Source organism: Streptomyces sp. NPDC025806 (assembly GCF_055558275.1).
Genome location: NZ_JBVHMU010000013.1, coordinates 84,926 through 140,050 on the forward strand (window position 1 = coordinate 84,926; position 55,125 = coordinate 140,050).

At 72.7% G+C, this 55,125-nt stretch carries 50 protein-coding genes and 7 tRNA genes (1 of these 57 running past the window's edge); 18 read left to right on the top strand and 39 right to left on the bottom strand.

Translation table 11 applies throughout. The features are described from left to right. Positions 1-152 precede the first annotated feature (152 nt). The 7 genes from ACZ4E1_RS27485 to pgsA form a co-directional block, all read right to left on the bottom strand. Positions 153-905 (bottom strand): YebC/PmpR family DNA-binding transcriptional regulator, encoded by a 753-nt coding sequence (locus tag ACZ4E1_RS27485; protein ID WP_467544064.1) that lies wholly within the window; start codon positions 903-905, stop codon positions 153-155. Positions 906-954: 49 nt separating this feature from the next. Further along, positions 955-1,560, bottom strand: coding sequence for a pyridoxal 5'-phosphate synthase glutaminase subunit PdxT (gene pdxT / locus ACZ4E1_RS27490; protein WP_467544067.1), 606 nt, complete (start codon positions 1,558-1,560; stop codon positions 955-957). Between the two features lie 6 nt (positions 1,561-1,566). Next, positions 1,567-2,472: a pyridoxal 5'-phosphate synthase lyase subunit PdxS gene (gene pdxS, locus ACZ4E1_RS27495; protein ID WP_467544070.1), complete on the bottom strand. Its 906-nt coding sequence runs from the start codon at positions 2,470-2,472 to the stop codon at positions 1,567-1,569. A 174-nt stretch (positions 2,473-2,646) separates the two neighbouring features. Beyond that, on the bottom strand, positions 2,647-3,192 hold the full coding sequence (locus ACZ4E1_RS27500; RefSeq protein WP_188339997.1) for a LemA family protein: 546 nt from the start codon (positions 3,190-3,192) through the stop codon (positions 2,647-2,649). Between the two features lie 290 nt (positions 3,193-3,482). After that, complete coding sequence (locus ACZ4E1_RS27505) at positions 3,483-4,643, bottom strand: glycosyltransferase family 4 protein (protein WP_467544074.1); 1,161 nt, start codon at positions 4,641-4,643, stop codon at positions 3,483-3,485. Beyond that, a complete protein-coding gene (locus tag ACZ4E1_RS27510) occupies positions 4,640-5,563 on the bottom strand; it encodes a phosphatidylinositol mannoside acyltransferase (RefSeq protein ID WP_467544077.1) in 924 nt (307 codons plus the stop codon). The genes ACZ4E1_RS27505 and ACZ4E1_RS27510 overlap by 4 nt, the downstream gene beginning before the upstream one ends. Next, positions 5,560-6,222 (bottom strand): phosphatidylinositol phosphate synthase, encoded by a 663-nt coding sequence (gene pgsA, locus ACZ4E1_RS27515; protein ID WP_467544081.1) that lies wholly within the window; start codon positions 6,220-6,222, stop codon positions 5,560-5,562. The genes ACZ4E1_RS27510 and pgsA overlap by 4 nt, the downstream gene beginning before the upstream one ends. A gap of 272 nt (positions 6,223-6,494) precedes the next feature. On the opposite strand from pgsA, the gene ACZ4E1_RS27520 reads away from it, so the two are divergent. Continuing rightward, positions 6,495-8,693 (top strand): elongation factor G-like protein EF-G2, encoded by a 2,199-nt coding sequence (locus tag ACZ4E1_RS27520; protein WP_467544084.1) that lies wholly within the window; start codon positions 6,495-6,497, stop codon positions 8,691-8,693. A 212-nt stretch (positions 8,694-8,905) separates the two neighbouring features. Further along, the gene (locus ACZ4E1_RS27525; RefSeq protein ID WP_467544087.1) at positions 8,906-10,648 is read left to right on the top strand and encodes a hypothetical protein; all 1,743 of its coding nucleotides are present in this window, start codon (positions 8,906-8,908) and stop codon (positions 10,646-10,648) included. A 34-nt stretch (positions 10,649-10,682) separates the two neighbouring features. Here ACZ4E1_RS27525 and ACZ4E1_RS27530 read toward each other — a convergent pair whose 3' ends face one another. Next, positions 10,683-11,246 carry an HIT family protein gene (locus tag ACZ4E1_RS27530; protein ID WP_399128528.1) on the bottom strand — a complete coding sequence of 188 codons (564 nt, stop codon included), beginning with the start codon at positions 11,244-11,246 and terminating at the stop codon, positions 10,683-10,685. A 67-nt stretch (positions 11,247-11,313) separates the two neighbouring features. Here ACZ4E1_RS27530 and ACZ4E1_RS27535 point away from each other — a divergent pair, with 67 nt between their 5' ends. Further along, positions 11,314-12,024 carry a potassium channel family protein gene (locus ACZ4E1_RS27535; protein WP_467544090.1) on the top strand — a complete coding sequence of 237 codons (711 nt, stop codon included), beginning with the start codon at positions 11,314-11,316 and terminating at the stop codon, positions 12,022-12,024. Positions 12,025-12,027: 3 nt separating this feature from the next. On the opposite strand, the gene thrS is transcribed toward ACZ4E1_RS27535, so the two are convergent. Beyond that, positions 12,028-14,007, bottom strand: coding sequence for a threonine--tRNA ligase (gene thrS, locus ACZ4E1_RS27540; RefSeq protein ID WP_467544092.1), 1,980 nt, complete (start codon positions 14,005-14,007; stop codon positions 12,028-12,030). Between the two features lie 135 nt (positions 14,008-14,142). Here thrS and ACZ4E1_RS27545 point away from each other — a divergent pair, with 135 nt between their 5' ends. Next, a complete protein-coding gene (locus ACZ4E1_RS27545) occupies positions 14,143-14,718 on the top strand; it encodes a DinB family protein (protein ID WP_467544095.1) in 576 nt (191 codons plus the stop codon). Positions 14,719-14,722: 4 nt separating this feature from the next. Here ACZ4E1_RS27545 and ACZ4E1_RS27550 read toward each other — a convergent pair whose 3' ends face one another. Both ACZ4E1_RS27550 and ACZ4E1_RS27555 read right to left on the bottom strand, forming a co-directional pair. Further along, positions 14,723-15,955, bottom strand: a complete 1,233-nt coding sequence (locus ACZ4E1_RS27550) for a hypothetical protein (RefSeq protein ID WP_467544099.1) — start codon at positions 15,953-15,955, stop codon at positions 14,723-14,725. Between the two features lie 44 nt (positions 15,956-15,999). Then, a complete protein-coding gene (locus ACZ4E1_RS27555) occupies positions 16,000-16,566 on the bottom strand; it encodes a DUF4365 domain-containing protein (RefSeq protein WP_188339986.1) in 567 nt (188 codons plus the stop codon). Positions 16,567-16,780: 214 nt separating this feature from the next. Between ACZ4E1_RS27555 and ACZ4E1_RS27560 the strand changes: the two genes are divergently transcribed. Then, entirely contained in the window at positions 16,781-17,506 is a 726-nt protein-coding gene (locus ACZ4E1_RS27560) for an exonuclease domain-containing protein (protein WP_467544105.1), read from the top strand. A gap of 151 nt (positions 17,507-17,657) precedes the next feature. On the opposite strand, the gene ACZ4E1_RS27565 is transcribed toward ACZ4E1_RS27560, so the two are convergent. The 5 genes from ACZ4E1_RS27565 to ACZ4E1_RS27585 all read right to left on the bottom strand — a co-directional run bounded on the left by ACZ4E1_RS27565 (position 17,658) and on the right by ACZ4E1_RS27585 (position 20,991). Further along, the gene (locus ACZ4E1_RS27565) at positions 17,658-19,442 is read right to left on the bottom strand and encodes a DUF2207 domain-containing protein (protein WP_467544107.1); all 1,785 of its coding nucleotides are present in this window, start codon (positions 19,440-19,442) and stop codon (positions 17,658-17,660) included. A gap of 71 nt (positions 19,443-19,513) precedes the next feature. Beyond that, a tRNA-Val gene (locus tag ACZ4E1_RS27570) sits at positions 19,514-19,585 on the bottom strand. A gap of 39 nt (positions 19,586-19,624) precedes the next feature. Next, a complete protein-coding gene (locus ACZ4E1_RS27575) occupies positions 19,625-20,086 on the bottom strand; it encodes an SRPBCC family protein (RefSeq protein WP_467544109.1) in 462 nt (153 codons plus the stop codon). Between the two features lie 326 nt (positions 20,087-20,412). Further along, a tRNA-Val gene (locus ACZ4E1_RS27580) sits at positions 20,413-20,484 on the bottom strand. Positions 20,485-20,547: 63 nt separating this feature from the next. Further along, positions 20,548-20,991, bottom strand: coding sequence for a TIGR02611 family protein (locus tag ACZ4E1_RS27585; RefSeq protein ID WP_467544112.1), 444 nt, complete (start codon positions 20,989-20,991; stop codon positions 20,548-20,550). A 190-nt stretch (positions 20,992-21,181) separates the two neighbouring features. Here ACZ4E1_RS27585 and ACZ4E1_RS27590 point away from each other — a divergent pair, with 190 nt between their 5' ends. Continuing rightward, a complete protein-coding gene (locus ACZ4E1_RS27590; protein ID WP_010351314.1) occupies positions 21,182-21,595 on the top strand; it encodes an SsgA family sporulation/cell division regulator in 414 nt (137 codons plus the stop codon). A 266-nt stretch (positions 21,596-21,861) separates the two neighbouring features. After that, a complete protein-coding gene (locus ACZ4E1_RS27595; RefSeq protein WP_467544115.1) occupies positions 21,862-22,461 on the top strand; it encodes a CGNR zinc finger domain-containing protein in 600 nt (199 codons plus the stop codon). 25 nt (positions 22,462-22,486) lie between these two features. Here ACZ4E1_RS27595 and ACZ4E1_RS27600 read toward each other — a convergent pair whose 3' ends face one another. Then, positions 22,487-22,684 (bottom strand): hypothetical protein, encoded by a 198-nt coding sequence (locus ACZ4E1_RS27600; protein ID WP_399128517.1) that lies wholly within the window; start codon positions 22,682-22,684, stop codon positions 22,487-22,489. Between the two features lie 224 nt (positions 22,685-22,908). On the opposite strand from ACZ4E1_RS27600, the gene ACZ4E1_RS27605 reads away from it, so the two are divergent. Next, complete coding sequence (locus tag ACZ4E1_RS27605; RefSeq protein WP_467544120.1) at positions 22,909-24,459, top strand: DUF4874 domain-containing protein; 1,551 nt, start codon at positions 22,909-22,911, stop codon at positions 24,457-24,459. Between the two features lie 54 nt (positions 24,460-24,513). Here ACZ4E1_RS27605 and ACZ4E1_RS27610 read toward each other — a convergent pair whose 3' ends face one another. Further along, on the bottom strand, positions 24,514-24,960 hold the full coding sequence (locus tag ACZ4E1_RS27610; protein ID WP_467544121.1) for a hypothetical protein: 447 nt from the start codon (positions 24,958-24,960) through the stop codon (positions 24,514-24,516). A 189-nt stretch (positions 24,961-25,149) separates the two neighbouring features. On the opposite strand from ACZ4E1_RS27610, the gene ACZ4E1_RS27615 reads away from it, so the two are divergent. Next, the gene (locus ACZ4E1_RS27615) at positions 25,150-25,653 is read left to right on the top strand and encodes a DsbA family protein (RefSeq protein WP_467544125.1); all 504 of its coding nucleotides are present in this window, start codon (positions 25,150-25,152) and stop codon (positions 25,651-25,653) included. A 3-nt stretch (positions 25,654-25,656) separates the two neighbouring features. Here ACZ4E1_RS27615 and ACZ4E1_RS27620 read toward each other — a convergent pair whose 3' ends face one another. The 3 genes from ACZ4E1_RS27620 to ACZ4E1_RS27630 form a co-directional block, all read right to left on the bottom strand. Then, entirely contained in the window at positions 25,657-26,481 is an 825-nt protein-coding gene (locus ACZ4E1_RS27620; protein ID WP_467544129.1) for a GNAT family N-acetyltransferase, read from the bottom strand. Positions 26,482-26,547: 66 nt separating this feature from the next. Next, complete coding sequence (locus tag ACZ4E1_RS27625) at positions 26,548-27,369, bottom strand: aminotransferase class IV (protein ID WP_467544133.1); 822 nt, start codon at positions 27,367-27,369, stop codon at positions 26,548-26,550. A gap of 24 nt (positions 27,370-27,393) precedes the next feature. Continuing rightward, a complete protein-coding gene (locus ACZ4E1_RS27630; RefSeq protein ID WP_467544135.1) occupies positions 27,394-28,458 on the bottom strand; it encodes a chorismate-binding protein in 1,065 nt (354 codons plus the stop codon). A gap of 167 nt (positions 28,459-28,625) precedes the next feature. On the opposite strand from ACZ4E1_RS27630, the gene ACZ4E1_RS27635 reads away from it, so the two are divergent. The 5 genes from ACZ4E1_RS27635 to ACZ4E1_RS27655 all read left to right on the top strand — a co-directional run bounded on the left by ACZ4E1_RS27635 (position 28,626) and on the right by ACZ4E1_RS27655 (position 29,130). Beyond that, a tRNA-Gly gene (locus tag ACZ4E1_RS27635) sits at positions 28,626-28,698 on the top strand. A 38-nt stretch (positions 28,699-28,736) separates the two neighbouring features. Further along, positions 28,737-28,810: transfer RNA gene (locus tag ACZ4E1_RS27640), tRNA-Cys, on the top strand. 1 nt (position 28,811) lies between these two features. Further along, positions 28,812-28,883: transfer RNA gene (locus ACZ4E1_RS27645), tRNA-Val, on the top strand. A gap of 38 nt (positions 28,884-28,921) precedes the next feature. After that, positions 28,922-28,993 (top strand) — tRNA-Val (locus tag ACZ4E1_RS27650). A 62-nt stretch (positions 28,994-29,055) separates the two neighbouring features. Continuing rightward, a tRNA-Val gene (locus ACZ4E1_RS27655) sits at positions 29,056-29,130 on the top strand. Between the two features lie 51 nt (positions 29,131-29,181). Here the strand turns inward: ACZ4E1_RS27655 and ACZ4E1_RS27660 are convergent. The 3 genes from ACZ4E1_RS27660 to ACZ4E1_RS27670 form a co-directional block, all read right to left on the bottom strand. Continuing rightward, a complete protein-coding gene (locus tag ACZ4E1_RS27660) occupies positions 29,182-29,475 on the bottom strand; it encodes a TFIIB-type zinc ribbon-containing protein (protein ID WP_467544138.1) in 294 nt (97 codons plus the stop codon). Positions 29,476-29,544: 69 nt separating this feature from the next. Continuing rightward, positions 29,545-30,501, bottom strand: a complete 957-nt coding sequence (locus tag ACZ4E1_RS27665; RefSeq protein ID WP_467544140.1) for a phosphotransferase family protein — start codon at positions 30,499-30,501, stop codon at positions 29,545-29,547. A gap of 228 nt (positions 30,502-30,729) precedes the next feature. After that, positions 30,730-30,927 (bottom strand): hypothetical protein, encoded by a 198-nt coding sequence (locus ACZ4E1_RS27670; RefSeq protein ID WP_399128507.1) that lies wholly within the window; start codon positions 30,925-30,927, stop codon positions 30,730-30,732. A 608-nt stretch (positions 30,928-31,535) separates the two neighbouring features. Between ACZ4E1_RS27670 and ACZ4E1_RS27675 the strand changes: the two genes are divergently transcribed. Then, positions 31,536-32,825 carry a serine/threonine-protein kinase gene (locus tag ACZ4E1_RS27675; RefSeq protein ID WP_467544143.1) on the top strand — a complete coding sequence of 430 codons (1,290 nt, stop codon included), beginning with the start codon at positions 31,536-31,538 and terminating at the stop codon, positions 32,823-32,825. A gap of 14 nt (positions 32,826-32,839) precedes the next feature. On the opposite strand, the gene ACZ4E1_RS27680 is transcribed toward ACZ4E1_RS27675, so the two are convergent. The 8 genes from ACZ4E1_RS27680 to ACZ4E1_RS27715 form a co-directional block, all read right to left on the bottom strand. Then, positions 32,840-33,667 (bottom strand): TrmH family RNA methyltransferase, encoded by an 828-nt coding sequence (locus ACZ4E1_RS27680; protein WP_399128506.1) that lies wholly within the window; start codon positions 33,665-33,667, stop codon positions 32,840-32,842. A 55-nt stretch (positions 33,668-33,722) separates the two neighbouring features. Then, positions 33,723-34,952 (bottom strand): uroporphyrinogen-III C-methyltransferase, encoded by a 1,230-nt coding sequence (cobA, locus tag ACZ4E1_RS27685; protein WP_467544146.1) that lies wholly within the window; start codon positions 34,950-34,952, stop codon positions 33,723-33,725. A 200-nt stretch (positions 34,953-35,152) separates the two neighbouring features. Then, the gene (gene cobT / locus ACZ4E1_RS27690; protein WP_467544148.1) at positions 35,153-38,593 is read right to left on the bottom strand and encodes a nicotinate-nucleotide--dimethylbenzimidazole phosphoribosyltransferase; all 3,441 of its coding nucleotides are present in this window, start codon (positions 38,591-38,593) and stop codon (positions 35,153-35,155) included. Positions 38,594-38,957: 364 nt separating this feature from the next. Then, the gene (gene cbiE, locus ACZ4E1_RS27695; protein WP_467544150.1) at positions 38,958-40,172 is read right to left on the bottom strand and encodes a precorrin-6y C5,15-methyltransferase (decarboxylating) subunit CbiE; all 1,215 of its coding nucleotides are present in this window, start codon (positions 40,170-40,172) and stop codon (positions 38,958-38,960) included. A 286-nt stretch (positions 40,173-40,458) separates the two neighbouring features. Further along, positions 40,459-41,097: a GNAT family N-acetyltransferase gene (locus ACZ4E1_RS27700; protein WP_467544152.1), complete on the bottom strand. Its 639-nt coding sequence runs from the start codon at positions 41,095-41,097 to the stop codon at positions 40,459-40,461. 165 nt (positions 41,098-41,262) lie between these two features. Further along, on the bottom strand, positions 41,263-42,093 hold the full coding sequence (locus ACZ4E1_RS27705) for a MetQ/NlpA family ABC transporter substrate-binding protein (RefSeq protein ID WP_467544155.1): 831 nt from the start codon (positions 42,091-42,093) through the stop codon (positions 41,263-41,265). A gap of 68 nt (positions 42,094-42,161) precedes the next feature. After that, complete coding sequence (locus ACZ4E1_RS27710) at positions 42,162-42,917, bottom strand: methionine ABC transporter permease (protein ID WP_467544159.1); 756 nt, start codon at positions 42,915-42,917, stop codon at positions 42,162-42,164. After that, the gene (locus tag ACZ4E1_RS27715; protein ID WP_467544162.1) at positions 42,914-43,963 is read right to left on the bottom strand and encodes a methionine ABC transporter ATP-binding protein; all 1,050 of its coding nucleotides are present in this window, start codon (positions 43,961-43,963) and stop codon (positions 42,914-42,916) included. Before ACZ4E1_RS27715 ends, ACZ4E1_RS27710 begins: the two co-directional genes overlap by 4 nt. Before the next feature lie 589 nt (positions 43,964-44,552). Here ACZ4E1_RS27715 and ACZ4E1_RS27720 point away from each other — a divergent pair. After that, the gene (locus tag ACZ4E1_RS27720) at positions 44,553-44,912 is read left to right on the top strand and encodes a hypothetical protein (RefSeq protein ID WP_467544165.1); all 360 of its coding nucleotides are present in this window, start codon (positions 44,553-44,555) and stop codon (positions 44,910-44,912) included. A 7-nt stretch (positions 44,913-44,919) separates the two neighbouring features. After that, on the top strand, positions 44,920-45,381 hold the full coding sequence (locus ACZ4E1_RS27725) for a hypothetical protein (RefSeq protein WP_467544167.1): 462 nt from the start codon (positions 44,920-44,922) through the stop codon (positions 45,379-45,381). A gap of 7 nt (positions 45,382-45,388) precedes the next feature. On the opposite strand, the gene ACZ4E1_RS27730 is transcribed toward ACZ4E1_RS27725, so the two are convergent. The 3 genes from ACZ4E1_RS27730 to ACZ4E1_RS27740 form a co-directional block, all read right to left on the bottom strand. Then, complete coding sequence (locus ACZ4E1_RS27730) at positions 45,389-45,886, bottom strand: GNAT family N-acetyltransferase (RefSeq protein WP_467544170.1); 498 nt, start codon at positions 45,884-45,886, stop codon at positions 45,389-45,391. A 39-nt stretch (positions 45,887-45,925) separates the two neighbouring features. Further along, a complete protein-coding gene (locus ACZ4E1_RS27735; RefSeq protein ID WP_467544172.1) occupies positions 45,926-46,441 on the bottom strand; it encodes a sigma-70 family RNA polymerase sigma factor in 516 nt (171 codons plus the stop codon). Between the two features lie 74 nt (positions 46,442-46,515). Next, positions 46,516-47,709 (bottom strand): glycerophosphodiester phosphodiesterase, encoded by a 1,194-nt coding sequence (locus tag ACZ4E1_RS27740; protein WP_467544175.1) that lies wholly within the window; start codon positions 47,707-47,709, stop codon positions 46,516-46,518. A 287-nt stretch (positions 47,710-47,996) separates the two neighbouring features. On the opposite strand from ACZ4E1_RS27740, the gene ACZ4E1_RS27745 reads away from it, so the two are divergent. Then, complete coding sequence (locus ACZ4E1_RS27745; RefSeq protein WP_467544179.1) at positions 47,997-48,668, top strand: lysophospholipid acyltransferase family protein; 672 nt, start codon at positions 47,997-47,999, stop codon at positions 48,666-48,668. A gap of 151 nt (positions 48,669-48,819) precedes the next feature. On the opposite strand, the gene ACZ4E1_RS27750 is transcribed toward ACZ4E1_RS27745, so the two are convergent. The 4 genes from ACZ4E1_RS27750 to ACZ4E1_RS27765 all read right to left on the bottom strand — a co-directional run. Next, positions 48,820-50,349: an MFS transporter gene (locus ACZ4E1_RS27750; protein WP_467544183.1), complete on the bottom strand. Its 1,530-nt coding sequence runs from the start codon at positions 50,347-50,349 to the stop codon at positions 48,820-48,822. Beyond that, positions 50,346-50,897, bottom strand: coding sequence for a TetR/AcrR family transcriptional regulator (locus ACZ4E1_RS27755; RefSeq protein ID WP_467544185.1), 552 nt, complete (start codon positions 50,895-50,897; stop codon positions 50,346-50,348). The genes ACZ4E1_RS27750 and ACZ4E1_RS27755 overlap by 4 nt, the downstream gene beginning before the upstream one ends. A gap of 104 nt (positions 50,898-51,001) precedes the next feature. Next, positions 51,002-52,846, bottom strand: coding sequence for a hypothetical protein (locus ACZ4E1_RS27760; RefSeq protein WP_467544186.1), 1,845 nt, complete (start codon positions 52,844-52,846; stop codon positions 51,002-51,004). Then, positions 52,843-55,125, bottom strand: the 3' portion of a protein-coding gene (locus ACZ4E1_RS27765; protein WP_467544188.1) for a DUF5682 family protein. Its footprint extends 1,548 nt past the window's final position; 2,283 of the gene's 3,831 nt are visible here — the last part of the coding sequence; its start codon lies beyond the right edge, outside the window; the stop codon is at positions 52,843-52,845. Before ACZ4E1_RS27765 ends, ACZ4E1_RS27760 begins: the two co-directional genes overlap by 4 nt.

Genomic DNA, 55,125 nt, shown 5'->3' on the forward strand with positions numbered 1-55,125 from the left:
GGGGGGGGGGGTGTGGGTCGCCGTCCCGCCGCCCCCAAATTTTTTTGTTTTCGGCCGCCCCCCCCCCGCGCGGGGGGGCGGGGCCCCCCCCCCCCCCGCCCCCGGGGGGGGCGGGGGGGCCCCCCCCCCCCCCCCCCGCCGCTGATGTCCGGTCAGGCGTCGACCTTCTCCATGACCTCGTCGGAGACGTCGAAGTTCGCGAAGACGTTCTGCACGTCGTCGCTGTCCTCGAGCGCGTCGATGAGCTTGAAGATCTTGCGCGCGCCCTCCTCGTCGAGTTCGACCTGCATGGTCGGGACGAAGTTGGCGTCGGCCGAGTCGTAGTCGATGCCGGCCTCCTGGAGGGCGGTGCGGACCGCGACGAGGTCGGTGGCCTCGGAGAGCACCTCGAAGGACTCGCCCAGGTCGTTGACCTCCTCGGCGCCCGCGTCGAGCACGGCGCCCAGGACGTCGTCCTCGGTCAGCTCACCCTTGGGGACGATGACGACGCCCTTGCGGTTGAACAGGTAGGACACCGAACCCGGGTCGGCCATGTTGCCGCCGTTGCGGGTCATGGCGACGCGGACGTCCGAGGCGGCGCGGTTGCGGTTGTCGGTGAGGCACTCGATGAGCACCGCGACACCGTTGGGACCGTAGCCCTCGTACATGATCGTCTCGTAGTCGGCGCCGCCGGCCTCGAGGCCGCCGCCGCGCTTGACCGCGGAGTCGATGTTCTTGTTGGGGACCGACTGCTTCTTCGCCTTCTGGATGGCGTCGTACAGCGTCGGGTTGCCCTCGATGTCGGTGCCGCCCATGCGCGCGGCGACCTCGATGTTCTTGATCAGCTTCGCGAAGAGCTTGCCGCGCTTGGCGTCGATCACGGCCTTCTTGTGCTTCGTCGTAGCCCATTTAGAGTGGCCGGACATCTGCCTGTCTCCTTCGCGTAACCCATCTCAACAACGAACGCCAGAGATCCTACAAGGAACCCGGCGCGTCCTTGCCCCGGACCATGTCCACGAACAGGCTGTGGAGGCGGTGGTCGCCGGTGAGCTCGGGGTGGAAGGACGTCGCGAGGGCGTTGCCCTGGCGCACGGCCACGATGTGCCCCTCGTGCTCGGCGAGCACCTCGGTCGAGGCACCGACGGACTCCACCCAGGGGGCGCGGATGAAGACGCCCTCCACGGGAGCGCCCTCGACACCCTGGACGGCCACCGCGGCCTCGAAGGACTCGTTCTGCCGTCCGAAGGCGTTGCGGCGCACGATCATGTCGATGCCGCCGATGGTCTCCTGGCCCGAGCGCGGGTCGAGGATCTTGTCGGCGAGCATGATCATGCCGGCGCAGGTGCCGTAGACCGGCATTCCGGCGTGCACGCGCGCGCGGAGGGGCTCCATGAGGCCGAAGAGGTGGGCCAGCTTGGAGATGGTGGTCGACTCACCGCCGGGGATGATCAGGCCGTCGACCTCGGCCAGTTCCTCGGGGCGCCGCACCGGCCTGGCCACGGCGTCCGCCGCGGCCAGGGCGATGAGGTGCTCCCGTACGTCGCCCTGGAGTGCCAGGACGCCGATGACGGGGGTGTTCATGGGTGCTTACCAGCCTCGGTTCGCGTAGCGCTCGGTCTCGGGGAGGGTGTCGCAGTTGATGCCGACCATGGCCTCGCCCAGGTTGCGGGACGCGTCGGCGATGATCTTCGGGTCGTCGTAGAAGGTGGTGGCCTTCACGATGGCGGCGGCGCGCTTGGCCGGGTCGCCGGACTTGAAGATGCCGGAGCCGACGAAGACGCCCTCGGCGCCGAGCTGGCGCATGAGCGCGGCGTCGGCCGGGGTGGCGACGCCACCGGCGGAGAACAGCACGACGGGGAGCTTGCCGAGCTCGGCGACCTCCTTGACGAGCTCGTACGGGGCGCGCAGGTCCTTGGCGGCGGCGTACAGCTCGTTGTTGTCGAAGCCGCGCAGGCGGGCGATCTCGTTCTTGATCTGGCGCATGTGGCGGACGGCCTCGACCACGTTGCCGGTGCCGGCCTCGCCCTTGGAGCGGATCATGGCCGCGCCCTCTGCGATGCGGCGCAGGGCCTCGCCCAGGTTGGTGGCGCCGCACACGAACGGGGTCGTGAAGGCGAACTTGTCGCTGTGGTTGACCTCGTCGGCCGGGGTGAGGACCTCGGACTCGTCGATGTAGTCCACGCCGAGCGACTGGAGGATCTGGGCCTCGACGAAGTGGCCGATGCGGGACTTGGCCATCACCGGGATCGAGACGGCCTCGATGATCTCCTCGATCATGTTCGGGTCCGACATGCGGGCCACGCCGCCGTCCTTGCGGATGTCGGCCGGGACCCGCTCGAGGGCCATGACGGCCACGGCGCCCGCGTCCTCGGCGATCTTCGCCTGCTCGGCGTTGACGACGTCCATGATCACGCCGCCCTTGAGCTGCTCGGCCATGCCGCGCTTGACGCGGGCGGTGCCGGTGGCGGGAGCCTGGTTTTCGACAGTGGACACGGGGACCTCGCTCGGTGAACTCAGTGAAGAGGGTCTGTCACGGCGTGCGCGCTGCACGCCGTTGCTGCACCGAGGAAACATCTGTGCCCGAGGCCACTACAAGAGCCAATAGGGAGGCGGTGGCTCCTTTTGGCCTGCGATCCAGGTGTTGGACCGTGATCATGGCCTGCGGGACTACGTGGTGGCCCGGTCCGCGAGGGCCGTCGGCGGCACGTCGTCCATCTCGAAGGCCATGGGGAACGGGGCGTGCCCGGCGAGGCGGAACCAGCGGACCTTGCGGTGCCGGCGCAGGGCGCGTGCGGCCCGTACGGCGTCGTTGTGGAAGCGGCGGGCCATGGGCACCCGGCGCACCGCCTGGGCGAGCTCCTCGGCGGCCTCCTCGCCGCCGGGGGCGGCCCGGACCTCCTCGACCTGGTCGGCCTCCCCGAAGACCGCGCGCAGCGCCTGGCTGAGCTCGCTCTCGGCGACCTCGCGCTGCTCCTCCTCCGCCTGGCGCGCCGCGTGCGCGGCCTCGTAGAGGACGATCGAGGCGGCCGGGTCGAGCACTCCGGAGGTGGCCAGTTCCTGGGCGACGGAGGCGCGGCGCAGGAGCTGGGCGTCGAGTGCGGCGCGGGCCGCGTCGATCCGGGCGTGCAGGCGGTCGAGCCGGCCCGCGGTCCAGCTGAGGTAGAGGCCGATCGCGAAGAGGGCTACGGCGATCCAGATCAGGGTGACGGTCACGGGCGGCAAGGCTACCGGGGCCCGCCGGGTGGCACGGACGCCCGCCCAGGGGCACGCCGTCCGGCGGGGGACGCCGGAGGTGGCCCTTCACGTGCGGCACCGCCGGGACGGACCCGGAACGACTCCGGCGGCCTTTCTGTGGGGCGCCGTCCGGTGGGGCGACTGGAGTGCGGAGTCTCGGGCAGGCCGCCCGCACGGCCGAGGCGGGCCGAGACCCCCGCGCCGGGTGCACATCAGCCGCCGCTGTCCGCGGGGAGCGGCTCCCGCCTCCCCCCGGCGCCCCCTTCGGGTCAGTCGCGGGCGAGGCCGAAGCGGGCGCGCAGGCCGGTGCGTTCGTCGGTGGCCACGGCCGCGGCCCCCTGGGTGACCGTCTCGTAGACGGAGAGGATGTCGGCGCCGACGGTCGACCAGTCGAAGCGGCGCACGTGCTTGCTGCCGCGCTCGCGCAGCTCGGTGCGGCGCTCGGGGTCGGCGAGCAGCCGCAGGGCGGCGGCGGCCAGGTCGTCGGCGTTCTCGTTGGCGAAGAGCTCGCCGGCCTCGCCCTGGTCGAGGACCTGGGCGAAGGCGTCGAGGTCGGAGGCGAGCACGGGCGCGCCGGCCGACATGGCCTCGACGAGGATGATGCCGAAGCTCTCGCCGCCGGTGTTCGGGGCGACGTACACGTCGACGCTGCGCAGCAGGCGGGCCTTGTCCTCGTCGCTGACCATGCCGAGGAACTCGACGCGGGCGCGCATCTCGCGCGAGAGCGAGGCGACGGCCTCTTCCTCGTCGCCGCGCCCGGCGACCAGGAGCCGCGTCTGCGGCCGCTCGGCGAGGATCCTGGGCAGCGCCTTCATGAGGACGGGCAGGCCCTTGCGGGGCTCGTCGATGCGCCCGATGAAGCCGATGGTGTCGCCCTGCCACTCGGCCTTGGGTTCGGCCCGCGCGAAGAAGTCGACGTCGACGCCGTTCGGGATGACGACCGCGTCGCCGCCGAGGTGCTCGACGAGGGTGCGGCGCGCGTACTCGGACACGGCGATCCGCGCGCTGATCTTCTCCAGGGCGGGCTGCAGGATCGGGTAGGCGGCGATCATGGCGCGCGAGCGCGGGTTCGACGTGTGGAAGGTGGCGACGATCGGGCCCTGCGCGGCCCAGCAGGTGAGCAGGCCGAGCGACGGGGACGTCGGCTCGTGGATGTGGATGACGTCGAAGGTGCCGTCGTGCAGCCAGCGCCGCACGCGCGCGGCGCTCAGGAAGCCGAAGTTCAGCCGGGCCACCGAGCCGTTGTAGGGCACGGGCACGGCGCGGCCCGCGGACACCACGTAGGGCGGCAGCGGGGTGTCGTCGTCGGCCGGGGCGAGGACGGAGACCTCGTGGCCGAGCGCGTTCAGGTGCTCCGCGAGGTCGCGGATGTGGAACTGGACGCCGCCCGGCACGTCCCAGGAGTACGGGCAGACGATTCCGATCTTCACGCCGGCCGCTCCTCGGTGTTCTTGGCGGTGTCCAGGTCCGAGAGCCACAGGCGCTGCAGCATGTGCCAGTCCTCCGGATGGTCCGCGATCCCGGTGGCGAAGGCATCGGCCAGCGCCTGTGTCATGACAGACGTCTTTTCGGCGCGGGTGCCTGTCTCGGGCACGTCGATCGGTGGATGGACCCGGCCCCGCATGATCGGCGAGCCGTCGTACCAGAGCGTCACGGGCAGCAGCAGAGCGCCGGTCTGCTGGGCGAGCAGCGCGGGCCCGGCGGGCATGCGCGTGGTCTCGCCGAAGAACTTCACCTCGACGCCCGCGGCGGACAGGTCGCGGTCGGCGACCAGGCAGACGAGGCCGCCGTCGCGCAGCCGCCGGGCGAGGGTGCCGAAGGCGGCGCCGCCGGTGTGCGGGAGGACCTCCATGCCGAGGCCCTGGCGGTAGGCGACGAAGCGGTCGTAGAGGGTCTCGGGCTTGAGACGCTCGGCGACCGTCGTGAACGGGGTCTCCAGCTTGGTGGTGACCCAGGCGCCGGCGAGGTCGTAGTTGCCCATGTGGGGCAGCGCGAGGATGACGCCCTTGTCGGAGGCGAGCCCGTCGGTCAGGTGGTGCACGTCCTGGGGGGTGAAGCCCTCCCGGACGCGGTCCTTGCTCCAGGCGGGGAGCCGGAAGGACTCCATCCAGTAGCGCAGGTACGAGCGCATGCCCGCCCGGGAGAGCTGCCGCAGCCGCTGGGGCGTGGCGTCGGGCACCACGCGCGCGAGGTTCGACTCCAGGCGCAGCACGCCCTTGCCGCGCTTGCGCCAGACGGCGTCGGCGATGGACTGGCCCAGCCGGTTCGCCACCGGCTCGGGCAGCTTCTTGACCGTGCCCCAGCCGAGCCCGTAGAGCGCGTCGGTGATCCGTTCCTGCGCGCCGCTCACGAGGCGGTCTCCTCCTGGGCGGCGGCCGCGGCGTCCGCCTCGGCGGACTCGCGGCGGACGGTGACCACGCGCTGGATCAGCGTGACGAGGCTGCCGGCGGCGACGATCCACAGGGCGACGGGCAGCAGGTACTGGATGCCGGGCACGCCGAACTTGTGCAGACCGGCGAAGCCGGCCGCGACGAGCGAGATGACGAGCCGCTCGGCGCGCTCCACCAGACCGTTGACCGCGACGGGCAGGCCGATCGATTCTCCACGGGCCTTCGTGTACGAGACGACCTGGCCGCTGGCGAGGCAGAAGATCGAGACCGCGCACAGCGCGTTGTCGTTCCCGCCCCCCGCGTACCAGAGCGCCAGGCCGCCGAAGATGGCGCTGTCGGCGACCCGGTCGAGGGTCGAGTCGAGGAAGGCTCCCCAGCGGCTGGAGCGGCCGAGCTGGCGCGCCATGTTGCCGTCCACGAGGTCCGAGAAGACGAACAGCGTGATGACGACCGTGCCCCAGAAGAACTCCCCGCGCGGGTAGAAGACCAGCGCGCCCGCCACCACCCCGGCGGTGCCGAGGAGCGTGACCGTGTCGGGACTGACCCCGCGACGGATGAGAAACGCGGCGAACGGTGTGAGGACACGCGTGAAGAATGCACGCGCGTACTTGTTCAGCATGGCCTTCCCGAGGGGTCGGTGGCCGTGCGGCCCCTCTGGCCACCGGCTGGCCCATCGTAGCCACGCACCCGCCGCCGCGGCCGTCGGGCCACCACGCGCGCGGGGGATCCCGTACGACGTATGGACGCACGGTGACACGAGTGCAAAGCTCGAAGACACCGCGGGCGTCGCCGGAGCCGCCTCTCACACGCGGGTTCGCGTGTCCGCCTGCCGCACTTCCACAGGCCCCGACGGGCCCCCTCACCGTGGATGCGAACCGGGAGGCAAGGGACATGGCTGACAAGGCGAACACACATCCCGGGGCCGCCGGCAGGGCGGCTACGGCCGACCGGCCCTCGGACGTGCGCAATGTGGTGCTGGTCGGCCCCAGCGGCTCCGGCAAGACGACGCTGGTGGAGGCTCTCGCGCTCACGGCGGGGGCGGTCAACCGCGCGGGCCGCGTCGAGGACGGCACGTGCGTCTCGGACTACGACGACATCGAACGGCGCCGGCAACGCTCGGTGCAGCTCTCGCTCGTCCCGGTCGACTGGGGCGGCTGCAAGATCAATCTTCTGGACACCCCCGGATACGCGGATTTCGTCGGGGAGCTGAGGGCCGGTCTGCGCGCTGCGGACGCGGCCCTCTTCGTCGTCTCGGCCGCGGACGGGGTGGACGGCGCCACGCGCGTGGTCTGGGAGGAGTGCGCGGCCGTCGGCATGCCGCGGGCCATCGTCGTGACGCACCTGGAGGCGGCGCGCGCGGACTTCGAGGAGACGACCCGGGTCTGTGCCGAGACCTTCGGCGGCGACGACCCCGACGCCGTGCTCCCGCTCTACCTGCCGCTGCACGGCGAGCGCACCCCGGACGGCCACTCCCCCGTGACCGGCCTGATCGGGCTCCTGTCGCAGCGGATCCACGCCTACGCGTCGGGCGCACTCGAGGAGTCGCCGCCGGACGCCGACCAGGTGCCGGGCCTCCAGGAGGCGCGCGGTCGGCTCATCGAGGGGATCATCGCCGAGAGCGAGGACGAGACCCTGATGGACCGCTATCTGGGCGGCGAGGAGATCGACTTCAAGACGCTCGTCGACGATCTGGAGCGGGCCGTCGCGCGCGGCACCTTCCACCCCGTCCTCGCGGCGGCCCCGGCCCCCGAGGGTGCCCGCCAGGGCATCGGCACGGTCGAGCTCCTGGAGCTGATCACGGGAGGTTTCCCGACCCCGCTGGAGCGCGAGGCCCCGATCGTGACCACCCCGGACGGCACGCCCCGCACGATCCCGGCCTGCGACCCGGACGGCCCGCTGGTCGCCGAGGTCGTGAAGACGGCGTCGGACCCCTACGTGGGGCGCGTCTCGCTCGTACGGGTCTTCTCGGGCACCCTGCGCCCCGACGAGACGGTGCACGTGTCGGGGCACGGGCTGACCGACCGCGGGCACGAGGACCACGACGTGGACGAGCGGGTCGGCGCCCTGTCGGTCCCCTTCGGCAAGCAGCAGCGGCCGCTGTCGCACTGCATCGCCGGTGATCTCGCCTGCGTGGCGAAGCTGGGCCGGGCGGAGACCGGCGACACGATCTCGGCGAAGGACGAGCCGCTGCTCATGGCGCCGTGGGAGATGCCGGACCCGCTGCTGCCGCTGGCGATCCAGGCGCACAGCAAGGCCGACGAGGACAAGCTGTCGCAGGGCCTGGCGCGGCTCGTCGCCGAGGACCCGACGATGCGGCTGGAGCAGAACCCGGACACCCACCAGGTGGTGCTGTGGTGCCTGGGCGAGGCGCACGCGGACGTGGTCCTGGAGCGGCTGTCGGCGCGGTACGGGGTGCAGGTCGACGTGGTGGCGCACAAGGTGTCGCTGCGCGAGACGTTCGCGGACCGGGCCGCGGGGCGGGGCCGGCACGTCAAGCAGTCCGGCGGGCACGGCCAGTACGCGATCTGCGAGATCGAGGTGGAGCCGCTGCCCAACGGTTCGGGCATCGAGTTCGTCGACAAGGTCGTCGGAGGCTCCGTCCCGCGCCAGTTCATCCCGTCGGTGGAGAAGGGTGTGCGGGCCCAGGCGGCCAAGGGCGTCGCGGCCGGGTACCCGCTGATCGACGTGCGGGTCACGCTGCTCGACGGCAAGGCGCACTCGGTGGACTCCTCCGACGCCGCGTTCCAGACGGCGGGCGCCCTGGCGCTGCGCGAGGCGGCGGCCGACGCCACGATCCATCTCCTCGAACCGGTGGCCGAGGTCCAGGTGCTCGTGAGCGACGACTTCGTGGGCGCGGTGATGAGCGACCTGTCCGGGCGGCGCGGGCGCGTCGTCGGCACCGAGCAGGCGCCGGGCGGCCGGACCCTCGTACGGGCCGAGGTGCCGGAGATCGAGATCGGGCGCTACGCCGTCGATCTGCGCTCCCTGTCGCACGGCACGGCGCAGTTCAGCCGCAGCTACGCCCGGCACGAGCCGATGCCGGCCCACATCGGGGAGCGGATCAGGGAACAGGCCGCGGACACGGCCTAGTTGGGGTGCCGCGCGAGGTCGTGCGCCCCCGTGCCCCCGGTGCGGCGACCGGCGTCCGGCTTGCCGGGACGGATGTCGGTGGCGGCCGTTACGCTGGTCGAAGATCAGTCGGATCAGTCGGATCAGGACGATCAGCTGATCAACAGGTGTGCGGGGCAAGGAAGTCGGGAAGAGCCGCAGCAGCAGCGACGTGCGGTGCGAGACGTGCGGTGATGGGGGCGGCAGTGGCGGACGACGCGTTCGATTTCAGGCCGGGGGCACAGGTCCCCCTGCAGGGTTCGGCGGGGCAGACCGCGGCGACGTTCGCCATCGCCTCGGCCGCGTACCGGGACGACCCGGCCGCGAAGATCGAGGACGCGAACAACGAGTGGCACAAGTCCGAGGTGAAGAAGGGCGTCTGGTCGCTGTTCGCGCCGAACCTGGGTGAGGCGTTCTCGCGCGCGGTGCAGGTCCGGATGCTCGGCGGCGGGCGCAAGCCGCTCATCCAGTCCTTCGGCACGGAGCCGCAGGTCGTCGTGGAGCACTGCCTCGCGGCGACCCGGATCCGCCGTCAGCGGGACGCGCTGCTGACCCTGATCACCGTGCTGTTCGGCCTCGTGTTCCTGCCCGGGTTCGTGCTGTGGCTGATCGCCTTCCAGCTCCGCCGTACGAGCAACAACAAGGTGGCGGCCGCCGAGAAGGCCACCCAGGACGCCGCGGCCGGGGCGCCGAAGACCGAGGCGCGGAACAAGGAGCGCAAGGTCCGCGGCACGGCGGCCCTGACGACGGCCCTGATGGCGATCGTCGGGGTGGCCGTCGTCATCGTGCTGCTCAAGCTGCCGTTCGCCGGCGGCTGGGCCTGGTACCTGCGCGCCTCCTTCGTGGTGCCCGTCGTCGGCGGGCTGTGGGCGCGCCAGGTCTGCGAGCGCACGGCGAAGGACCTGCGCGAGCGGTGGGACGCGCTGCTCTCCGGCGGCGGCATCGGCGCGAAGATCCCCGAGGCGGTTCCGGGCAGCCCCGGCGAGACCGCGGCGGAGCAGCTGCGCCAGGGCCTGGCCCGCCTCTCCGCGGAGCAGCAGTCGAACGCGGTGTTCTACGCCGGCCCGAAGGGCATCCTCGGCATGGGCACCCGCTGGGGCAGCTGGCAGCTGGCCGAGGAGCTGGTCTCGGCCGACCCCGACAAGGAGATCCACCCGTTCCGCAGCTGGGACGTGGTCCGCGCGATCCACGACCAGCTGAAGCTCCTGGAGCGCAAGACGCTGCACACGGGCGGCTTCCCGCGCCCCTCGGTCGAGCACTGGATCGTGACCCCGATCGGGGAGAACGCGAAGGGCGTGTCCCGCCCCACCGGTGCGGACGTGGACGCGTACCGGATCAAGCCGCACGAGATACAGCGGATCTGCAACGAGCAGCAGTTCGGCAGCGGCGACCGCCACTATCTGGGCGTCCAGTTCACGCTGTGGGACGGCCAGTTGGTCATCACCATGCTGATCACGGTGACGGTCCTGCACGAGACGCTGCGCATCGAGGTGACGGGCCACGCGCTGGGCCCGGTGAACTCGCTGTTCACCTCGAAGCCCGAGCCGAAGACCAAGGAGATCGCCAAGTCGGTGCGGTTCTGGGAGACGACCACGAAGACGCTGCCGCTGATCGACGCGGACGAGGTCGTCCGGATAGCGGTCCGTGCCCCGCTCACCTGGTACCCGCCGCTGCTCGACTACCTGGGCGGCAAGCTGGCGCTGCCCGAGCCGTTCGGCCTGCGGCACGCCTGGGCGGACCAGCCGTGGCGGCACCGCTTCATGGCGGACGACGCGCTGCGCACGGCGACGCCGGTGCTGCGCGTCGTGCACGCGGCGGCCTTCAAGGTCCTCAAGGAGCACGGCGTGGACACGGAGAAGTTCGGGAACCGCTCGGGGGTGCTCAGCGGCCTGGTGCAGGACCCGTCGCCGCGGAAGGCCGACGTCTACGACGCGTAGCCTCCGCGGCGCGCGGGATCGGCGGAGGGGCGGGTCAGGCGGTCGGCCAGGCCTTCGCCAGCGCCGTGCGCGTGTCCGCGAGGAGCTGCGGCAGCACCTTGGTGTGGCCGACGACCGGCATGAAGTTCGTGTCGCCGCCCCAGCGCGGGACGATGTGCTGGTGCAGGTGGGCTGCGATGCCGGCGCCGGCGACCGCGCCCTGGTTCATGCCGATGTTGAAGCCGTGCGCGCCGGACGCGGCACGCAGCGCGGTCATCGCCCGCTTGGTGAAGTCGGCGAGCTCGACGGTCTCGGCGGCGTCGAGGTCGGTGTAGTCGGCGACGTGCCGGTAGGGCAGCACCATCATGTGCCCGCCGTTGTACGGGTACAGGTTGAGGATCGCGAAGACGTGCTCGCCGCGCGCCACGATGAGGGCGTCCTCGTCGCTCTTGCCGGGAGCCGCGCAGAAGGGACAGCCGTCGTCGGCCCCGGGGCCGGTCGGTTTGCCCTCGCCCTGGATGTACGCGATGCGGTGCGGGGTCCACAGACGCCCGAATCCGTCCGGCTCTCCCACAGGACCGATCTGCTGCTCCGGCTCACTCGTCATGCTGTGCAGCATATGGCGTGACCTCGGCGGGGCGTGTCGCCGGGGCCCGTCCCGGGCCCGCGCGCGCGATGCTGTGCGGATGACCGACAGCGCCCTCACCCGCTGGGAGCGACGCACCGCCGGCGTCCTCGCCGCGGCGTCCCTGCTCTTCCTCGCCTCGTACGCGGTCCTGGTGCTCGGCCCGGGGCTGCCCGGGGCCGTGCGCGATCTGTGTCTGGCGGTGACCTGCGCGGCGTGGGCGCTCTTCGCCGCGGACTACGTGGTGCGGCGGCGGCTCAGCGGTCAGCGCTGGCCGCGCTTCGTCCGGACGCACTGGCTGGACACCCTGGTCCTGCTGCTGCCGCTGCTGCGCCCGGTCCGCATCGTGCAGGCCTACGAGCGGGTGAAGCGCCGGCACGGCCGACCCCGGTTCGCGCTGCACGCGCGCGTGATGCTGTACGCGGGAATGTCGACGCTGCTGCTCGGCTTCGCCGCGTCGCTCGCCGTCTACCAGCAGGAACGCGACGCACCGGGCGCGACGATCCAGACGTTCGGCGACTCGGTGTGGTGGGCGTGCACGACGGTGTCGGGCGTCGGCTACGGGGACATGACGCCGGTGACGCCGGTAGGCCGGCTCGTCGCGGTGGGCCTGATGGGCTGCGGGCTCGCGCTGCTCGGCGCGGTCGTCGGCTCGTTCTCGTCCTGGCTGCTCCAGGTGTTCGCGCGGGAGGACGAGAACGGCGGGAGTGCGGGCGAGAACGGCGAAAGGCCCCCGGGAAACTTCCCGGGGGCCTTCGACGGCAAGGGCTGAGCGTCAGACCTGCGCGCGCTCCTCGACGACCTTCACGATCTTCGCGATGGCCTCGTCGACCGGGATGCCGTTCTCCTGCGAGCCGTCGCGGTAGCGGAAGGACACCGAGCCGGCGCTCATGTCCTCGTCACCCGCGATGACCATGAAGGGCACCTTGGCCTTCTGCTGGTTGCGGATCTTCTTCTGCATGCGGTCCGAGGACGAGTCGACCTCGACCCGCAGGCCCTGGGCGCGCGCCTTCTCGGCGAATTCCTCCAGGTACGGGACGTGGGCGTCGCCGATCGGGATGCCGACGGCCTGCACGGGCGCGAGCCAGGCCGGGAAGGCACCCGCGTAGTGCTCCAGGAGCACGCCGAAGAACCGCTCGATCGAGCCGAACAGGGCACGGTGCAGCATGACGGGCTGCTGGCGGGAGCCGTCCGCGGCCGTGTACTCGAGGCCGAACCGCTTGGGCTGGTTGAAGTCGACCTGGAGGGTCGACATCTGCCAGGAGCGGCCGATCGCGTCCTTGACCTGGACGGAGATCTTCGGGCCGTAGTAGGCGGCGCCGCCCGGGTCGGCGACCAGCGGCAGGTTCTGCTTCTCGGCGGCCAGACGCAGCGCCTCGGTGGCCTCGGCCCAGTCCTCGTCGGTACCGATGAACTTGTCGGAGTCGTCGCGGGTGGACAGCTCCAGCTCGAACTCGGTCAGGCCGTAGTCGCGCAGCAGGTCGAGCACGAAGGTGAGGAGCTTGTCGAGCTCCTCCGGCATCTGCTCCTTGGTGCAGTAGATGTGCGAGTCGTCCTGCGTGAAGCCGCGCGAGCGGGTCAGGCCGTGCACGACGCCCGACTTCTCGTAGCGGTACACGGTGCCGAACTCGAACAGGCGCAGGGGCAGTTCACGGTAGGAACGGCCGCGCGACTTGAAGATCAGGTTGTGCATCGGGCAGTTCATCGCCTTGAGGCGGTAGTTCTGCTCGTCGAACTGGATGGGCGGGAACATGCCCTCCGCGTAGTGCGGCAGGTGGCCCGAGGTCTCGAAGAGGTGCTCCTTCGAGATGTGCGGGGTGTTCACGAACTCGTAGCCGGAGGCCTCGTGGCGGCGCCGCGAGTAGTCCTCCATGACCTTGCGGATCACGCCGCCCTTGGGGTGGAACACCGCGAGGCCCGGGCCGAGCTCCTCCGGGAAGGAGAACAGGTCGAGCTCGGCGCCCAGCTTGCGGTGGTCGCGCTTCTCGGCCTCGGCGAGGAACTCCAGGTAGCCCTTGAGCTCGTCCTTCGACGGCCAGGCGGTGCCGTAGATGCGCTGGAGCTGCGGGTTCTTCTCGCTGCCGCGCCAGTAGGCGGCGGCCGAGCGCATCAGCTTGAACGCGGGGATGACGCGGGTGCTGGGCAGGTGGGGACCGCGGCAGAGGTCCTTCCAGCACAGCTCGCCGGTCTTGGCGTCGAGGTTGTCGTAGATGGTCAGCTCGCCGGAGCCCACCTCGGCGTCGGCACCGTCGGCGGCCTGCGCCGCGTTGCCCTTCAGGCCGATGAGTTCGAGCTTGTACGGCTCGTCGGCGAGCTCGACGCGGGCGTCCTCGTCGGTGGTGACGCGGCGGGAGAACTTCTGGCCCCGCTTCTGGATCTCCTGCATCTTCTTCTCGATGCGCTTGAGGTCCTCGGGGGTGAACGGCTCCTTGACGTCGAAGTCGTAGTAGAAGCCGTCCTTGATGGGCGGGCCGATGCCGAGCTTGGCCTCGGGGAAGATCTCCTGCACGGCCTGCGCCATCACGTGCGCGGTGGAGTGGCGCAGGATGTTCAGACCGTCCTCGGAGGTGATCTCGACGGGCTCGATCTCCTCACCGTCCTGGACGGCGTACGCGAGGTCCTTGAGCTCACCGGCGACCCGGGCCGCGACGACGCTGCGCTCGCCGGGGAAGAGCTCGGCGGCCGTGGTACCCGTGGTCACCACGCGTTCTTCCCGCTCGGAATCGCGTTGGATGATCACACGGACGTCAGACACCGGTCTCTCCTACCTGAAGACGAAACGCCGCGCCATTACCTGTGACGCGCGCAAGGCCGATCGTACCGAGTCACCGGGACCGCTCGCGAAACGGTTGACCGTGCGCACCGGCGGAGGCGCCCCTAGCGTGGGCGCATGGCCCTGGAATGGAACGCGCTGCTGGCCGACCAGCTCGACTGGCACTGGCGGCACCAGCTGCGCCGGCGCCTGGCCGGGCTCACCGACGACGAGTACTTCTGGGAGCCCGTGCCGGACCCCGAGGGCGTGTGGAGCGTGCGCCCGCGCGGCACCGGCACCGCCCCCGTGCGGGCGGGTTCCGGCGACTTCACGATCGACTTCGCGTATCCGGAGCCGGTCCCGGCGCCCGTGACGACGATCGCCTGGCGCCTCGGCCACATCCTGGTGGGCGTCCTGGGCGCCCGCGTCGCCTCCCACTTCGGCGGTCCCCCGGTGGACTACCTGACGTACGCGTATCCGGGGACGGCGGCGGAGGCGCTCGACCGCCTGGACGCGTCCTACGCGCGCTGGACGACGGGCGTGCGCGGCCTGGACGCGGCGGACCTGGAGCAGCCGTGCGGCCCGGCCGAGGGCCCGTTCGCGAAGGAGCCGATGGCGACGCTCGTCCTGCACATCCAGCGCGAGATGATCCACCACGGCGCGGAGATCGCCCTGCTCAGGGACCTGTACGCGCACACGCCGCAGCCTTCCTAGGTTCCTAGGGCTCGTCCCCTCCGGCGCAGGCCTCCTCGAAGAAGTCGAGGTTCTCCTGGAGCGCCTTCATGAGCCGGTCCCGCTCGGCCTCCTCCACCTGTACGGGGACGACGCCGGCGGCGCCGGTCAGCCGGCGGAAGCCGCCCCGGCTCTCCAGCCTTCCGTGCACCCGGATCGGCAGTCCGACGAGGTGGGCGTGCCCGGCGATCCGGTACGCCTCCTCGTCGAGCGTCATCCGGATGTGGGGCACCTCGGCGCCGGCGATGACGTGCAGCCGTACGGTGCCCTCGCCGCGGGGCCCGGTGCGGCGCATGCGGACGACGGTGCCGGTGACGCGGACGAAGACGGCGGGTTCGGCGTGCAGGTAGCGGGCGGAGGCGGCGCGCAGCACGTCGAGGTCGCCGGGCGAGAACTCGACGGGGTCGTCGCCGTCGGTGCACTCGGCGGGGACCCCGGCGGCGGGTGACCAGGCGACACCGACCCGGGCGCCCTCGGTGCCGCGGACCAACGCGACGAGCGCCTCGGTGAGTTCGTGGCTGACGCCGGCCTCGACGGCGCCGTCGAAGGCGTCCATACCGCCGGTCGCGCGCCGGTAGTCGATGGCCTCGCGCACCGCGTACAGCGCCTGGTGCAGGCGGACGGCGAGGGTGCGGCCGGTGTCGACGGGGACGAAGGCGGTGAGCCGGCGGCCACCGGGCGCGGACTGGACGAGGACGGGTTCGAGCGCCGCGGCGGCGGGCCTGCGGTGCCGGGCGCCGTAGTAGCCGGCACGTCCGCGGGCGGCGAGCGCCCCGGCGAGCAGCATCCGGCGGGCGGCGGCGCGCAGGTGTTCCTCGGCGGTCCAGGACGGGGCGTCGACGGCGGCGCGGGGCACGTCGCGCCACCAGCGGATCTCGTCGCTGGGGACGGCGAGGGCGACGAGGACCTCGCGGGCGGCGGGGGTGCCGCTGCGTTCGAGGGCGTCGAGGGCCTCGCCGAGCAGGTCCTCGCTGTCGGGGAAGGCGCGGCTCTCGGGGACGAGGAGGCTGGCGCCGGGTCCGGTGCCGGCCAGGGTCCAGCGGGCGTAGCGTCCGGCGGCGCCGCCGCGCCGCTGCCAGCCGTGCCGGTCGAGGAGGGCGCCGAGCACGGTGGGGTCGACGCGGCCCGGGTCGGGTCCGGCGAGTTCGGCGGGGTCGACGGGGTGGGCGCGGGCGACGCCGAGGAAGCGTACGGGTTCGTCGGTCGGGCGGTGCTGCATGTCGTGGCTCCCTTCGGGGCCCGCGGGCCGACCGCGCCGGTCGGTCAGGGGCGGCCGCCCCGGCCGACGCGCGTCATGATCTCGCAGAGCGCGCGGTCGTCGAAGATGCGCGCGGTCGGGACGCGCACCGTGGTCCTGCGCCGGCCGGTGACCGGGTGTCCGGCGAGGTTGGTCCAGTAGCAGCAGTGCCGCAGGTCGAGGGCGTCGTGACCGGCCCGCAGCCAGTCGTCCTGGGAGCGCGGCACGAGCATCACCACGAGGATCTTGTGCACGGACACGGGCGTCCGGGCGAGCTTGACCAGGTGGGCGTTGTCGAGGGTGAAGGAGAAGGCGGGGCCGGGTGGGTGCGGCGGGATCTGGTACGTCGCTTTCAACTGCACCTTGATGGTGACCTCGTCGTCGACCGTGTGCCCGGGGGCGCTGTGGCTGACGTGCCAGTCGATGCCGTTGTCGGGAAAGGGCTGCGAGAGCGAGCATCCGGCGGCCGCCGCCACGGCGTGGAGATAGCCGACCTGCAAGGTCTCCATGCAGGCGGTGGTGGCGAGTGAGCCGCGCGGCGGTGCGTTCCGCTCGGGCAGCAGCCCGCCCTGTTCGGGCTGCGCGAGCGCCATGGTCCAACTGACCTTCCGGAAGTGGGGTGGTCCCGGGCGGGGACCGGGCATGTGCGGGCACGGGTCGACGGCACGCCGCTGAACTGCCATGACTCGTACCTGTGTTGTCACCGCTCGGCGTACGACGCAAACGGCCCGGGTATCACCGAAGCGGGCAGGGGGCGACGACGGACGGGACGTCAGCTGCCGCGCGGGAACGAGGAGTTGCATCGACATGACGCACTGGTACGAGGGACCTCTCGCGGCGTTCGACACCGAGACGACGGGTGTGGACGTGGAGACCGATCGGATCGTGTCGGCCGCGCTCGTGGTGCAGGACGCGCCGGGCACGCGGCCGCGGGTGACGCGCTGGCTGGTGAATCCGGGGGTGCCGGTGCCGCCGGGCGCGACGGAGGTGCACGGTCTGACCGACGATCATCTGCGGCGCAACGGGCGCTGGCCCGCGCCGGTCATGGAGGAGGTGGGCCGGGAGCTGGCGGAGCAGGCGACGGCGGGGCGTCCGCTGGTGGTGATGAACGCGCCGTTCGATCTGACGCTCCTGGACCGCGAGTTGCGGCGCCACCGCGCGTCGTCGCTGGCCCGCTATCTGGACACCGCGCCGCTTCTCGTCCTGGACCCGCGGGTCCTGGACAAGCACCTGGACCGCTACCGCAAGGGCCGTCGCACGCTGACGGACCTGTGCGCGCACTACGAGGTGGAGCTGGCGGAGGCGCACGACGCGGCGGCGGACGCGCTGGCGGCGCTCGACGTGGTCCGCGCGGTGGGCCGCCGCTTCGCGACGCGGCTGGACCGGCTGTCCGCCGCCGAGCTGCACACGCTGCAGGCGGTGTGGCACGCGGCGCAGGCGCGCGGCCTGCAGGCCTGGTTCGCCCGCAGCGGCACTCCGGAGGCGGTGGACCCGGCGTGGCCGCTGCGGCCGGAACTCCCCGCGGCGGCATGAGAGCGAGCACCCGGGACGGACTCGGTCACGGGCTCACCGGAAGGTCTCACCGCGCGCCCGGCCCTGACGCCGGCGAGCGGGATCCGGCCGTGTCCGAGCGCCCGACGGTCCGGCGTCCGCCGTGAGCACGGGCGCCGGAGCGTCGGAGGGTTCACCAGGAGCCGCCGCCCCCTCCCCCGGCGCCGCCGCCGACACCGCCGGAGGACGATCCGCCGCCCGAGCCGCCGCCGCTCGAACCGCCGGAGGACGGCGGGCTCATGGCGGAGACGACGGCGGCGGCGAGCAGGATCTCGGTGAAGCCGAGGGTGGAGGGCCGGCGGACGGTGACCGGCTCGGGGGCCGTCGTGGCGGTGACGGCCCGCTCCCAGGCGTCCTCGACGCCGAGGGCCACGGCCCAGGCCGTGTACAGGTCAGTCCGCCGTTGGTCGAGCGGTTCGCCGGGGCAGGCGGCGGGGTCGGCCAGATAGCGGCGGAAGGCCTCGACCTCCAGCCAGCGCGCCGAGCCGAGCGGTGTGCGCCGCTCCAGCTCCCAGAGCCTGACGAGGGCGGCGACGGAGGTGCCGGACAGGACCGCGGCGACGATCACGAGGACCGTCCCGGCGGCGATCCTGCGGCCTTCGAGCGCTCCCCCGGTGACGGCGAGGACGAGGCCGAGCATGCCGGCGATCAGACAGGCGGTCACGGCGCGCGGGGCGGCCCGGAAGCTCGCGGTCTCCCAGAGCCCGCTGTTCTTGCGCCAGACGTCGAGCTTCCAGGTGAGGTCGTCCCACCCCTTCTTGAACCAGGGGTCGCGGGCGCCGAGCGCCATCCCGGTCCGACCGGAGAACATCATGTCGAGGACGTCTCGGATCTCGCGGTTCGCGGGGAGCACGGGCTCCTCCGGCCGGCGCAGGACCGGTTGCCGGTCGTCGCCCTCGATGGTCAGGCGGCCCTCGGCGGCGGCGTTCAGCAGCCAGGCGACCTTGTGCCGGTCCTCGATCGTCTCGGAGTACAGAACGCCGCCCTGCGCCGGCGTCAGATCCTGTGGCGGTGCGGACGAGGGGGCGACGGTGCCGGCCAGCCGTCCGATCTCGACGCGCCGCCCGCCGTCCTCCCCGAGCCGGTCCCGCCCGGCCCGGCGCAGCACGACGACGGTGAGCAGGGCGCAGCCGAGCGCGACGGCCAGGAAGATCCAGGCGTCGCGCAGCGGTTGCGGAAGGGTGGTGCCGACGGCCCGGCCCACGGGCGCGGGCGGCAGGGCGGCCTCGCGGTCGGTCTCGGCGCGCCCCGTGCCGGCGTAGAGGGTGAGGCCCTCGTGGCCGGTGAGCCGGTCGTGGCGGACGACGAGATGCCCGGGCCCGGCCTGCCGGACGGCGCACGGCCTGCCGTGGTCCCAACTGCCGTACACGCAGCGCGGCCGGGTCAGTCCGCGCGGGTCGACGACGTGGATCTCCACGCGCGCCCGGTCGACCTGCCAGCCGGTACCGACCGCGTCCCAGGCGAGCTTGCCGCCTTTGACCACCTCGGGAACGGTGTACGTGATCCGGTAGCGGTGCACGCCGCCGACGGTGCGGTCGGGGTCGCCGACCTTGAGCCGGTCCGCGTAGCCGCTGCGTCCGTGCACGTCGCGGTACTTGTCGCCGAGGGTGGATTCGAAGGGCACCCGGTGCCCGTCCATGGTGGCGCGGACGTCGGAATCGTAGAAGTCGGCGTCGGGCACGTCACGGTAGATGCCGTGCGTGAAGCCGGAGTGGCCGAAGTCGTAGTCGATGACCTCGGTGATGTGGGCGCTGCCGTCGGCGCGGATCTCGGCGCCGACCCACATCGCGGTGACCCGTTCCTTGTTGGCGAAGAGCTGTGCCACCGCGACGGCTCCGGCGAAGACCGCCAGCGTGATGCCGATCGCGATCCACCCGCGCAGTCTCCGTCTTCGTCCGCTTCTGCTCCCAGTTGCCAAGACGCCCCCCTCAGAACGTGTGTTGACATCAGAAAAGCCGGCCTGCGTAGTGCAGACCGGCTTTCTCCGGGTGGGCGATACTGGGTTCGAACCAGTGACCTCTTCGGTGTGAACGAAGCGCTCTCCCACTGAGCTAATCGCCCGGGAACGGGTTGAACCATACAGGTCTGCGCGGGGTGTGTTCAAACCGGTTGGAGCAGCGCGGTCAGCCCGCGCCGTCCGCCGCGCATCATCCAGGCGTGGTTGGCGCGGAAGACGGGCCGGGCGGGCAGCGCGAGCCGGCGCATCAGCGGGCGCCGGACCTCGACCTCCTGGTCGTAGTCGGCGCGGGTGCCGCCGCCCGGGGCGAGGCTCAGCGTCCAGCGGGCCCAGCCCTCCAAGTCGCCGCTCATGCCGATCTCCAGGACCCCGGCGGCCGGATCCCGGCGCCGCTCGCGCGCGGTGACCATGAGCGCGTAGGGGAGGAAGGAGCGGAAGACGGCGGTGCCGCTGGTCTCGTCGAGCGGGGTGACGGAGCGGACCTGGGGCCACCAGCCGGGGTACTCCTCGGCTCGCTCCAGGACGGCGAAGACGGCGGCGGGGGGTGCGGGCAGGTTCCAGACGCTGTGGAAGCGGTAGTGGCTCCAGGCATGGCGCGGCGGCATGGAGGGAGTCTGCCCGGGGCGGGGCGCCTTGTCCCCGACCTGACCGCAGGTCAGCGGTGCGTCGCGGATCTTGTGCGCGGTCAGATCGCGGGCGCCGGGGGCGCCTTGGGATCACCGGAGTGCTCGCGCTTGTCGTACTTGCGCGGAAATGTGACGGCGTATTGGAAATGAGGTGCCGGATTTCTGATGGATTCAGTCGAAGAATTCAGACATCATCCTGAACTCGGTTCAAGAAGGCGGACCGAGAAGATCGCGGAGCCCGTCACCGGTGATCGAAAACGCCGAAGGCCCCGGAGACTCGATGTCTCCGGGGCCTTCGGTCCGGGTGGGCGATACTGGGTTCGAACCAGTGACCTCTTCGGTGTGAACGAAGCGCTCTCCCACTGAGCTAATCGCCCGGGCGCAGGAAGAACATTACCCCATGTCAGCGGGTGCCTGGGACCACCCCGCGCCGCCTGCGGTCACTGCTTGATGTTCCACGGCATCTCGAGGCCGAACTTCCACACGTAGATCCCGCCGAGCACCACGATGATCACCAGCCCGATGGTCGTCAGGATGATGTTCCGCCGGCGCACCTTGGGATCGAGGGCGCGCTGCGCCGCCTCTGTGACCTTGCGCTTCGTCCAGCGCAGGACCAACTGCGCCCAGACGAACTCGGTCGCCCAGATCGCCATGCCGCCGAAGATCACGAGCCAGCCGGGTCCCGGCAGCGGCAGCATGATGATGCCCGCGACGACGACCGCGAGGCCGACGACGAAGACGCCGACCTGCCAGCTGAGGTGCAGGGCCCGGCGGGCCCGGACGAACTCCGGCGCCCGCGAGCCGAGAGGTTTCTCCTCGGCCTTGGACGCCTCTGTCTCGGCTCCGGAGGCCGCGTCGGCCGCCTCGTCACTCCCCGTATTCATGGTCCCAAACCTACCGGACCCGATCTCGTCACCGGAATGGCTGTTCCCGAACAAGAAAGACTCGGCCGTACGAGCTACGTAAAGACTCCCAAAACACTCAGAGGGGTTTACAACGGCATCGTAGGTGGCATGTCGATTTCGCCGACGTGCGAATCCCCGAGCGCACACTGAGCGAAAGGCCCTGGCGCTTATGAACACCACGGTCAGCTGCGAGCTGCACCTGCGCCTCGTTGTGTCGAGCGAGTCCTCACTGCCTGTACCCGCAGGACTGCGGTATGACACGGCCGATCCGTATGCCGTGCACGCCACCTTCCACACCGGAGCCGAGGAGACGGTCGAGTGGGTGTTCGCCCGCGACCTCCTCGCCGAAGGCCTCCACCGGCCGACCGGCACCGGAGACGTCCGAGTCTGGCCGTCCCGCAGCCACGGTCAGGGGGTCGTCTGCATCGCCCTGAGCTCTCCTGAGGGCGAGGCTCTGCTCGAGGCCCCGGCGCGGGCCCTGGAGTCCTTCCTCAAGCGGACGGACGCCGCCGTGCCACCCGGCACGGAGCACCGCCATTTCGATCTCGACCAGGAGCTGTCGCACATCCTCGCGGAGAACTGAACCACCGCGGACCAGGACCCACGCCGACCAGGACCAGACCGGCGTGAGCAGTGCGAGAGCGTGCCGTGGCGTCCGACTCGGGGAGACGCCGCGGACCCGGACGGGACCCGCAGGACAACCGCATACGGCATACACCGGCGCCGTCGCCGTGGATCTCCCACGTCGACGGCGCCGATGCGTTCCCTGAATCCCCCCGTGACCTTCAGGCGCTAGGCTCTGCCGGCATCGGCGGGCGCAGGCCCGACCTCCAGGCCAGGGAGCGAATCGTGCTGATCACCCACGACACCCGGTGCGCGCTCGACGCCGTCGTCGCTCTGGTGAACACCGCACCGGACCGTGTACAGGACAGCGGCACCGACGGTGACGCCGGCGGCGCCACGACACCGGACACTCTCGCGACCGTGCCCGCTCTGGCAGATTTCGTAGAAAAGTATGAAATCAGTGATGTGGGTGTGCTCGGTGAGGACGACCTGGCCGCGGTGCGTGCGGTGCGTGACCGTTTCGCCGAGGTGTTCGCGGCGCCGGATCCGCACAGCGCGGCGTCGTTGATCAACGAACTGGTGGCCGCCGCGGGCACCACGCCCCGGCTGACGGACCACGACGGCTACGACTGGCACGTGCACTACTTCGCGCCGGGCGCCTCGGTCGCGGACCACCTGGCGGCGGACTGCGGCATGGCCCTCGCGTTCTTCGTGGTCGCCGGGGAGCAGGAGCGGCTGCGGCGGTGCGAGGCGCCGGACTGCCGGCACGCGTTCGTGGACCTGTCCCGCAACCGCTCGCGCCGCTACTGCGACAGCCGTACGTGCGGGAACCGGCTGCACGTGGCCGCGTACCGGGCCCGCCGCAAGGAAGCCGCCGCGGGCTGAACCGGGCCGGAGCGGGACCCGGGGTTCACAGCAGCAGGAGATCGTGCAGCGCCGCCATCAGGAGCAGACAGCCGATGACCCCGAGAAAGATCATCAGGGGCGGCTGGGAGAGCGCGAAGAGGCAGCCGCGCTGCGCTTCGGGGTTCCCGGGGGCGGGCGGCGGCACGGTGGCCGGGCCCTTCTCTGCGGCCGGCTGGTCGTGCAGCCGTGGTGTGTCCAGCATCTCGCGGTGATGATGACCCGGCCGGACCACCCCGTGAGACCAACACGCCCGGATGCGGGGGCGGTTCGCCTGATCCCGTGAGCCGCGCGGCCCGCCCGCGCGAAAAGTCCAGCGGCTCTCGTACGCGCGTCCATGGGCGCGGGCGCCGGCGCGGCCCCAGACTCGGTCGTCCGGCGCGGCCCGAGCCGTGCCGGTGACGTCCATCGCGTACGAGGGAGTACCGCATGTCGACAGCACAGGACGGGCGTGGGGCGGAGGCCGGATCACCGTCCCGCAGACGGGTGTTGGGGGTCGTCGGGGCCGGGATGGCCGCGGGTCTGGTGGCGGGCGCGGTCGCGCAGCCGGCGGTGGCCGCGGCCGGCGGGTGGCGCACGGTCCCGCACCACGGGCTGCGGCCCGACGATCCGGACGGACGGGCGCCCCTGGCCAATCCGCGGCGCGGGTTCCGCTACGAGATGTCGTACAACGCCATCGATCTGACGAGCCCCTGGGACAACGAGGCCGACCACTCCCCCGATGTGACCCAGACCCTGGAGACGCTGGAGCGCGAGTACGGTCCGGGGGCGAATCTGACCCAGCTGTACTTCTACCTCTGGGACTTCGCGACGCGGGAGATACCGCAGAGCGCGCTCGACAACATCGAGAGCGTGCTGCGCGGACTGCGTGCCAAGGGGTTCGCCGCGGTGCTCCGGTTCGCGTACGACGACGGGGTGCGGGCGGGCCAGAAGTACACGGTGCAGGACATCCAGCGGCACATCGGGCAGCTGGCGCCGATCGTGGCGCGCAACAGCGATGTCGTGGCGGTGTGGCAGGCCGGGTTCCTGGGCGCCTGGGGCGAGTGGCACGGCAGTTACTACCAGCACGAGAACTATCCGGACGCGGTCACGGCGATCATGACCTCGCTGGTGGCGGCGCTGCCGCCGGGGATGCACACCCAGGTCCGGTACGCCGAGAAGCGGGACATGATCACGAACCGGGCGATCCTGGACCGGGTCGGGTTCCACAACGACTACATCACCCTCGGCGAGGGGCTGTGGGACTACTACGTGCCGGACAACCCGGGCTGGCCGCGCTATCTGGAGGTCGGGCCGACGCACGCGATGGACGGCGAGATGCCCTGGGACAAGGGACAGAGCGCCGACCCGTACGCGTGGAGCACGGTCATCCCGGGGGTCGCGGCGGCGCGCAGGCTGCAGACGCTGCGCTGGGACAGCCTGTCGCTCGTGCACAACGCGACGGTGACGGTGCCCGGCTGGAAGGCGGCCGCACTGACGGAGGCACAGGTGCGGGAGGCGCTGCTGCCGGTGTCGGACGGGTACTTCCGGGACCGCGACGGGCAGGCGGTGGCGCGTACGCAGTTCGAGTATCTGCGCGATCACCTCGGCTACCGGATCGAGGTACGCCGGGCGCGGACCTCGGTGCGCTCGGGCCGGCTGGAGGTGGAGGTGGACCTGGTGAACCGCGGCTTCGCGGCGCCGAAGGAGCCGCGCCCGGTGCGGCTGGTGCTGCTGGACGACGCGGGGCGCGTGGTGGCGGACGCGGACAGCGGCGCGGACTGGCGGAGCTGGCAGCCGCAGGGCAGGTCCGAGACGGACGACGACCACACGGGTCCGGCCACGTACACGGTCCGGGGTTCGCTGCCGCTGGGCGGTGGGGCGACGCGGCTGGGTCTGGCGCTGCCCGATCCGCGCTTCCCCGGACGGGGCCGGGCGGTGCGGTGCGCGAACGCGAGCGTGCGCTGGGTGAACGGGGTGAACGTGCTCGCGTCGCTCTGACCTCTCCCGTACCGGGGCAGAGGGTGAAGCACGGCGTCCGGCGGGGCCCGGGCGTCAGATGCCGTGCTTCTTCAGGATGGCCTCGATGTCGCTGAAGTCCTCGCCCCCGGCGGCCTTGCCCTGCTGCTTCGTACGGGCGGCCGGCGTCGGCTGAGCCCCCGTGCCCAGCGAGGGGGCCGACGCGGCGGGGGCGACGGCCTCGCGCCGCGCGGCCTCGGCGGCCTTGCGTTCCTTGCGGGTGCCGCCGGAGCGGCGCTCGATCGCGCGAGTGCTCATGAACAGCAGCCAGGCGGCGCCGAGCACACCGAAGCCCGCCCAGGCGGTCGGGCTGAAGGCGGTGTCCACGACCCATGCGACCGCGCCGGTCATCACCAGGCCCAGCGGGACCAGGGAGTACGCGGCGAGCCGGGCCGCGGCGAGGAAGCGCTTCCGGTAGGCGGTGACCGCGGCGATGCCCAGGCCCGCCACGGCGACGGCGGAGCAGACGGTCTCGGCAATCATCCGGTCCTCCTGGGCTCGGGCGTGCGGGACGGCACCGGGGCGGTTTCGTCCCTTCCATCCTGCACCGCCGAGGCCCGTTCGGGCCACGGTGCGAGGCGACCTCGGGCAGATCTCCGGGTCATCTCGGGGTCGGGTCTCCTCCGCAGGTCCAGGTTGGGCGTGCGCGAGCACTCCTGGGAGACTGGCCGCATGAACGCCCCGAACCCCATCCTCGACGTGTGGTGCGAGCTCCAGTGCCCCGACTGCCGCACCGCCCTCGCCGACGTACAGGCCCTGCGCGAGCGCTACGGCGACCGGCTCGACCTGCGCTTCCGGCACTTCCCGCTGGAGAAGCACAAGCACTCCTTCGCCGGCGCGCAGGCCGTCGAGGAGGCCTTCGAGCAGGGCCAGGGGTGGCCGTACGTGGAGGCGGTGCTCGGCCGGGTCGAGGAGTTCGACCGCCGGGGCGAGCCGTTCCTCGTCGAGGTCGCGGGTGAACTGGGCCTGGACGCCGAGGAGTTCGACACCGCGCTGATCGACGGCCGGCACATCCTGATCGTCGACGCCGACCAGGCCGAGGGCAAGGCGATCGGGGTGACCGGCACGCCGACCTACGTCATCGGCGGGGAGCGTCTCGACGGCGGTCAGAGCCAGGACGGGCTGCGGGCCCGGATCGAGGAGATCGCAGACCGGCTCCTGGCGGAGCGGGGCTGACCGTCACACGAGCGCTTTGTAGAGGTGGTACGAGGTCGTGCGGTAGCCGAGCGACTCGTACAGGCGCAGTGCCGGGGTGTTGCCCGCGAAGACATTGAGTCCGATGCGGGCGGCTCCGGCGGCGAGCGCCTGGGTCTCGGCGAGGAGCATCAGGGACCGGCCGTGGCCCTCGCCGCGGCGGTCGGCGGCCACCTCGACGTCGAAGACGAAGTAGGCCTCCTCGCGCGGGGCGAGCCACAGGGTGCCGACCCGCTCGCCGTCGTGCTCCAGGACGGAGATCCGCACGCCGGGGGTGGCGGGTCCGTCGGGCAGGTTGAGGGAGTGGTCGCGCTCGGACTTGCGGCGGGCCTCGTCGGCCGGGACGCCGCGCTCGATCCAGGTCTGCGCGTAGTCCTCCATGGAGTGGGCGAGCCAGGGCTCGTACTCGGCGTCGGTCATCGGGCGTCCCACGGTGCCCGCAGGGAGTGCGGGCGGACTCCCGGGCAGGTCCTTGACCATGCCGCGGTTGCGCTCGACGAACCCGAGGGCGGTCGCGAGCCGCAGCAGGCCGGTCTCCTCGGCGGGGACGGAGGCCTCCAGGCGGTCGCAGCCCCAGCCCCGCGCGACCTCCTCGGCTGCGAGCGCCGCGACGGTGCCGCGGCCCCGCCCCCGGTCCGCCTCGTCGATGCGCAGGTCGGTGATCTGCGCGACCGTCGGGCCGAAGACGGGGTGCGTGGCGAGGCGGAGCGTGCCGACGGGCCGGCTGTTCACACACACCGCGTACCCGCGTGAGCGCTGTCCGTCGTCGGCCTGCTGGAGCGGCTCGGTCGGCCGCAGAGTCGTCGTCATCACGGGTGTTCTACCCGCATGCGGCCCGGGAGCGACAGCGGTTTTCCGGTGACGGCGCCGGGCCGGTCACGGGTCCAGGTCGTCCGCGGCGCGCTCGTCCCAGATCCGCATGGCCTTGGCGGTGACCGGTCCCGGGGCCTCGCCGAGGGCGCGGTCGTCGACGCGGTGGACGGCCTGGATGTCGCGCAGGGACGAGGTCAGGAAGATCTCGTCGGCCTCGTTCAGGACCGCCAGCGGGAGGTCGGTCTCCTTCGCGCCGGTCCATTCGACGGCGAGGGCGCGGGTGATGCCGGCGAGGCAGCCGGAGGCGACGGGCGGGGTGTGGATCTCACCGTCGAGGACGACGAACACGTTCGACCCCGTGCCTTCGCAGAGCTGTCCGACCGTGTTGGCGAACAGGGCCTCGGAGGCTCCGTGTTCATGGGCGCGGGCCAGGGCGACGACGTTCTCCGCGTAGGAGGTGGTCTTGAGGCCGGCGAGCGCGCCGCGCTCGTTGCGCGTCCAGGGGACGGTGACCGCGGAGGTGGTGTCGGGGCGCCGCTTGGTCTCGCCGAGCGCGACGACGAGGGTGGTGCCGCTCGTCCCGCGGTCGGAGCCGAGGGGCGAGAGGCCGCCGGTGTACGTGATGCGCAGCCGGCCGAGCGGCATGGGGTTGGCCTCCAGGACGGCGGCGCAGGCGCGGCGGACCTCGTCAAGGTCGGGCTCGGGCAGGCCGAGGCCGCGGGCCGAGCGGGCGAGCCGGTCGAGGTGCCGGGTCAGGGCGAACGGCCGGCCGTCGATCGTCTTGGCCGTCTCGAAGATGCCGTCGCCCACGGTCAGCCCGTGGTCGAAGACGGAGACGCGTGCCGCGTCGGTGTCCCGCAGCCCGCCGTCGAGCCAGATCTTCACGTGGTGCCTCCCAGTTGAACCGGACTAGCGGGCGTCCGCGCGTCCGTCGTGCCCGTCGTACCCGTGTGACGCTACCGCGAGCAGCCGGGACGCCTTCAGCTCGGTCTCCCGCCACTCGCCCTCGGGATCGGAGCCCCAGGTGATGCCCGCGCCGGTGCCGAAACGCAGCCGGTCGCCCTCCGTGTCCCGGTCGATCCAGAACGTACGGATCCCGACGGCCAGTTCGCCGGTGCGCCGGTCGGCGTCGACCCAGCCGATGCCGCCGCAGTAGGGGCCGCGCGGGGCGGTCTCCAGGGCGTCGATGATCCGCAGGGCGCTGGACTTGGGGGCGCCGGTGACGGAGCCGGGCGGGAAGGTGGCGGCGAACAGCTCGGGCCAGCCTGCGTCCTCGCGCAGTTCGCCGCGGACGGTGGAGACGAGGTGGACCAGTCCGGGGTGCTTCTCGACGACGCAGAGGTCGGGGACGGTGACGGTGCCGGTGGCGCAGACGCGGCCCAGGTCGTTGCGGACCAGGTCGACGATCATCACGTTCTCGGCGTAGTCCTTCTCCAGGAGGTCGGCCTCGGTGCGGCCGGTCCCCTTGATGGGTCCGGACTCGACGACGCGTCCGTCGCGGCGCAGGAACAGCTCGGGGGACGCGGTGGCGATCTCGACGCCGTGCCCGGGCAGCCGGATCGTGCCGGCGTAGGGGGCCGGGTTGCCGCGCGCGAGGAGTGCGGTGAGGGCGTCCACGTCGGCGTCGGCGGATATGGGTGCGCTCAGGACGCGGCAGAGGTTGGCCTGGTAGACCTCGCCGGTCGCGATGTGGGCGCGGACGCGGCGCACGCCGTCCGTGTACGCGGCGTGGTCGAGGGAGGACGTCCAGTCCTCGGGGGCGGGGCCGCGCCAGGCGCCGGGGCGCGGGGCGGGCACCGGTTCCCTGCGGACCTGTCCGAAGCGGGCGCAGACGAGGCGCCCCTCGAAGTCGGCGGAGACCGCCCAGAAGCCGGTGGAGTCCAGGGCGGCGGGGTCGCTGGTGACGTCGCGCAGGTCGGTGGCGACGAGCTCGCCGAAGCGGGCGAGCGGGGCAGATGAGGGGGAGCCGTGCACGCTTTCGAGTCTAGGTCGGGTGGCGGGACGGTGACCTGGGACGGAGCGTTCGGGGTCGCTCCGGTGACGGCAGCGCAGCACGCTGCGCAAACGCGTTTTGGACCTCCCCCGGGAATCCGCTAGAGTTCAACACGTCGCCGGGACGCGCAAGCGAAACGGAAAGACACGCGAACGTAGCTCAGTTGGTAGAGCGCAACCTTGCCAAGGTTGAGGTCGCCGGTTCGAACCCGGTCGTTCGCTCGGATGTGGGGGATCTTCCCGAACCCCCATAAGCTCCTGGTGGAGTGGCCGAGAGGCGAGGCAACGGCCTGCAAAGCCGTCTACACGGGTTCAAATCCCGTCTCCACCTCCATGCGCGATTAGCTCAGCGGGAGAGCGCTTCCCTGACACGGAAGAGGTCACTGGTTCAATCCCAGTATCGCGCACTGGATCTTCGGACTCCGGTTCGTATCTGATCCGTCCCGCGCGATTAGCTCAGCGGGAGAGCGCTTCCCTGACACGGAAGAGGTCACTGGTTCAATCCCAGTATCGCGCACGCAGTAACCGCACCACCTGGCATTATCCCTCGCGGCGCCTGATAGAGTCTGGCCCGTTCCCGCGCGATTAGCTCAGCGGGAGAGCGCTTCCCTGACACGGAAGAGGTCACTGGTTCAATCCCAGTATCGCGCACCAGCAAGAAGCCCCCGGTCCTCGGACCGGGGGCTTCTTCGTGCTGTGCGCCGCTCAGGAGGAGAAGAGCATCCGGCCGAAGCTGCGGTGACCGTGGTGACCGCCGTGGTGGCCGCCATGGTGACCGCCGTGGTGCGGGGCTCCCCAGGCGGGGGCCGGGGCGGCCGGGTAGGCCTGCGGGGCGGGCGGGGCCGGAGGGGCCTGCTGCTGCCACTGCGACTCGAGGCGGGTCAGCGACTCCAGCTCGCCGTAGTCCAGGAATATCCCGCGGCAACCGCTGCACTGCTCGATCTGGACGCCGTTGCGGTTGTAGGTGTGCATCGGTGCGTGACACTTCGGACACTGCATGCTCGGCTCAACTCCTCGCCGTTCGGTGTTGCTTCGCCGGAACACTTCCCGGCTTCGGTCCCCCGCACCCTACTTGGCGCCGTCCGCGCCCAACGGGGGCGGGACCGAGACCATTCGGGCACAGGTGTCGATCACCGCCTCCTCCACCTCGTCGAGGTCACGGCCCGCGGCGACGGCCTTGGTCACGGCCAGGGCCGCGGTCTGGACGGTCAGGGCGCGGGCGGGGACGTCGAGCGCGGGCCAGGGGTCGTCGACGGTCAGCTCCTTGGCTCCGCCCGCGCGTTGGTAGGCGGACAGGAAGCGGGTCCAGTCCTCGGCGGGCAGCAGGCCGCAGGCGAACCAGGCGGCGGGCCGGGCCAGGTCCCAGGCCGCGTCGCCGGTGCCGAGGTCGTCGATGTCGATGAGGAGCCACTCCCCCGTGTCGGCCGGGTGGCGCACCAACTGGCCGAGGTGGAGATCGCCGTGGCACAGGGTGCGGCCGTGCGGGACGGGGGCCTCGGCGCGGGCCCAGGGCGGCAGCGTGCGCCAGGCGGCGAGGACGGGGGTGGCCGCGCGGTGGTCCGGGGCTCCGGCCAGGAGCCGGGCGACGGCGCGGGCCGCCTTCTCGGGGCCGCGCATCGGGGGCAGGCCGGCCGGGAGCTCGTGCGCGGGGGTGGTGTGCAGCCGGGCCAGCAGGGTCGCGGCGGCTTCCCAGGGGGCGTGCTCGGGGTGTTCCGGGTCCACGGGGGTGCCGTGCGGCCAGAACGTGACGAGGCGGCCGTCCAGGGGCGCCGCGGCCGGGAGCAGCGGGGCGAGGAGTACGCCGTGGAGGGCGGGCGCGGCGGCGACGGCGAGCCGGAGCTCCAGCTCGGCGGGGTCGGTGCCGGGGGCGTGCGCCTTGGCGACCGTGTCGCCGTGCCGGACGACGGTGCCGTCGGCCCGGTCGGCGAGGGTCCGCGCGCCGCAGACGCAGGCGATGCCCGCGGGGTGGGCCGCGCCGCGCGCCGCCGCACGGAGGGTGGGAAGGATGGAGCTGGGCGTGGTCACTCGGGCCCCCGGGTGTGCTGCGTGGTCTCGCGCCGAGCCTACGGCGCCGGGCGGGTCCTAGGGGCCGGCGAGCCGAGGAAGCCCGGGGATCCTCGGGAAAAGACAATGCCGCGTGCAGCTCCCCAGCTGCACGCGGCATCATGTGCCGTCCGCCGCACCCCCGTCCCCACGGGGTTTCCTGGCCGGATGTCCCCGCCCGGACCGCTCATCCGGGCCTGGGAGCGCCGCTCAGCGCCCCAGCATCACGCCCACGGACGACGCCTGTGTGACCATCGCGTCCCAGCCGCCGAAGACGACGACGAGAAGGGCCGCGAGAGGGAGGACCATGGCCGTGGCCACCAGCGGGTGACGGCGGCCCGTGGCGGGGCCTGCGGCCCGGCCGAACCGTGTGCGGAACGCTGTCGTCCGCGGTGCCGTGTGCGCCATGGTCCTCTCCCGGTCGAAATCTTGAGTTCTCGCTCTGTGGTGCTCGCAGCGGCGGGTGCCTGACCTCGGGGGACGAGTGCTGCACCCGCCGCTTGACCTCAAATCTACGGACGGTGCCGGTCCGGGGCGTCATGCCCTCGTACCGATTGCCGGGCCTCCCGGAGGATGAGCGCTCGGGCCCCGTGTACTCCCCTGGGTGGAGACGAGGGCCTAGGTCTCGGGGTCTTCCCCGAGGGGACTTTCGGTCCGGCGGGTGACGGGCGGGTGACTTCCCTCACTTCCGCGCGGGTCCATCGGGGCCCGGTCCGCCTTCCTTGATCCGTCTCGTCCGCCCGGCCCGCCACCACCTGTTACCGGCGCGTACGGTCACCCGTGCCGAGCGCCGACCGCGTGCGGTCGCTCTACGGAGCCCAATCCCCCTGCACCGGCGGCCGGTTGGTGTGTGGCGCCCTATCAGGACCCGTCGATGCGCCGCTCCCTGACCGGCTTTCACGTCTGTGGCCAGGCACTGACAATCGAATCCGGCGTGAGGGCGCGGCCTGAGCACACAGCAGGGCGGGGAAACGTAAGCTGTGGCTCGTCAGAGGGCGGACCGGGCAGCAGCGGGGATGAACATGGCGATGATGCGCCTGAGGCGCGAGGACCCGCGCGTCGTCGGCTCGTTCAGGCTTCACAGACGGCTCGGGGCCGGCGGGATGGGCGTCGTCTATCTCGGTTCCGACCGGCGGGGGCAGCGCGTCGCGCTCAAGGTGATCCGCCCCGACCTGGCCGAGGACCAGGAGTTCCGCTCGCGGTTCGCGCGCGAGGTGTCCGCCGCGCGGCGGATCCGCGGCGGCTGCACGGCGCGGCTGGTGGCCGCCGACCTCGAGGCGGACCGGCCCTGGTTCGCGACGCAGTACGTGCCCGGGCCCTCGCTGCACGACAAGGTCGCCGAGGAGGGCCCGATGGCCGCCGCGGACGTCGCCGCCGTCGGGGCCGCGCTGTCCGAGGGGCTCGTCGCCGTCCATGAGGCGGGGGTCGTGCACCGTGACCTCAAGCCGTCCAACATCCTGCTGTCCCCGAAGGGTCCGCGGATCATCGACTTCGGCATCGCGTGGGCGACCGGCGCCTCGACGCTGACCCACGTGGGCACGGCCGTGGGTTCCCCGGGTTTCCTCGCTCCCGAGCAGGTGCGCGGCGCCGCGGTGACGCCCGCGACCGACGTGTTCGCCCTGGGGGCGACGCTCGCGTACACGGCGATGGGCGACTCGCCCTTCGGGCACGGCAGTTCCGAGGTGATGCTGTACCGCGTCGTGCACGAGGAGGCGCAGCTGCACGGGGTCCCGGACGCGCTGGCGCCGCTGCTGCGCGCGTGTCTGGCGAAGGACCCCGAGGAGCGGCCGAGCACGCTGCAGCTGTCGCTGCGCCTGAAGGAGATCGCGGCCCGTGAGGCGCAGGGGCTCGGCGAGGCCCGGCCTCCGGCGCCGCGCACGGACCCGGACCGTCCGACGGGCCGGCTCACGGAGACGTACACGGAGCGCGTGGACCGGGGTGAGCGGACCACGCAGCGGCGTACGCAGCCGGGCACGCAGGGGCCGCGGACCGGGGGCGGTGGCGGCCGGGGTCCCGCGCCGCGCTCGACGAACCCGCGCTCGGGCAGCCGTCCCGCGCCGCGCAGTGGTGCGGGACGTCCGGCGCCGCGGACGAACGGGACAGGCACCGGCAAGAAGCTGCGTCCGGCCAATCCCCGGCTGCTGCGTCAGCGGCTGTTCGTGTTCGTGGTGGTGACGCTGCTGGTGGCGCTGGCGATCGCGGCGGCGCAGGGCTGCCAGGGTCCCTCGCGCGGGCTCGGCGACGACCACCGGCCGGCCACCGGCCCGGCGAGCACCGCACCGGGCTCGGCGCGGCCGGAGAGCTGAGCCGGGGCCCCGGCTCAGAGTTCGGGGCGCCCCGTGGCGACGGCGTAGAAGGCCACGGCCGCGGCCGCGCCCACGTTGAGCGAGTCGACGCCGTGGGCCATCGGGATGCGGACCCATTCGTCGGCGGCCATCAGCGCCTTGGTGGACAGGCCGTCGCCCTCGGCGCCGAGCATGAGCGCCACGCGGTCCATGCGGTGCGGAGCGACCTCGTCGAGGGACTTGGCCTGGTCGGCGGGGGTGAGGGCGAGGAGGTTGAAGCCGGCCGCGCGGACCGTCTCCAGCGACTTCGGCCAGGCTTCGAGTCGGGCGTAGGGGACCGAGAAGACGGCGCCCATGGAGACCTTCACCGAGCGGCGGTACAGCGGGTCGGCGCAGTCCGGCGAGAGCAGGACGGCGTCCATGCCGAGGGCCGCGGCGGAGCGGAAGATCGCGCCGATGTTGGTGTGGTCGTTGACGGACTCCATGACGACGACCCGGCGGGCGGTGGTGAGGAGTTCGTCGGAGGTGGGGAGCGGCTTGCGCTGCATCGAGGCGAGGGCGCCGCGGTGCACGTGGTAGCCCGTGACCTGTTCGGCCAGGTCGGGGGCGACCGCGTAGACCGGGGCGGGGACCTCGTCGATGACGTCGCGCATGACGTCGACCCACTTCGCGGACAGGAGCATCGAGCGCATCTCGTACCCGGCGAGCCGGGCACGCCGGATGACCTTCTCGCCCTCGGCGATGAACAGGCCCTCCGCCGGCTCGCGCTTGCGGCGCAGCTCGACGTCGGTCAGGCCGGTGTAGTCGCGCAGGCGCGGGTCGTCGGGGTCCTCGATGGTGATGAGACCTCTGGGTTCTGCCACGGGTCGATACTGCCTTGTCCTGGGTGCGGTGCCAACGGCTCGGTACGAACTGACGTTACCGCGGGTTACGTACGGGGTTCTCGTGGACGACGGGGCCGATCACGATGACGGCCGGGGGCTTGACGCCCTCGGCGAGGACCGTCGCGCCCACGGTGGCCAGGGTGGCATCCACGCGGCGCTGGGCGGCGGTGGTGCCTTCCTGGACCAGGGCGACGGGGGTCTGGGGGTCCTTGCCGTGGGCGACGAGCGCCTCGGCGATCTTGCCGATCTTGTCGACGCCCATGAGGATGACGAGCGTGCCGGTCAGCCGGGCCATCGCGGACCAGTCGACCAGGGAGCGCGCGTCGTCCGGCGCGACATGGCCGCTGACCACGGTGAACTCATGGGCGACGCCGCGGTGGGTGACCGGGATGCCGGCGGCGCCGGGCACCGAGATCGAGCTGGAGATGCCGGGCACGACGGTGACCGGGATGCCCTCGGCGGCCAGCGCCTGGGCCTCCTCCATGCCGCGGCCGAAGACGAACGGGTCGCCGCCCTTGAGCCGGACCACGGCCTTGCCCTGCTTGGCGTGGTCGATCAGCGCCTGGTTGATCGCCTCCTGGCCCATCTGACGGCCGTACGGGATCTTCGCGGCGTCGATCACCTCGACGTGCGGCGGGAGTTCGTCGAGCAGGTCGCGGGGGCCGAGCCGGTCGGCGATGACGACGTCGGCCTCGGCGAGCAGGCGGCGTCCGCGCACCGTGATCAGGTCGGGGTCGCCGGGGCCGCCGCCGACCAGGGCCACGCCCGGCTTGTGCTCGCGCTGGACCGAGACGGTGCCGTCGCGCAGGGCCTCGACGAGCGCGTCGCGGATGCCGGCGGTGCGGCGCGGGTCCCGGTCGGCGGCCTCGGCGGACAGGACCGCGACGGTGACGCCCTCGGTGCGGCCGGTGGCCGGGGTCCAGGCGGTGGCCGCCTCGGCGTCGTCGGAGCGGACGCACCACGTCCGGCCGGCCTCGGCCTCGGCGGAGGCCTCGTCGTTCGCGGCGCGGTCGGCGGTGGCGATCAGCACGTACCAGGCGTCCGCCAGGTCGCCGTGCTCGTAGCGGCGGCGGGTCCAGGCGATCTCGCCCGCGTCCGCCATCGCCTCGACGGACGGGGTGGCCGACGGGGAGATCAGCGTGATGTCCGCGCCCGCCGCGATCAGGGCGGGCAGCCGGCGCTGGGCGACCTGGCCGCCGCCGATGACGATCGTCTTGCGGCCGGTCAGGCGGAGGCCTACGGGGTATGCGGGGTGCTGAGGCATGGGCGGACGGGCTCCTGGTGCGGCTGGGCTCTTGTTCTGGGCTGCGTCGTCGGAGCCCTGTGACGTGCGCGTTCGGGTGCGAGGTCAGCTTATGCCGGGGCCCTCCCGGGGCGCGTCCGGCACCGGGGGCCGCGCCCCACCCGTTCCCCGGCGGAACGCCTGCCCGCGGCGGGGCGGGCAGGCGTTCCTGTGGGCGGTCTCTACTTCTCGGTGACGCCGGCCGAGTCGAAGGTGGCGACCTCGTGCATCGCGCGGGCGGCGCTCTGGACGATCGGGAGGGCGAGCAGCGCGCCCGTGCCCTCACCGAGGCGGAGGTCGAGATCGACCAGGGGGCGCAGGCCCAGCTTGTTGAGCGCGGCGACGTGGCCGGGCTCGGCGCTGCGGTGACCGGCGATGCACGCGGCGAGCACCTCGGGCGCGACGGCCCGGGCGACCAGCGCGGCGGCACCGGCGCTCACGCCGTCGAGGATCACCGGCGTGCGCAGCGAGGCGCCGCCCAGGAGCAGACCGACGAGGGCCGCGTGCTCCAGACCGCCGACCGCGGCGAGGACGCCGATGGGGTCCGCCGGGTCGGGCTGGTGCAGTTCGAGGGCGCGGCGCACGACCTCGACCTTGCGGGCGTGCGTCTCGTCGTTGATGCCGGTGCCGCGGCCGGTGACCTCGGCGGGGTCGGCCTCGGTGTAGACGGAGATCAGGGCGGCGGACGCGGTGGTGTTCGCGATGCCCATCTCGCCGGTCAGCAGCGCCTTGTTACCCGCCGCGACCAGGTCGCGGGCGGTCTCGATGCCGACCTCGATGGCCGCCTTGACCTCTTCGCGGGTCAGGGCCGGGCCGGTCGTCATGTCGGACGTGCCGGCGCGGACCTTGCGCGGCAACAGGCCGGGGGTCGCCGGGAGTTCGGAGGCGACGCCCACGTCGATGACACAGACCTCGGCGCCGACCTGGTTCGCGAACGCGTTGCAGACCGCGCCGCCGCCCAGGAAGTTCGCGACCATCTGGCCGGTGACCTCCTGCGGCCAGGGGGTGACGCCCTGGGCGTGCACCCCGTGGTCGCCGGCGAAGATCGCGACCGCCGCGGGCTCCGGGATCGGCGGCGGGCACATCCGGGACAGGCCCGACAGCTGCGCGGAGATGATCTCCAGCATGCCGAGGGCGCCGGCCGGCTTGGTCATGCGCTTCTGCCGCTCCCAGGCCTCGCCGAGCGCCTTGGCGTCCAGCGGGCGGATGTTGGCGACGGTCTCGGCGAGCAGGTCGTGCGGGTCCTCGCCGGGCAGGGCCCGACGCCCGTACGTCTCCTCGTGGACGACCCAGGACAGCGGACGCCGCTTGGACCAGCCGGCCTGCATCAGCTCGGGCTCGGCGGGGAACTCGTCGACGTAGCCGACGCACAGGTACGCGACCACTTCGAGGTGCTCGGGCAGGCCGAGCGTGCGGACCATCTCGCGCTCGTCGAAGAAGGAGACCCAGCCGACGCCGAGGCCTTCGGCGCGGGCGGCGAGCCACAGGTTCTCCACCGCGAGCGCGGAGGAGTACGGGGCCATCTGCGGCTGGGTGTGCCGGCCGAGGGTGTGACGGCCGCCCCGGGTCGGGTCGGCGGTGACCACGATGTTGACCGGGGTGTCGAGGATGGCCTCGATCTTCAGTTCCTTGAACTGCTTCGCGCGGCCCTTGGGCAGGGACTTGGCGTACGCGTCCCGCTGGCGCTCGGCCAGTTCGTGCATCGTGCGCCGGGTGTCGGCGGAGCGGATGACGACGAAGTCCCAGGGCTGCGAGTGGCCCACGGACGGCGCCGTGTGGGCCGCCTCCAGGACGCGCAGCAGCACCTCGTGCGGGATGGGGTCGCTGCGGAAGCCGTTGCGGATGTCGCGGCGCTCGCGCATGACGCGCAGCACGGCCTCGCGCTCGGCGTCGTCGTAGGCGGGGGCCGCGGGGCCGGCGAGCGTGGGCTCGGCGTCGCCCTCGGCGGTGGGCAGGTCGTCGGCGGACTGGGCCGGCTCGGACTCGTCGGCGGCGGCGCCGTCGCGCGGGGCCGGGACGGCTGCGGCGACGGGCTCTTCGACGGGCTGCTCCGTCACCGGGGCGGCCTCGGTGGGCTGCTCGGCGGCGGGCTCGGTCACGACGGCCTCGGCGGCGACCGGCTGCCCCGTCTCCGCGACGGGCTGCTCCGGAGTCTGCCTGGCCTCGGCGGCCTCGGCGGTCGGGGCCTCCTGAATCTCCGGGACCTCCTGGGCCCCGGGCTCGGCCGGGGTCTCCTGGAGCTGCAAAGCCTGCTCGGCGGCCTGCTCCTGGATCTGCGGGCTCTGGCCCTGCGGCTCCTGCGCCTGGGCGTCCTGCGGCTGCTGGTTCTGGCCGGGCTGCGGGTTCTGGGCGGGCTGTGCCTGCTGGGCGGCCTGGACCTGCTGCTCCTGAGCCGGCTGCTCCGGCTCGGCGGGCTGGGGCTGTTCGGCCTGCTCCGCCTGCTCGTTCTGCGGGCCCTCGGCGACGGGCTGCTGCGCGGGCACGTCCGCCACGGGCTCGGCGACCTGCTGCTCGGCGACGAGCTGCTCGCCCGCGGGCTGCTCCGCGACCGGCTGGTCCGGAACAGGCTGCTCGGCGACCGGCTGTTCGGCAACGGGCTGCTCGGCGACCGGCTGACCCGCGCCGCCCTGCTCGGCGAGCGCCTGCTCCGCGACGGGCTGCTCGGCGACGGGCTGAACGGCGACCGGCTGCTCGGCCACTGGCTGTTCGGCCACTGGCTGTTCGGCCTCGGGCTCCGGCAGCGGCGGTACGACCATGGCCTGCGGCGGCGTCGGCGCCAGGTGCGGCGTGGTGGGCACCGAGCCCTCCACGGGCACGAACTGGCCCAGCGGCTGCTCACCGGCGAACTGCTGCGCGGCCTGCGCGTCGGGCGCCCCGGCGTACGCGACCACCGGCTCCGGCTGCCCGGCGTACGCGCCGACCGGCTGCTGCTCGGGCACGGGCTGGAAGTCCTGGGCGGCGCCCGGCCCCTGCGGGTGCGGGAACTGCCCGGAGTGGTCGGCGTACTGCGCCGGGACGGCCTCCGGGACGACCGTTTCTGCGGCGGCGACGGGCATCCCGCCCGCCAGGTCGTACCCGGCCTGCTCCGGCTGTGCGCCGGCGGGCTGCCACGGGGCGGCGCCCTGCGGCGGAACGTCGAGGTACTCGGGGCCGGTGGTGGGCGGCCCGGACTGGTGCATCGGCATGGCCTGCGGCGGCGTCTGCTGCGCGGGGCCGCGGTCCGCGAGGGAGCGCACGGGGCCGGTGCCGGTCTCGGGCACGGGCGGGCCCATGTGCAGCGGGCGGCGCGGGCCGCCCTGGCTCGGCGCCTGGACCTGGGCCTGGGCCTGGGGCATCTGCATCGCGCCGAGGTCGTGGTGCCCGCTGTCGCGGCCACCCGTCTCGTGCGGACCCGGCTCGTGCACGACGGCGGGGCCCGGCTGCTGCTGGTGCGGGGGCATCGCGGCCTGGGGCTGACCCCAGGCGCCCTGGGAGCCGGGCATCAGGAGCAGTTCGTCGTCCTCGGCGACGGCGTCGGCAGGATCGAGGTAGGTGTACGCGCCCGGGGCGGGAACGCCCGGCTGGTCCACCCCTCCCGCGTTCTCCGGCAGTCCTTCGCCCGGAACCTGACCGGTTTCGGTCATGCCTACCCCTCGCCCATCGTGAGAACTTACTGGCCGCCCCCGGCCGACCGCCGGAGATGCAACCCCCTTGACCGGAGCGGTGCGTCGTCCGCCCGTCCAGTAGAACGAGCGCACACGCCGCGCGGCACGAACCGACCCGGACAACAGGCATTGTCCCGGTCGGAACGCGGCCACGGTACGTAGTTCGACCATGGCTTTCTGTGGACTGCGCCACGTTGCGCGTCCTCCGGTCGGCGTCGTACCACAAGCGCCCCGGACATGGTGCGTTTACGGGACCTTTCCGGAACATTGACCGACGGATCGTCAGGTGTCCTGGTGCGGTACAACGATCGGTCAGCCTACCGCGCGCGCCCGGCCGTCAGGGTCACGGGTGGCGATCCGGAAGGCGCCCCGACAGCAGGAACCCCACGGTCCGCTCCTTCTCCGTCCAGCGGCGTGTGTCCAGTTCGACGGATTGCAGGAGGGCGCACTCGACGTCGTAGCCGTGCTCCGTCAGGTCTCTGCCGACGAGTTCGGCCGCGTCGCGTGTCGCCGCGTGGGTGACGATGCGGGCGGGGCGCCGGTCGGCGACCGCGGAGACGACCGCCGCTCCCCCGCCGCCGACCCGTACGACGTCGGGTTCGGGCAGGTCCTCCAGGACGTGCGGGGCGGTGCCGTGCACGATCTGGGCCTGGACGCCGAGGCGGCGGGTGGTGGCCAGGGTGCGGGCGCAGGCGTCGGGGTCGCTGTCGACGGCGATGACGGCGGCGCCGAAGCGGGCGGACTCGGCGGTGAAGGCGCCGCTGCCGCAGCCGATGTCCCAGACGAGGTCGCCGGTGCGCGGGCCCAGGCGGGCCAGTTGGGCGGCGCGCAGTTGTTCGGTCTCGCCCTCGCCGAAGGGGCCGGTGTACTCGGCGGCGGGCAGGGCCCAGCCGCGCGGTGTGGTGCCGGGTTCGCCGCCCGCGAGCCAGGCGCCGCTCTCGGAGGTGCCGGTGGCGTGGCCGCCGATGACGATGACGACGTTGGGGTCGCGCCAGGTGTGGTCGGCGGCCTTGTCGGAGGTGACGACGGTGACCTGTTCGCGGTCGGTGCCGAGTTCCTCGCAGATGACGAAGGTGCGGTGGACGCCTTCGAGGAGCAGGCCCAGTTCGGCGGGGCCGGCGCCGGGCGAGGTGAGGACGGCGACCTTGGTGTGGGCGCGGCACACGTTGATCGCGCGGCGCAGGGTGCGGCGGTGTGCGACGACCACCTTGGCGTCGTCCCAGGGCATGCCGGCGCGGGCGAAGGCCTGGGCGACGGCGGAGACGGCGGGGACGACCTCGACCTCGAGTCCGTACTCGGGGGCGCGCAGGGTGCGGACGACGCCGAAGAAGCCGGGGTCGCCGTCGGCCAGGACGACGGCGGTGCCGCGGTGGGCGGTGATGCGGCGGGCGGCGAGGGAGACACTGCCGAGCCGGATCCGCTCCGCGGTGGGCGGGACCTCGGGCAGTGCCAGGTGGTGGGCGGCGCCGGCCACGAGGGTGGCGGCGCCGAGTGCGGAGCGGGCCGCCGCGGTCAGGGGCGAGCCGTCCCAGCCGATCACCGTGACCCGGTCGGCCATCGTCGTCTGTCTCCTGGGTGTGCGCGGGGGGCTGGGCAGGGTGAGCGTACCCGGTGGGGTTCGGGGGTCTCGTCGCGGGCTGCGGGCCGGTGGGGCTTCTCGCGCAGTTCCCCGCGCCCCTGAAATGCAGACGCTTCGCGTCGCATTTCCCCGACGGGGCACCGCCCCCCTGGAGATCGCGCACGAAGTGCGCATCTCCAGGGGCGCGGGACTGTGTCCATTGGCGGCTCCGCCGCGGGGCGCGACCAGCCCCCACCTACCCGCACCCGGCGACGAAACGGTCGGGTCAGTTCCAGTCGGAGAAGGCGGTGAAGCCGCCGGCCTCCGCGAGCTGCTCCGTGACGCCTTCGAGGTCCTCCGGGAGCAGGCTCCACACGATGAAGTCCGTGCGGACCTCGGCCCAGCCACCGTCCTCCGTGCGCGTACGCGCTATGCAGGCGTTGCGCAGGACGCCTTCGCTGATGCAGCCGATCTTCTGGGCGACCTGCTGGGAGGCCGTGTTGTCGGCGGCGGTGCGCAGTTCGATGCGCTCCATGCGCTGGTCGCGGAAGAGCCACTGGGCGGTGGCGAGCGCGGCCTCGGAGGCGTAGCCCTCGCCGCGGGCCCAGGGGGCGACGATGTACGACAACTCGGTGGCGCGGACGTGCCAGTTGGTCTTGGTGAGCTGGACGACGCCGACGAGGCGCTGGGTGAGGAACTCGGTGACGGCGAGGTCGAGGCCGCGTCCCGAGGCGCGCTCGCGGGGCGCGTACTCGGTGATCCAGCGGCGGGCGCCCTCCTCGGTGAAGGGCTGCGGGACCGAGGTCCAGGCGGCGACGAGTTCGTCGTTCATCATCTCGGTGAGGGCGGGGACGTCGTCCTCGTCGAGGCGGCGCAGCACCAAGCGCTCCGTGCTGATGGAGATCTCGGGGAAGGTGTTCGTCATGCGGCGCTCCGTAACCTTCGTGGCCGCCTCTTCGTCCCTCGTGCCGGCCGGGGTGAGTGCCCAGCATGCAGCATGAAGGCACGTCACTGCACATGGGGGCCGCACCCGTTGCCGGGTACGGCCCCCTGGGAACGCCTCGAAGGCGCCCGCGGAAGTGACGCGGGATCAGAACGAGGGCAGGACGGAGCCCTTGTACTTGTCCTCGATGAACTTCTTGACCTCGGGCGAGGTGAGGAGCTTGGCGAGCTTCTTCACGCGGGGGTCGTTCTCCTTGCCCTCCTTGACGGCGAGGACGTTGTTGTACGCGTTGCCCTTCGTCGACTCGAGGGCGAGGGCGTCCTTGGCCGGGTTGAGGTCGGCACCGATGGCGTAGTTGCCGTTGATCACCGCGCCGTCGACGTCCTGCAGGGAGCGCGGGGTCTGCGCCGCCTCGACCTCCTTGAACTGGAGGTCCTTGGGGTTCTTGGCGATGTCCTGCGGGGTGGCGGTGGCCTCCGCGCCCTTCTTCAGGCCGATGATGCCGGTCGAGGCGAGGAAGCGCAGGGCGCGGCTCTCGTTGTCGGCGTCGTTCGGCAGGGCGATGGTGCCGCCCTTCTTGAGCTCGTCGAGCTTCTTGAACTTCTCGGAGTAGAGGCCGAGGGGCTCGAGGTGGACGACCGCGACGGACTTGAGGTGCGTGCCGTTCTTCTTGTTGAAGTCTTCCAGGTACGGGACGGTCTGGAAGTAGTTGGCGTCGACCGAGCCGTCCTCGGTGGCGTTGTTCGGCTGGACGTAGTCCGTGAACTCCTTGACCTCGAGGTTGAGGCCTTCCTTCTTCGCCAGGTGGTCCTTGATGTAGTTCAGGACCTCGGCGTGCGGGACGGGAGTGGCCGCGACGACCAGGGGGTCGGAGGCCTTCGCCTTGGTGTCGCCCTTGTCGGAGCCGCAGGCGCTGAGGCCGAGGGTGAGGGCTCCGGTGACGAGGACAGCAGCGGTGATCTTGGTGGTGTTACGCACGAAAAGTGCCTTTCTCCATGGGTGGTGCAACCCGCCGGGGGACGGGGAGTCTGGGTGCGGCGGGTGATTCAGCCGGTGGTCTTGCCGGTGGTGGCTTCGGCGGCGACGGGGCCGCCGGGGAGGAAGCCGCCGAACAGCCGGAAGCGGAGCGGTTCGCCGCCCTTGCCGGCGCGGCGGTGCAGGACGCGGGCTCCGCTGTCGCCCGCGAACTGGATGAGCGAGATGACGACGGCGAGGACCGCGACGGTGATCCACATGAGGTTGCCCTCGAAGCGCTGGTAGCCGTAGCGGATCGCGATGTCGCCGAGGCCGCCGGCGCCGACGGTGCCCGCCATGGCCGAGTAGCCGATGAGGGCGACGATCGTCGTGGTGGTCGCGGAGATCAGCGAGGGCAGCGACTCGGGTACGAGGACCTTGCGCACGACGGTACAGGTGTTGCCGCCCATGGACTGGACGGCCTCGACCAGGCCGCCGTCGACCTCGCGCACGGCGGTCTCGACGAGCCGGGCGAAGAACGGGATGGCGCCGATGGCGAGCGGCACGATGGCGGCCTCGCGGCCGATGGTGGTGCCGACGACCGCACGCGTGAAGCTCATGAGCGCGACCATCAGGATGATGAAGGGCATCGAGCGGACGATGTTCACGACCTGCCCGATGATCTTGTTCACCAGCGCGTTCTGGAGCAGTCCACCGCGGTCCGTGAGGACGAGCAGCACGCCGAGCGGCAGACCGCCGACGATGGCGATGAGCGTGGACCAGCCGACCATGTAGAGGGTGTCCCAACACGCCTGGGACAGCAGCGGCTGCATCTCCGACCAGGTCACTTGGTGACACCTTCCTTCTGCAGTACGGGGGCGGTCTCGCCCTGCGGGCCCTGGATCTCGACCTGGAGGCCCTGCTCGCGCAGGAAGCCGACGGGCACGACGTTGTCCTCGTAGCGGCCGGGCAGTTCGATGCGCATGCGGCCGACCTGCTTGCCGGCGACGGTGTCCATCGCGGCGCCCAGGATCGAGATGTCGATGTTGTAGGTGCGCGAGAGCTGCGAGATGACGGGCTGGGTCGCGGACTCGCCGTGGAAGGTGACGTCGATGACCGTGCGGTCGGCGCCGGTGGCGTCGCCGCTGACCGGGAAGAGCGCGGAGGCGAGCTCCGAGCCGGGCGTCGCGAGGAGCTCGCTGACGGTGCCGGACTCGATGATCTGTCCGTGCTCCATGAGGGCGGCGGAGTCGCAGACGGTCTTGACGACGTCCATCTCGTGCGTGATGAGCAGGACGGTCAGGCCGAGCTGCTGGTTGAGGTCGCGCAGGAGCTGGAGGATGGAGCGGGTGGTCTCGGGGTCGAGGGCGCTGGTGGCCTCGTCGGAGAGCAGCACCTTCGGGTCGCCGGCCAGGGCGCGGGCGATGCCGACGCGCTGCTTCTGGCCGCCGGAGAGCTGGGCGGGGTAGGACTTGGCCTTGTCGGAGAGGCCGACGAGGTCGAGCAGTTCCAGCGCCTTGGCAGAACGTTCCTTCCCCGACTTGCCGAGGATCTCCAGCGGCAGCTCGATGTTGTCCTGGACGGTGCGCGAGGACAGCAGGTTGAAGTGCTGGAAGACCATGCCGATGCGGCTGCGCGCCTCGCGGAGCTGCTTGCCGGCGCGGGGGCCGCGCCCGGCGAGCGCGGTGAGGTCCTGGCCGGCGACCGTCACGGTGCCGGAGGTGGGGCGCTCCAGGAGGTTGACGCAGCGGATGAGGGAGGACTTGCCGGCGCCGGACTGGCCGATGACGCCGTACACCTCGCCTTCGCGGACGTGCAGGTCGACGCCGTCGAGGGCGGTGACCTCGCGGCCGCGCGAGCGGTAGACCTTGGTGAGGCCCTGGGTGGTGATCACGTGGGTTTCCGTCACTGTCGAGTGCGCGGCACGGGTGTCGCCGGGCACGGGGCATTCATTCGGGAAGTTGCGGAAGTCCGGGCGCGCGTGCTCTCGCTCTCGACGGGGAGCGGTACTGGAACCAGTACGTGGAGACTGTGCGCGGGCAGACCTGCATCTCGCTTCGGGGCGCGAGAACGGGGTTCCCTCCCTGCCCTAGGGGCACGGGAGAGGAGCGGGGGCCCTCAGAAGGCGCACATTCGACACATACAGCGAGCACCGGGCGTCCTGGTCGCCTCGGTCGCAAGGATGCGGCTGCTCGTCGTGGTCATGCGGGCAAGTAAAGCAGACGTGAGGGCCTTTCCGACCAGCGCTGTCCGTATAGCGGACAGCCGTGGACGGGCATGCGGAACGCCTCGCTCCCCCGCGGTGGACTCCACGCCGGCCGTCGTGGCCAGCGCTGACACGGCCGGGAGGTCCTCCACGACGACGCCGGCGGACGGGTCCCGCGTGGGGCGCGCTGTGGTCAACGCCACGGTCGGCGGGCCGGTGGCCGGGGCCGCCGGGGGCGAGGGCGGCGGGCCTTCTGTCCCGTAATAGGGTCTGGGCCATGCTTGATGTCCTGACCCTGGTGACGGGTCTCGCCGCGCTCGCGCTCGCCGCGTGGTGCGGTTTCGCCGCCTCTCGCGACCAGCCGACCAAGGACTGGCACTTCATCGGGATGGCCGTGGTGTCGGCGCTGGCGCTGCTCCAGCTGGTGGTCGGGATCGTGCAGCTGACGCGCGGCGAGAAGCCGGACCAGGGCACGACGATCTTCGTCGCGTATCTGATCGGGGCGTTCGCGTGCGTGCCGGCGGCCGGGTTCATGTCGCTGGCCGAGCGGACCCGCTGGGGCTCGGTGACGGTCGCCGCGGGCGGTGTCGTGCTCGCGGTCCTCGAAGTACGGCTCTACGACATCTGGGGAGGATGAGGTGGCGGTGACCTCTTCGGAGCACGCGGAGACGGAAGAGAAGCCGGAGGGCGGGCGGCGCCGACTCATCGGCGGTCCCGGGCTGCTGCTCGTGTGGCTGTACGGCGTGATGGTCGTCGGCGCGGTGTCGCGGTCGGTCTTCCAGATCTCGACCGCGTTCGACAAGGCGCCGCTGGCGTACTCGCTGTCGGCGGTCGCGGGCCTGGTGTACGGCTTCATCACGTACTCGCTGGTGCGCGGCGGCGACCGCGCCCGGCGTTCGGCCTTCGCGTGCTGCGCCCTGGAGCTGGCGGGCGTCCTGATCGTCGGGACGTGGACGCTGGTGGACGCCTCCGCGTTCCCGGACCAGACCGTGTGGTCGGACTACGGGATGGAGTACCTGTTCATCCCGGTGCTCCTGCCGGTCACCGGGATGTACTGGCTGCGCAAGGGCGTGCTGCGGCAGCGGCCGGAGGCCACCGCCGCCTGAGCCGCGGTCAGGCGCTCGTGGCGAGCGCCGAGGCGTCGATCTCCTTGGCGAGGGTGACGAGGGTGAGCCGCTCGTCGACCTGGCGGGTGGAGACCTGCGCGTAGCCGTGCTTCCGGTAGAGGCGCAGGTTGTGCTCGCTGCGGTGGCCGCTGAACAGCTGGAACCGCTTGGCCGTGCCGGCGAACGCGGACTCGATGGCGGCGAGCAGCCGTCCGCCGAGGCCGTGGCGCTGCATGCGCGGATGGACGATCAGCTTGCCGATCCGTGCGGTGCCGTCCGCGTCGACGGTCCCGCGGACGGAGGCCACCACCTCGTCACCCAGGCGGGCCACCAGAACGGTGCCGCCCGTCATTTCGGCCCTGACCGAGTCGAGGGACTGTGTGAGCGGTTCGATCGAGTAGTCCCCGTACAGCTGCGCCTCGCTCTGGTAGCAGAGGTACTGCAGTTTGAGGATCTGCTCGGCGTCCGCTTCGGTCGCCGCAGAGATGGTCACGCTCATGCCCATGTGTGCATGCCTCCCGCTCACCTGTTCGCCGGTTGCCCCTCACTCTTTTCCCCGGCGCCGCCTCGGCGCAACCTCGGCGGGCAGGATTCTGCGCAGGCATCCCAGACATCTGGAACGTTCCGGTCCAAGACTGCCCTGTGAGATACCCAACTCACCTGCGATTTCACGGTAAGTGAGGTCTTTGGGGGACAGGAGGGCGCCGATCAGGCCGGGGCAGCGGCCGGGCAGCCGGCGTACGGCCGAATGCAGGGCACGGGCGCGCTCCGTGAGCAGGGTGTGGTGCTCGGGGTCGGCGTGGTCGGGGTGCTCGGCGACGGGATCCACGGCGTAGGGCTGCTCGTGCCGGGCGGTGCGGCGGTGGCGGCGGGCCTCGGCGCGGACGGTGGCGGTGAGCCAGGCGGCGGGGTCGGCGGGTGGTCCCTGGGTGTCGAGGTGTTCCAGGAGGCGGAGCCAGACGGCCTGCTCGAGGTCGGCCCGCCCCTCGCCGGGCAGCTCGGCGCGGGCCTCGGCCGCGAGCAGCGGGCGCAGGGTCTCGAAGACGGTGTCGTGGATCATGCCCGGCGGGACGCGGCCGCCCGGTCACCCGGTTGCCGGGGCGGCCGCGTCTCACTCCAACCGGGACCGGCGGCTCAGCCGTTGACGAAGTCCTCGCGGGCGAGCAGACCGGTGTCGCAGTTGTCCGTGAAGATGCCGTCGATGCCGGTCGCGAAGTAGGTCTGGAAGGCTCCGAAGGCGTCGCCGTACGCGTTCGGGTCGGTGCCCTTCCTGAAGTCCGCGGGCAGGAAGGTGTTCTCGTTGCGCATCGTGTACGGGTGCAGGATCAGCCCGGCGGCGTGCGCGTCCGCGACGAGGGTGGTGGGTTCGCCGAGCTTGCCGCTCTTGTCCTTCGGGATGATCAGGTCGAGGGTCGGGCCGATGCCCTGCGCGTAGCCGGCGATCTCCTTCAGGCCCGCGGGCGTGATGAGGTCGGCGACGGTGCGCGGGTCGCCGTTCTCGACGAAGTCGGCGGGGCGGGAGCCGGCCGAGGAGAGCAGGACGACGAGCGGGTTGTCGACGAGCTTGTCCAGTCGCTGGATGCTGGTCGGCTCGAAGGACTGCAGGAAGACGGGCGCGTTCTTGCGGTGCAGGCCGCGGGCGCGCAGCAGCTTGGCGATCCGCTCCTCGAGGCCGAGGCCGAGCTTGCGGAAGTAGGTGGGGTGCTTGGTCTCGACGTGGATCCAGACCTCGCGGCCCCGGGCGCGGCTCTGCTCGGCGCGCCAGTCGAGGACCTCGTCGAAGGTGGGGATCTCCCAGCGGCCGTTGTAGAGGGTGTTGTGCGGCCGGTTGCCCGGGATGCGCTCGACCGCGCGCAGGGTCTTCAGTTCGGCGAGGGTGAAGTCCTCGGTGAACCAGCCGGTGGTGGAGACGCCGTCGATGACCTTCGTGGTCGTGCGGGAGGCGAACTCGGGGTGGGCCGAGACGTCCGTGGTGCCGCCGATCTCCGGCTCGTGGCGGCAGACGAGCCGGCCGTCCTTGGTGGGGACGATGTCGCCGGCCTCGATGACGTGGGCGCCCATGTCGAGCGCGAGTTGGTAGGAGCCGAGGGTGTGCTCGGGGCGGTAGCCGCTGGTGCCGCGGTGGGCGATGACGGTGGGCACGGGCAGCGACGTGTAGCCCTGCCCCGAGTGATTCCCGCCACTGGCCCGCTCGGCGGCCCGGGCCGTGCCGGGCAGGGCGACGGCGGCCACGCCCGCGCTCAGCACCGCGGCGCCGAGCAGCGCCCGCCGGCCCACTCCCCCACCGGTGCCCGCCTCGTGTGCCGCCTGAGCCTTCTCGTTCCCCATGGAGCGCTCCTCCCGCCGAGTTACCGCCTTGTACCTGTCAAAGCGGGACCGATCGTAGGTGCGCGGGAGTGACCAGGGGGAGACCGCGTACGGAACGTCGGGGTGATGCGGGATGACCGCTGTGTGTCGTCCGCGTGGCAGGGGTGCGTCGGTGACGTCGTGCGGGATCAACCCGCATCAACACTCTGTATCCACTCGGTGAACCCGATGTGCGGGAGGGCGGTACGCGCGAGTATCGTCCTCACCTGCACAGACCTTATGTCCATTCCTTGACCCCGGAGGGCCCGTTGTCCCGCTTCGCGCTCATCAAGGCAGTGCTCGGACCGATCATGCGCCTGATGTTCCGCCCACGGGTGGAGGGCGCCGAGAACATCCCGGGCGACGGCCCCGTCATTCTGGCCGGAAACCATCTGACGTTCATCGACTCGATGATCCTGCCGCTCGTCTGCGACCGGCAGGTGTTCTTCATCGGCAAGGACGAGTACGTCACCGGCAAGAGCCTCAAGGGCCGCCTGATGGCGTGGTTCTTCACCGGCGTCGGCATGATCCCGGTGGACCGGGACGGAGCCAACGGCGGTGTGGCCGCGCTGATGACGGGCCGCCGGGTCCTGGAGGAGGGCAAGGTCTTCGGCATCTACCCGGAGGGCACCCGCTCCCCCGACGGCCGCCTGTACCGCGGCCGTACGGGCATCGCGCGCCTGACGCTGATGACCGGCGCGCCCGTCGTGCCGTTCGCCGTGATCGGCACCGACAAGCTCCAGCCGGGCGGCGCGGGCATGCCGCGCCCGGGCCGGGTGACCCTGCGCTTCGGCGAGGCGATGGAGTTCTCCCGCTACGACGGCATGGGTCGCGACCGGTACGTGCTGCGGGCCGTGACCGACTCCGTGATGGCCGAGGTCATGCGCCTTTCGGGTCAGGAGTACGTGGACATGTACGCCACGAAGGCGAAGGCCGCGTAACCCTCCACCAGCTGTGACCGGGGCCCGGCCCTGCGGAGTTCGCTCCGCGGGACCGGGCCCCGGTCGTTGCGCCCTGTCCATCGGGACGGCGTCACCCGGACGGCGTCACCGGGGCGTGTCACTTCTCCAGCCGTGCGGTTCCCCCGCCGGGTCACTTCTCCAACTGCTGGCCGCGCAGGAGGAACCAGGCCGCGACCGAGGTCGCGAGCAGCACCGCGGCGCCGATGCCCGCGGCCACCTGGAGCCCGTCGACGAAGGCGCCCTGGGCCGAGCCGAGCAGCTCGTGGGCCTGGGCCGGCGGCAGCGCGGCGGAGGACTCGACAGCGCCGCCGAGTGAGGCGTGGGCCGCGTCGGCGACCTCGGCGGGGGTGCCGGCCGGGACCGTGAAGCCCGCGTAGACGCCGGTGACGATCGAGCCGAGCAGGGCGATGCCGAGGGCCGCGCCCAGCTCGTACGCCGTCTCCGAGACCGCGGAGGCCGCGCCCGCCTGCTCCTTGGGGACGCTGGAGAGGATCACGTCGGCGGTCACGGTGAACGAGAAGCCGGCGCCGACGCCGACGACCAGGAGCACCGTGCCGAGCAGCGGGTAGCCCGTGTCCTGGCTCAGGCCGGTGAGGACGGCCAGGGACAGACCGACCGCCGCGAGTCCGCCCGCGACGACGACACGGACCGAGAAGCGGCGCGCCACGGCGCCGGCGACGAGTCCGGCGACCACCGCGCCGATCGCGGCGGGCAGTTCGGCGAGACCGGCCTCGAAGGGCCTGCGGCCCTGGACCAGTTGGAGGAACTGGGACATGAAGAACACCAGGCCGGACAGGCCGAGGATGGTCAGCAGGTCGGCGAGGACCGCGCCGGAGAAGCCGCGGTTGCGGAACAGGCGCATGTCGAGCAGCGGCGACGCCAGGGTGAGCTGGCGCCGTACGAACCCGGCGAGCGCGGACAGGCCGACGAGCGCGGACAGGGCGACGTCCCAGGTGAGGCCGTGTGCCGCCGCCTCCTTGACCGCGTAGACCACCCCGATCATGCCGACGAGCGAGAGGGCGACGCTGGGCAGGTCCCAGGGGCCCTGCACCGGGTTCTTCGACTCGGGGATCAGCTTGACCCCGACCACGACGAGCACCGCCATGACGGGCAGGTTGATGAGGAAGACCGAGCCCCACCAGAAGTGCTCGAGCAGGAAACCGCCGACGACCGGGCCGACGGCCGCGCCGGCCGAGGCCATGGCGCCCCAGATGCCGACGGCGAGGGAACGCTCGCGCGGGTCGTGGAAGATGTTCCGGATCAGGGCCAGGGTCGAGGGCATCAGGGTGGCACCGGCGACACCGAGCAGGGCGCGCGCCAGGATCATCAGCTCGGGCGTCGTCGCGTACGCGTTGAGCACCGAGACCGCGCCGAACGCGACGGCTCCGGTGAGCAGCAGCTTCTTGCGGCCGATGCGGTCGCCGAGGCTGCCCATGGAGACGAGCAGTCCGGCGATGACGAACGAGTACACGTCGCCGATCCACAGCAGCTGCGTGCCGGACGGCTCCAGGTCCTCGCTGATGTAGGGGGTCGCGAGGCCGAGGACTGTCGCGTCCACGGCGACGAGCAGCACGGCCAGCACGAGTACGGAGAGGGCGAGCCACCGGCCGGGGCGCGCCACCACCTCCGGTACCTGGGGTCGCTGGTGAGTGCTGGTCATGGTTCCACGCTCCGTCGTGCGCCGCCGAGCAGCAGCTCGGCGATCATGTATGAGAAGTCCTTGGCCGCGACGCGGCCGTCCTGTACGGCCCAGGCGCAGCTGCCGATGAGGCCGTAGAGCGCCTCGCACAGCCAGGCCGGGGTCAGATCGATCCGGAACTCGCCGGATTCCTGGCCGCGCCGGAACAGCGCGACCATGCGGGCGTCGATGCGGGCCCAGCCTGCGTGCTGTTCCTCGCCCTCGAACAGCTGGTTCTCCGTGTTGAGGAAGGCCAGCAGCGGGGCGGCCGTCTCGAGCTCGCCGACGAGCCGGCGCAGCGCGTCCCCGGCCGGGCCCGCGTCGAGGCGCGCCCGGTCGAGCGCCGCCTCGCACTCCTGGATGCCCAGCTCCTCCAGCGCGCGCACGAGAGCGTCACGGCCCGCGAAGTGGCGGTGCAGCGTGGCACGGCTGATGCCCGCGGCCTTCGCCACCTCGTCCATCGTGGCGGTGGATTTGCGGGTGAGGAGGGCCGCGGCGGCGTGCAGCGTCTGGGATCGGTCGACAGCCATGAGACGAGCATAGCTTGAATGAGACATTGATGTCTCATCCGAAAGGATGACGTCTCACCTCGTGTGGGGTTCGTGAGGTGTGCGAGGTACGAGGTCTTGGCGGGCTACGCCTTCCAGGCCTCGGCGCCGAGGGCCTCGGTGACCTCCTGGGTGTAGCGGGCGCAGGCCAGCCAGGTGCGGGCGAACGCGTCGAGGTCGGCGGGCGCCAGGCGGCCGAACGGGTCCCGGCCCCGGTCGGCGGCAGCGCGGAGCAGCGCCTCCAGGAGGGCCGCGGCCGTGGGCAGACCGGCTCGGCGCAGGGCGGGGGCGTCGTCGGGCCGGGCGAGGGTGAGGGCGCGGCGGCCCGCGACGAGGGACTGCTCGACGCGGCGGCGCAGGGGGTGGACGGGGGGCGGGGTCGCGCCGTCTCCGGTCCGGGGGCCGGGCGGGGCCTCGCCGGTGGTGGCGGGTACGGGCAGGTCGGCGCGGGTCAGGCGGTCCAGGCCCAGGTCGTGGCGTGCGCCGGACGGCAGCCGTACGGCGAGCGGGGTCGCGCGGGCGGAGGTGGACGGCAGGAGCCGGGCGATCAGCCGGACGCGGGTGCCGGGGGCCGAGGCGAGCAGGGCGAGGTTCTCGCGGTGGGCCAGCGCCGGGTCGTCGTGAGCCACCGAGAGTCGGACGGTGACGCCCTGGCAGTCGGCCGCCAGGCTCTCGCCGTCCCGCTCGCGCAGGACACCGCCGAGGGTGGCGTCCAGGAACAGCAGCCCGTCCGGCGACGTGCGCGCCCGCGCCGCCTGCTCGGCCAGGGGTACGGACCACAGGGCGTCCAGCGGCGCTTCGGTCCAGTCGGCGCCCTTGGCCCGGACCGCCTGAACCCCCTTGCCCGCGCCGAGGCGGCCGTCTCCGGCGACCGTGGCGCCGGAGACGACGAGTCCGGCCCCGGACAGCTCACGGTAGGTCAGGGCGGTGTCGCCCAGGCGCACGGCGCGATCGGCTACACCCCGCGCCCGGTTCGCCCCGCCCGGGGCGATGTCGGGGACCTGGTACAGGGTGCCGTCGGCGTCGGCGGTCCAGGTGACGCAGCCCGCGTGACCGGTCGCGGTCAGCACGGGCTCGGTGAACAGGCCGTACAGGCGCAGCGATCCGGCCTGTGCGTAGCTGCGGCGGGCCGTGCCGCGCAGGGCGGCGGTCGCGGCGGGGTCCGTGCCGGGCCTGCCCAGGGCGTGGGCGAGGCCCAGCAACTCCGTGAGTGCGTCGGCCAGTTCGACGGTGCGGTGGGCCGGGTCTGCGCTCCGCGCCGCGCGCACGCCGTTCACGACGCGGATCGCTGCGGCTGCGGGGCGGTGCAGCCCGGCGACCTTGGCGATGTGCGCGGCGCGCAGCAGTCCGGCCTGGGCGACGGCCCCGGCCCCGTCCACCCCGGCGTCGAGGAGGCGCGCGGCGGCGGTCCACAGGGCGCGGGCGGCGGCGGTGTCCGTGGCGTGCTCGGTGACCTCGTGCGCCGAGGTGCTCGTCCGCTCCGAAGCGCTCAGCTCCGGAGTGCTCAGCTCCGGGGTGCTCGTCCGCTCCGGGTCACTCGGCTCCGGAGCGACCGGCGAGCCCGCCGCCTCGCTGGAATCCTCCTCCGCGCCCGACTCCGGCTCCCCGTCCGTGTCCGTGTCCGGGGCGGAGTCGAGCGCCACCGGCGCCAGGGTCGCCGCCGCAGCGCGGTGGACGCAGGACGGGGACAGGAGGCAGTCGCAGCGGATCGCGTCCGGGGTGGTCACGACGCCGTCCGTCGGGCGGAGTTCGACGTTCGACTCCTCGTCCACGGCGATCCGGTGGACACCCGACGCCGGGTCCACCGTGTGCGGGCGAGCCGCGAGCTTGGCCGCGGCGGCGTCCAGCCGCTTGGCGAGCCGCGGGGTCAGTGCCTCGACGATCTCGGCGGTGACCTCGGGCGGCACGGGCGGCAGTCCAGCGGTGGTCATCGGATCCTCTCCCCCACCCAGCGGGCGAGTTCCAACGGGCTCAGGGCGGCCACGGGCATGCCCGCCGCGACGAGTTGACCTGCCGTGCCCGGCGAGTAGCGCGGCCGGCCCGCGTCGTCCAGGCTGGCGCAGCCGAGCACGTGGCAGCCCGCGCCGACCAGTTCCCGCACCTCGCCGAGCAGGCCGCCCACCGGGTAGCCCTCCTCGAAGTCGCTGATCACCACGACGAGCGTGCGGGACGGCGCGGTGACCAGACGGCGCGCGTGGCGCAGCCCGGCCGCGATGTGCGTACCGCCGCCGACCCGTGTCTCCAGGAGCAGCGACAGCGGGTCGTCGACGTGCTCGGTGAGGTCGATGACCTCGGTCGAGAACGCCAGGAAGTGCGTGGACAGGGCCGGCACCCCCGCGAGGACGGACGCGGTCAGCGCCGCCCAGATCGTGGAGGCCTCCATCGAGCCGGAGACGTCCGTGACGATGATCAGCCGCCAGTCGGCGGAGCGCCGGGCCCGCCCGTGGAAGACCGGGTGCTCGGGCACGACGACGATCCGCCCGTCGTCCGCGCGGCGCGCCGTCGCGAGGTTCGCGCGGAGCGTGCGGGCCAGGTCGAGGCCGCCGCCGGGGCGCCGGGTGGGCCGGGCCGTGGCGGCGCCGGTGAGCGCGGGGCGCAGGCGGGTGGCGAGGGCCCGGGTCAGCTCGTCGACGAGGCGGCGGACGAGCGGGCGCAGTGCGGCGATCCGGGACTCGGGCAGGCCGCCCGCGTGCTGCAGGACGGTCCGCAGCAGCTTCACGGAGGGGCGTGCCGCGTCGGGGTCGAGCGCCTCGACCGCGTCGGTACGGCCCGCTGCCGCGGCGGCGGCCAGCACCTCTTCGCGTACGCCGGGGCCGAACAGCGCGGTGAGCTCCTCGGCCCATTCCCGCACCCCGGGGTACGGGGCCTCGCGCCCGCCGCCGCGTCCGCCGAGCCCGCCGCGGGAGCCCTCGCCGCGGCCGGCCCCGTACAGCTCGTCCAGCGCGGTGGCCAACGGGGCGGTGCGCGGGGACAGTTCGTCGGCACGGCGTCCCAGTACGAGGCGCCAGCGCTCGGCCGGGGTGATGCTCCCGCCGGTTCCGCCGACCGGGGTCACGGGGCCGCTGGGGTGCCGTGCGGCGCTCTCCTCCGGTACGGGTGTCAGCGGCACGCCGAGATCCAGCGCGGCCACGGCCTGCGCCGCCGCCAGGTCCGCCCGCGTCCAGGCCGCCTGGGTCGCCGGGTCGACCGTCAGGTCGCCGACGGCGGTGCCGATGCGGGTCTCGACCGTCTCGAGGAGGCGCTCGCGCGCGGCCGGTGACAGGGTGTCGAAGCCGCCGCGCAGGGCTGGCAGCCGGTCGAGGAACGCCCGGTCGGACAGCTCCGTCACCCGGTCGAGCAGCGGGTCCAGCGCGTCCGGCGCGGTCTCCAGGAGGGCGCCGGCGGCGGTGCACAGACCGGTCAGACGGGCGGTCAGGGCGGCGCGCGCGGCGGAGCCGGAGGCGGCGTCGACCCAGGAGGCGACGCGAGCGCCGAGCTCCGGGGCCGACGCGTGGCCCAGCAGGACCCGTACGGCCGCCGCGGCGGAGGCCATGAGCGGGGTGCCGTCGGCGGCGAGCGCGGCCAGCGCGTCGGTGAGCCGCAGGGACCCCAGCGCGTCGGCGCGGCGCGCCAGTTCGACCAGGGCGCGGGCGTCCTCGGGGTCCTCGGAACCGGTGATCCCCTCGACGGCGCGCACCGCGGCGGCGCTCAGCACCTCGGACGCGGCGGCGAGCCGGTCGGGCCGGTCGCCGTCGGGCGTGAACCCGGCGACGTGCCCGGCGGCGAGCCGGTCCACGAGGGCCAGCCCCGTGAGCAGTTCGGCGAGCGAACCGGCGGCCGGGAGCGCCCGGGACAGCTCCTCCAGTGCCTCCTCCGCGAGCTCGGGCAGCGCGCATTCGGCGGCGGCCACGAGGGCGGCGAGGGCCTGGGCGGGGGTGGGCCCGCCCTCGTCGCGGGCGGCGCGGGCCCGGGCGCGCAGGACGCCCTGTGCCGCCTGGGCCGGGGTCACGCCGCGCACGCTCGCGGTCGTGAGCACGGCGGCCGTCGCCGGGGTCCAGGTCACGGTCCACCGGGTGGTGAGCGCGTCGGCCCCGCCCGCGCCGGTGACCCCCTGCTCGTCCGCGTACGGCACACCGCAGACCGTCAGGCGGCGCAGCAGGATCTCGCGGCGCCGGTCACGCGGGGTGCGCAGCGGGTCGAGCCGCAGGTCGCGCTCCTTGCCGGGCTCGGC

What these genes read in the sequence shown, in the direction of transcription:
- ACZ4E1_RS27530 (WP_399128528.1), bottom strand. Translation starts at nt 11,246, where the DNA reads ATGCTGCACAGCATGACGAGTGAGCCGGAGCAGCAGATCGGTCCTGTG.
- ACZ4E1_RS27660 (WP_467544138.1), bottom strand. Translation starts at nt 29,475, where the DNA reads ATGCAGTGTCCGAAGTGTCACGCACCGATGCACACCTACAACCGCAAC.
- ACZ4E1_RS27760 (WP_467544186.1), bottom strand. Translation starts at nt 52,846, where the DNA reads ATGACCACCGCTGGACTGCCGCCCGTGCCGCCCGAGGTCACCGCCGAG.
- pgsA (WP_467544081.1), bottom strand. Translation starts at nt 6,222, where the DNA reads ATGCTGAACAAGTACGCGCGTGCATTCTTCACGCGTGTCCTCACACCG.
- ACZ4E1_RS27750 (WP_467544183.1), bottom strand. Translation starts at nt 50,349, where the DNA reads ATGACCAGCACTCACCAGCGACCCCAGGTACCGGAGGTGGTGGCGCGC.
- ACZ4E1_RS27730 (WP_467544170.1), bottom strand. Translation starts at nt 45,886, where the DNA reads ATGGGCATGAGCGTGACCATCTCTGCGGCGACCGAAGCGGACGCCGAG.
- ACZ4E1_RS27610 (WP_467544121.1), bottom strand. Translation starts at nt 24,960, where the DNA reads ATGATTGCCGAGACCGTCTGCTCCGCCGTCGCCGTGGCGGGCCTGGGC.
- ACZ4E1_RS27525 (WP_467544087.1), top strand. Translation starts at nt 8,906, where the DNA reads ATGGGGGCGGCAGTGGCGGACGACGCGTTCGATTTCAGGCCGGGGGCA.
- pdxT (WP_467544067.1), bottom strand. Translation starts at nt 1,560, where the DNA reads ATGAACACCCCCGTCATCGGCGTCCTGGCACTCCAGGGCGACGTACGG.
- ACZ4E1_RS27600 (WP_399128517.1), bottom strand. Translation starts at nt 22,684, where the DNA reads ATGCTGGACACACCACGGCTGCACGACCAGCCGGCCGCAGAGAAGGGC.
- cbiE (WP_467544150.1), bottom strand. Translation starts at nt 40,172, where the DNA reads ATGGCCGACCGGGTCACGGTGATCGGCTGGGACGGCTCGCCCCTGACC.
- ACZ4E1_RS27485 (WP_467544064.1), bottom strand. Translation starts at nt 905, where the DNA reads ATGTCCGGCCACTCTAAATGGGCTACGACGAAGCACAAGAAGGCCGTG.
- ACZ4E1_RS27535 (WP_467544090.1), top strand. Translation starts at nt 11,314, where the DNA reads ATGACCGACAGCGCCCTCACCCGCTGGGAGCGACGCACCGCCGGCGTC.
- cobT (WP_467544148.1), bottom strand. Translation starts at nt 38,593, where the DNA reads ATGACCGAAACCGGTCAGGTTCCGGGCGAAGGACTGCCGGAGAACGCG.
- ACZ4E1_RS27590 (WP_010351314.1), top strand. Translation starts at nt 21,182, where the DNA reads ATGAACACCACGGTCAGCTGCGAGCTGCACCTGCGCCTCGTTGTGTCG.
- ACZ4E1_RS27735 (WP_467544172.1), bottom strand. Translation starts at nt 46,441, where the DNA reads ATGATCCACGACACCGTCTTCGAGACCCTGCGCCCGCTGCTCGCGGCC.
- ACZ4E1_RS27755 (WP_467544185.1), bottom strand. Translation starts at nt 50,897, where the DNA reads ATGGCTGTCGACCGATCCCAGACGCTGCACGCCGCCGCGGCCCTCCTC.
- cobA (WP_467544146.1), bottom strand. Translation starts at nt 34,952, where the DNA reads ATGCCTCAGCACCCCGCATACCCCGTAGGCCTCCGCCTGACCGGCCGC.
- ACZ4E1_RS27615 (WP_467544125.1), top strand. Translation starts at nt 25,150, where the DNA reads ATGAACGCCCCGAACCCCATCCTCGACGTGTGGTGCGAGCTCCAGTGC.
- ACZ4E1_RS27700 (WP_467544152.1), bottom strand. Translation starts at nt 41,097, where the DNA reads ATGACGAACACCTTCCCCGAGATCTCCATCAGCACGGAGCGCTTGGTG.
- ACZ4E1_RS27545 (WP_467544095.1), top strand. Translation starts at nt 14,143, where the DNA reads ATGGCCCTGGAATGGAACGCGCTGCTGGCCGACCAGCTCGACTGGCAC.
- ACZ4E1_RS27575 (WP_467544109.1), bottom strand. Translation starts at nt 20,086, where the DNA reads ATGCCGCCGCGCCATGCCTGGAGCCACTACCGCTTCCACAGCGTCTGG.
- ACZ4E1_RS27520 (WP_467544084.1), top strand. Translation starts at nt 6,495, where the DNA reads ATGGCTGACAAGGCGAACACACATCCCGGGGCCGCCGGCAGGGCGGCT.
- ACZ4E1_RS27670 (WP_399128507.1), bottom strand. Translation starts at nt 30,927, where the DNA reads ATGGCGCACACGGCACCGCGGACGACAGCGTTCCGCACACGGTTCGGC.
- ACZ4E1_RS27585 (WP_467544112.1), bottom strand. Translation starts at nt 20,991, where the DNA reads ATGAATACGGGGAGTGACGAGGCGGCCGACGCGGCCTCCGGAGCCGAG.
- ACZ4E1_RS27620 (WP_467544129.1), bottom strand. Translation starts at nt 26,481, where the DNA reads ATGACGACGACTCTGCGGCCGACCGAGCCGCTCCAGCAGGCCGACGAC.
- ACZ4E1_RS27740 (WP_467544175.1), bottom strand. Translation starts at nt 47,709, where the DNA reads ATGGGGAACGAGAAGGCTCAGGCGGCACACGAGGCGGGCACCGGTGGG.
- ACZ4E1_RS27560 (WP_467544105.1), top strand. Translation starts at nt 16,781, where the DNA reads ATGACGCACTGGTACGAGGGACCTCTCGCGGCGTTCGACACCGAGACG.
- ACZ4E1_RS27550 (WP_467544099.1), bottom strand. Translation starts at nt 15,955, where the DNA reads ATGCAGCACCGCCCGACCGACGAACCCGTACGCTTCCTCGGCGTCGCC.
- ACZ4E1_RS27720 (WP_467544165.1), top strand. Translation starts at nt 44,553, where the DNA reads ATGCTTGATGTCCTGACCCTGGTGACGGGTCTCGCCGCGCTCGCGCTC.
- ACZ4E1_RS27555 (WP_188339986.1), bottom strand. Translation starts at nt 16,566, where the DNA reads ATGGCGCTCGCGCAGCCCGAACAGGGCGGGCTGCTGCCCGAGCGGAAC.
- ACZ4E1_RS27605 (WP_467544120.1), top strand. Translation starts at nt 22,909, where the DNA reads ATGTCGACAGCACAGGACGGGCGTGGGGCGGAGGCCGGATCACCGTCC.
- ACZ4E1_RS27675 (WP_467544143.1), top strand. Translation starts at nt 31,536, where the DNA reads ATGAACATGGCGATGATGCGCCTGAGGCGCGAGGACCCGCGCGTCGTC.